Source organism: Nocardiopsis sp. CNT312 (assembly GCF_000515115.1).
Classification (GTDB): domain Bacteria; phylum Actinomycetota; class Actinomycetes; order Streptosporangiales; family Streptosporangiaceae; genus Nocardiopsis.
In genome coordinates this window covers 1-57,671 of the sequence record NZ_KI911536.1, presented here as the reverse complement: position 1 = coordinate 57,671, position 57,671 = coordinate 1, and the positions used below count along the sequence as shown (strand labels likewise).

The 57,671-nt window shown below is 72.1% G+C and carries 44 protein-coding genes and 2 pseudogenes (1 of these 46 running past the window's edge); 18 read left to right on the top strand and 28 right to left on the bottom strand.

Annotation, left to right across the window (positions count from 1 at the left end):
• The 5 genes from B042_RS0117180 to B042_RS0117160 form a co-directional block, all read left to right on the top strand.
• Window positions 1-188, top strand: partial view of an HRDC domain-containing protein gene (locus tag B042_RS0117180; RefSeq protein ID WP_231494134.1) — the end only. The gene continues 1,075 nt to the left of window position 1, outside the view; 188 of the gene's 1,263 nt are visible here — the last part of the coding sequence; its start codon lies off the left edge, out of view; its stop codon occupies window positions 186-188.
• Between the two features lie 215 nt (window positions 189-403).
• Window positions 404-1,399 (top strand): tetratricopeptide repeat protein, encoded by a 996-nt coding sequence (locus tag B042_RS0117175; RefSeq protein ID WP_028649349.1) that lies wholly within the window; start codon window positions 404-406, stop codon window positions 1,397-1,399.
• Between the two features lie 213 nt (window positions 1,400-1,612).
• The gene (locus tag B042_RS0117170; protein WP_028649348.1) at window positions 1,613-2,812 is read left to right on the top strand and encodes an acetyl-CoA C-acyltransferase; all 1,200 of its coding nucleotides are present in this window, start codon (window positions 1,613-1,615) and stop codon (window positions 2,810-2,812) included.
• Window positions 2,809-4,902 (top strand): 3-hydroxyacyl-CoA dehydrogenase NAD-binding domain-containing protein, encoded by a 2,094-nt coding sequence (locus tag B042_RS0117165; protein WP_028649347.1) that lies wholly within the window; start codon window positions 2,809-2,811, stop codon window positions 4,900-4,902. Before B042_RS0117170 ends, B042_RS0117165 begins: the two co-directional genes overlap by 4 nt.
• A gap of 141 nt (window positions 4,903-5,043) precedes the next feature.
• Complete coding sequence (locus B042_RS0117160) at window positions 5,044-5,928, top strand: hypothetical protein (RefSeq protein ID WP_028649346.1); 885 nt, start codon at window positions 5,044-5,046, stop codon at window positions 5,926-5,928.
• A gap of 48 nt (window positions 5,929-5,976) precedes the next feature.
• Here the strand turns inward: B042_RS0117160 and B042_RS0117155 are convergent, their stop codons facing one another.
• On the bottom strand, window positions 5,977-8,187 hold the full coding sequence (locus B042_RS0117155) for an MMPL family transporter (RefSeq protein WP_028649345.1): 2,211 nt from the start codon (window positions 8,185-8,187) through the stop codon (window positions 5,977-5,979).
• A gap of 376 nt (window positions 8,188-8,563) precedes the next feature.
• Between B042_RS0117155 and B042_RS0117150 the strand changes: the two genes are divergently transcribed.
• Complete coding sequence (locus B042_RS0117150; protein ID WP_231494133.1) at window positions 8,564-9,673, top strand: neutral zinc metallopeptidase; 1,110 nt, start codon at window positions 8,564-8,566, stop codon at window positions 9,671-9,673.
• Here the strand turns inward: B042_RS0117150 and B042_RS0117145 are convergent.
• The 12 genes and pseudogenes from B042_RS0117145 to B042_RS23690 all read right to left on the bottom strand — a co-directional run bounded on the left by B042_RS0117145 (window position 9,643) and on the right by B042_RS23690 (window position 26,092).
• A complete protein-coding gene (locus B042_RS0117145) occupies window positions 9,643-11,079 on the bottom strand; it encodes an FAD-dependent oxidoreductase (protein ID WP_028649343.1) in 1,437 nt (478 codons plus the stop codon). The genes B042_RS0117150 and B042_RS0117145 overlap by 31 nt on opposite strands.
• A gap of 99 nt (window positions 11,080-11,178) precedes the next feature.
• A complete protein-coding gene (gene dxs, locus B042_RS0117140) occupies window positions 11,179-13,104 on the bottom strand; it encodes a 1-deoxy-D-xylulose-5-phosphate synthase (RefSeq protein WP_028649342.1) in 1,926 nt (641 codons plus the stop codon).
• A 355-nt stretch (window positions 13,105-13,459) separates the two neighbouring features.
• Complete coding sequence (locus B042_RS0117135) at window positions 13,460-14,230, bottom strand: sulfite exporter TauE/SafE family protein (protein ID WP_028649341.1); 771 nt, start codon at window positions 14,228-14,230, stop codon at window positions 13,460-13,462.
• A 135-nt stretch (window positions 14,231-14,365) separates the two neighbouring features.
• Window positions 14,366-15,640: a sugar ABC transporter permease gene (locus B042_RS0117130; protein WP_028649340.1), complete on the bottom strand. Its 1,275-nt coding sequence runs from the start codon at window positions 15,638-15,640 to the stop codon at window positions 14,366-14,368.
• Window positions 15,640-16,437 (bottom strand): ATP-binding cassette domain-containing protein, encoded by a 798-nt coding sequence (locus B042_RS0117125; protein ID WP_028649339.1) that lies wholly within the window; start codon window positions 16,435-16,437, stop codon window positions 15,640-15,642. The genes B042_RS0117130 and B042_RS0117125 overlap by 1 nt, the downstream gene beginning before the upstream one ends.
• A 90-nt stretch (window positions 16,438-16,527) precedes the next feature.
• Window positions 16,528-17,676, bottom strand: coding sequence for a substrate-binding domain-containing protein (locus B042_RS0117120; protein WP_028649338.1), 1,149 nt, complete (start codon window positions 17,674-17,676; stop codon window positions 16,528-16,530).
• A gap of 264 nt (window positions 17,677-17,940) precedes the next feature.
• A complete protein-coding gene (locus B042_RS0117115; protein WP_028649337.1) occupies window positions 17,941-19,116 on the bottom strand; it encodes an ROK family transcriptional regulator in 1,176 nt (391 codons plus the stop codon).
• Window positions 19,117-19,234: 118 nt separating this feature from the next.
• Window positions 19,235-19,885, bottom strand: coding sequence for a potassium channel family protein (locus tag B042_RS0117110; protein WP_051415764.1), 651 nt, complete (start codon window positions 19,883-19,885; stop codon window positions 19,235-19,237).
• An 88-nt stretch (window positions 19,886-19,973) separates the two neighbouring features.
• Window positions 19,974-21,635 (bottom strand): serine/threonine-protein kinase, encoded by a 1,662-nt coding sequence (locus tag B042_RS24500; protein WP_051415763.1) that lies wholly within the window; start codon window positions 21,633-21,635, stop codon window positions 19,974-19,976.
• Between the two features lie 44 nt (window positions 21,636-21,679).
• Window positions 21,680-21,973: a hypothetical protein gene (locus B042_RS0117100; protein ID WP_028649335.1), complete on the bottom strand. Its 294-nt coding sequence runs from the start codon at window positions 21,971-21,973 to the stop codon at window positions 21,680-21,682.
• 140 nt (window positions 21,974-22,113) lie between these two features.
• Window positions 22,114-24,828 carry an aconitate hydratase AcnA gene (gene acnA, locus B042_RS0117095; protein ID WP_028649334.1) on the bottom strand — a complete coding sequence of 905 codons (2,715 nt, stop codon included), beginning with the start codon at window positions 24,826-24,828 and terminating at the stop codon, window positions 22,114-22,116.
• 366 nt (window positions 24,829-25,194) lie between these two features.
• Window positions 25,195-26,092 (bottom strand): annotated as a pseudogene (locus tag B042_RS23690) (LLM class flavin-dependent oxidoreductase).
• 162 nt (window positions 26,093-26,254) lie between these two features.
• On the opposite strand from B042_RS23690, the gene B042_RS23685 reads away from it, so the two are divergent.
• Window positions 26,255-27,361: a DMT family transporter gene (locus B042_RS23685; RefSeq protein WP_231494132.1), complete on the top strand. Its 1,107-nt coding sequence runs from the start codon at window positions 26,255-26,257 to the stop codon at window positions 27,359-27,361.
• A gap of 38 nt (window positions 27,362-27,399) precedes the next feature.
• Here B042_RS23685 and B042_RS0117080 read toward each other — a convergent pair whose 3' ends face one another.
• The 5 genes from B042_RS0117080 to B042_RS0117060 all read right to left on the bottom strand — a co-directional run bounded on the left by B042_RS0117080 (window position 27,400) and on the right by B042_RS0117060 (window position 36,025).
• On the bottom strand, window positions 27,400-29,139 hold the full coding sequence (locus tag B042_RS0117080; RefSeq protein WP_051415784.1) for an ABC transporter ATP-binding protein: 1,740 nt from the start codon (window positions 29,137-29,139) through the stop codon (window positions 27,400-27,402).
• Between the two features lie 107 nt (window positions 29,140-29,246).
• Entirely contained in the window at window positions 29,247-31,004 is a 1,758-nt protein-coding gene (locus tag B042_RS0117075; protein WP_028649331.1) for an ABC transporter ATP-binding protein, read from the bottom strand.
• A 155-nt stretch (window positions 31,005-31,159) separates the two neighbouring features.
• Window positions 31,160-31,285, bottom strand: a complete 126-nt coding sequence (locus tag B042_RS0117070; protein ID WP_028649330.1) for a SapB/AmfS family lanthipeptide — start codon at window positions 31,283-31,285, stop codon at window positions 31,160-31,162.
• A 20-nt stretch (window positions 31,286-31,305) separates the two neighbouring features.
• Window positions 31,306-33,942 carry a class III lanthionine synthetase LanKC gene (gene lanKC / locus B042_RS0117065; RefSeq protein ID WP_028649329.1) on the bottom strand — a complete coding sequence of 879 codons (2,637 nt, stop codon included), beginning with the start codon at window positions 33,940-33,942 and terminating at the stop codon, window positions 31,306-31,308.
• A gap of 790 nt (window positions 33,943-34,732) precedes the next feature.
• The gene (locus tag B042_RS0117060; RefSeq protein WP_028649328.1) at window positions 34,733-36,025 is read right to left on the bottom strand and encodes a class I SAM-dependent RNA methyltransferase; all 1,293 of its coding nucleotides are present in this window, start codon (window positions 36,023-36,025) and stop codon (window positions 34,733-34,735) included.
• Window positions 36,026-36,244: 219 nt separating this feature from the next.
• Between B042_RS0117060 and B042_RS0117055 the strand changes: the two genes are divergently transcribed.
• Complete coding sequence (locus B042_RS0117055) at window positions 36,245-36,910, top strand: TrkA family potassium uptake protein (RefSeq protein ID WP_028649327.1); 666 nt, start codon at window positions 36,245-36,247, stop codon at window positions 36,908-36,910.
• Between the two features lies 1 nt (window position 36,911).
• The gene (locus B042_RS0117050) at window positions 36,912-37,595 is read left to right on the top strand and encodes a TrkA family potassium uptake protein (RefSeq protein ID WP_028649326.1); all 684 of its coding nucleotides are present in this window, start codon (window positions 36,912-36,914) and stop codon (window positions 37,593-37,595) included.
• A 15-nt stretch (window positions 37,596-37,610) separates the two neighbouring features.
• Here the strand turns inward: B042_RS0117050 and B042_RS23680 are convergent, their stop codons facing one another.
• Window positions 37,611-38,417, bottom strand: coding sequence for a DUF3159 domain-containing protein (locus B042_RS23680; RefSeq protein WP_036555507.1), 807 nt, complete (start codon window positions 38,415-38,417; stop codon window positions 37,611-37,613).
• Window positions 38,418-38,663: 246 nt separating this feature from the next.
• On the opposite strand from B042_RS23680, the gene B042_RS0117040 reads away from it, so the two are divergent.
• Window positions 38,664-39,755, top strand: coding sequence for a serpin family protein (locus tag B042_RS0117040; protein ID WP_028649325.1), 1,092 nt, complete (start codon window positions 38,664-38,666; stop codon window positions 39,753-39,755).
• 8 nt (window positions 39,756-39,763) lie between these two features.
• Here B042_RS0117040 and B042_RS0117035 read toward each other — a convergent pair whose 3' ends face one another.
• The 4 genes from B042_RS0117035 to valS all read right to left on the bottom strand — a co-directional run bounded on the left by B042_RS0117035 (window position 39,764) and on the right by valS (window position 44,585).
• Window positions 39,764-40,504: a PIG-L deacetylase family protein gene (locus tag B042_RS0117035; RefSeq protein WP_028649324.1), complete on the bottom strand. Its 741-nt coding sequence runs from the start codon at window positions 40,502-40,504 to the stop codon at window positions 39,764-39,766.
• A gap of 45 nt (window positions 40,505-40,549) precedes the next feature.
• Window positions 40,550-41,359 carry a DUF3710 domain-containing protein gene (locus B042_RS0117030; RefSeq protein ID WP_028649323.1) on the bottom strand — a complete coding sequence of 270 codons (810 nt, stop codon included), beginning with the start codon at window positions 41,357-41,359 and terminating at the stop codon, window positions 40,550-40,552.
• A gap of 58 nt (window positions 41,360-41,417) precedes the next feature.
• On the bottom strand, window positions 41,418-41,894 hold the full coding sequence (gene dut, locus B042_RS0117025; RefSeq protein ID WP_028649322.1) for a dUTP diphosphatase: 477 nt from the start codon (window positions 41,892-41,894) through the stop codon (window positions 41,418-41,420).
• 117 nt (window positions 41,895-42,011) lie between these two features.
• Window positions 42,012-44,585 (bottom strand): valine--tRNA ligase, encoded by a 2,574-nt coding sequence (gene valS / locus B042_RS0117020; protein ID WP_028649321.1) that lies wholly within the window; start codon window positions 44,583-44,585, stop codon window positions 42,012-42,014.
• Between the two features lie 180 nt (window positions 44,586-44,765).
• On the opposite strand from valS, the gene B042_RS0117015 reads away from it, so the two are divergent.
• Window positions 44,766-45,044, top strand: coding sequence for a DUF4235 domain-containing protein (locus tag B042_RS0117015; protein ID WP_028649320.1), 279 nt, complete (start codon window positions 44,766-44,768; stop codon window positions 45,042-45,044).
• A gap of 146 nt (window positions 45,045-45,190) precedes the next feature.
• Here B042_RS0117015 and B042_RS0117010 read toward each other — a convergent pair whose 3' ends face one another.
• From B042_RS0117010 to B042_RS0117000, 3 genes are all read right to left on the bottom strand, one after another.
• On the bottom strand, window positions 45,191-45,490 hold the full coding sequence (locus tag B042_RS0117010; protein WP_028649319.1) for a DUF4193 domain-containing protein: 300 nt from the start codon (window positions 45,488-45,490) through the stop codon (window positions 45,191-45,193).
• A 459-nt stretch (window positions 45,491-45,949) separates the two neighbouring features.
• On the bottom strand, window positions 45,950-47,200 hold the full coding sequence (locus tag B042_RS0117005) for a cell wall metabolism sensor histidine kinase WalK (protein ID WP_036555505.1): 1,251 nt from the start codon (window positions 47,198-47,200) through the stop codon (window positions 45,950-45,952).
• Window positions 47,197-47,850 carry a response regulator transcription factor gene (locus tag B042_RS0117000; protein WP_028649317.1) on the bottom strand — a complete coding sequence of 218 codons (654 nt, stop codon included), beginning with the start codon at window positions 47,848-47,850 and terminating at the stop codon, window positions 47,197-47,199. Before B042_RS0117000 ends, B042_RS0117005 begins: the two co-directional genes overlap by 4 nt.
• Before the next feature lie 574 nt (window positions 47,851-48,424).
• Between B042_RS0117000 and B042_RS26220 the strand changes: the two genes are divergently transcribed.
• Window positions 48,425-48,589, top strand: coding sequence for a hypothetical protein (locus B042_RS26220; RefSeq protein ID WP_197024351.1), 165 nt, complete (start codon window positions 48,425-48,427; stop codon window positions 48,587-48,589).
• Between the two features lie 104 nt (window positions 48,590-48,693).
• On the opposite strand, the gene B042_RS0116990 is transcribed toward B042_RS26220, so the two are convergent.
• Both B042_RS0116990 and B042_RS0116985 read right to left on the bottom strand, forming a co-directional pair.
• A complete protein-coding gene (locus B042_RS0116990; RefSeq protein ID WP_028649316.1) occupies window positions 48,694-49,506 on the bottom strand; it encodes an inositol monophosphatase family protein in 813 nt (270 codons plus the stop codon).
• Window positions 49,507-49,572: 66 nt separating this feature from the next.
• Window positions 49,573-50,604 carry a ferrochelatase gene (locus B042_RS0116985; protein ID WP_036555504.1) on the bottom strand — a complete coding sequence of 344 codons (1,032 nt, stop codon included), beginning with the start codon at window positions 50,602-50,604 and terminating at the stop codon, window positions 49,573-49,575.
• Between the two features lie 111 nt (window positions 50,605-50,715).
• Here B042_RS0116985 and B042_RS0116980 point away from each other — a divergent pair, with 111 nt between their 5' ends.
• From B042_RS0116980 to B042_RS0116955, 6 genes and pseudogenes are all read left to right on the top strand, one after another.
• Window positions 50,716-52,014, top strand: coding sequence for a D-arabinono-1,4-lactone oxidase (locus B042_RS0116980; protein ID WP_028649314.1), 1,299 nt, complete (start codon window positions 50,716-50,718; stop codon window positions 52,012-52,014).
• A 411-nt stretch (window positions 52,015-52,425) separates the two neighbouring features.
• Entirely contained in the window at window positions 52,426-53,604 is a 1,179-nt protein-coding gene (gene sepH, locus B042_RS0116975) for a septation protein SepH (protein WP_028649313.1), read from the top strand.
• Window positions 53,605-53,774: 170 nt separating this feature from the next.
• Entirely contained in the window at window positions 53,775-54,749 is a 975-nt protein-coding gene (locus tag B042_RS0116970; RefSeq protein ID WP_028649312.1) for a daunorubicin resistance protein DrrA family ABC transporter ATP-binding protein, read from the top strand.
• On the top strand, window positions 54,746-55,579 hold the full coding sequence (locus B042_RS0116965; protein WP_028649311.1) for an ABC transporter permease: 834 nt from the start codon (window positions 54,746-54,748) through the stop codon (window positions 55,577-55,579). The genes B042_RS0116970 and B042_RS0116965 overlap by 4 nt, the downstream gene beginning before the upstream one ends.
• Before the next feature lie 215 nt (window positions 55,580-55,794).
• On the top strand, window positions 55,795-56,334 hold the full coding sequence (locus tag B042_RS0116960) for a YbhB/YbcL family Raf kinase inhibitor-like protein (RefSeq protein WP_081748866.1): 540 nt from the start codon (window positions 55,795-55,797) through the stop codon (window positions 56,332-56,334).
• Between the two features lie 278 nt (window positions 56,335-56,612).
• Window positions 56,613-57,671: pseudogene (locus tag B042_RS0116955) on the top strand (hypothetical protein); the annotation flags it as partial.

The window sequence follows — 57,671 nt, the reverse complement described above, 5'->3', positions numbered from 1 at the left end:
ACGTGGTCATGCCGACGGAGAACCTGCTGCTGCCGGACAGCGTGCGGCGGCTGGCGTGGACACCGCCCGCGACGGTGGATCCCGAGTCGGTCGCCGCCTTCCTGCGTTCACGCGGCGCCCGTGAGTGGCAGATCGGCCTGACCGCGTCTCCGCTGGCCACAGCCCTACGAGAAGCGGAAAAAGACTGATTCTTACCCTCCCTTAACCGCTTCAACACTCTTGTGCGCGAAGTCACTCGCATTCGGGTGGGTTTCAGGCGGGTTTCAGGGTGTGCACCGGACCGGCGGCCGATTAAGTTATACAACTGTGCCCTCAACCCCCGGGGCGCGTTCGACGTCCTATTCTCGGAGCCCTTTCCGGCTCCGACACCTTTGCACACGCACGAGGAGGTGTGGTGAGTCTGCTGTCGCTTTGGCGCGGGTTCCTGTCCGAGACCGGCCTGACCAAGGCCCCCGGGCACAGGGCGGACACGACCGTGTCCGCCCCTGCGGAGGAGAACGGGCAGGAAGCGGAAGAGCACGTGGAGGTCCGCGTGCTGGATCCGGTGCCCCCCGCCCCCGTTCCCGCCGCCGTGCCGGTCGCACCCGGCCCGGGGCCCGGTTTCGGCGGCGTCCCGCCGGCCGCGCGCGCCGCCCGGACCACAGGAACGCACGTGACCGCCCTGGAGCGGACCCTGCGGGCCCTGGTAGAACGGCACGGGACCGAGCACCCGGACACGATCGCCGCACGCAACAACCTGGCCACCAAGTACGCGCGGATGGGGCGGCGCGAGATGGCCGTCCAACAGTTCGAACTGGCCCTGGCCGAGGTCGCCGCGGTCTATGGCGAGGAGCACCCCCGCACGGAGATCATCCGCGAGAACCTGGCCTGGGCGCTGGAGGACGCGGGGCGTCCCGCGGACGCGGCGGTGCACTGGGAGATCCTGCTGCGCGAGCGCGAGGACCAGTTCGGGCCCGCCGACGAGGACACCGTGGAGGCGCGGGCTCACCTCGCGATGTGCTATAAGCGCTCCGGCCGCCTGGAGGAGGCGATCGGACACTTCGAGCAGGCCATCGAGAGCGCGGCCTCACCCCAGCGGCGCGATGAGCTGCGCCTGAGCCTGAGCCTGGCCCTGATCCGCTCCGAGCACCACGCGGCCGCGGTCGAGCAACTGCGCACGGTCCTGGCCAGCCGTCGGCGGCGGCTGGGCAAGTCCCACATCGACACCCTGACCGTGCACCACCGGCTGGGGCGCGCCTACACACAGGCGCACCGGCACGAGGAGGCGGTGCAGGTCCTGCGGGACGCCTACCGCACCGCTCTGGGCGCCTCGGGGGACCCGGACGTGCGCCGCCTGACCATGCGTCTCAAGCGCGACCTGGCGGGCGCCCACGCGGCCGCGGACCGCGACCGCGGGTAGGGGAGGACAGAACGCGCACACGGCGCGCCCGGGGCGGGGGCCCGGGGCGCGCCGTCGCCGTCCCGAGCACCGTCGGCCGAACCCGGGGCGTCCCACGGGGGCGGGCCCGTGAACCCGGCGTGCCTCGGGGGCTCCGGTACTCGCGCAACTTGTTACTGGCGAGTAGCATGGGCTCGACACGTCCGTTCACCGTTGGATTAAGGAGGGCCCATCGTGCCGCGAACCGCACGCGACGTCGTGTTCGTCGACGGAGTACGCACCCCGTTCGGCAAATCTGGCAAGGGCCTCTACGCCGAGACACGCGCCGACGACATGGTCGTCCGCGTCATCCGCGAACTGCTGCGCCGCAACCCCGGCCTCCCGCCCGAGCGTGTCGACGAGGTCGCCATCGCCGCCACCACCCAGATCGGCGACCAGGGCCTGACGATCGGCCGCAGCGCCGCGATCCTCGCGGGCCTGCCCAAGACCGTCCCCGGCTACGCCATCGACCGCATGTGCGCGGGTGCACTCACCGCTGTCACCACCTCCGGCGCGGGCATCGCCTTCGGCGCCTACGACGTCGTGATCGCCGGCGGTGTCGAGCATATGGGCCGCCACCCCATGGGCGAGGGGGTCGACCCCAACCCCCGCTTCCTCTCCGAGAAGCTGGTCGACCCGTCCGCCCTGGTCATGGGCAACACCGCGGAGAACCTACACGACCGCTACCCCTCCATCACCAAGGAGCGCGCCGACGCCTACGCCGTGCGCAGCCAGGAGAAGGTCGCCAAGGCCTACGCCGACGGCCACCTCCAGCCGGACCTGGTCGAGATGGCCGTCCGCTCACTGGAGAGGGGCTACGGCCTAGCGACTGAGGACGAGCCGCCCCGGCCCGGCACGACCATGGAGTCGCTGGCCGGACTGAAGACCCCCTTCCGCGCACACGGCAACGTGACCCCCGGCAACGCCGCGGGCCTCAACGACGGCGCCACCGGCGCTCTGCTCGCCGCCGAAGACGTGGCCGCCGACCTCGGCCTGAACGCGGGCATGCGCCTGGTCGACTTCTCCTTCGCGGGTGTCGAGCCCGAGGTCATGGGCGTGGGTCCGGTCCCCGCCACCGAGAGGCTCTTCGAGCGCCAGGGCATGTCGATGGACGACATCGGACTCATCGAGATCAACGAGGCGTTCGCCGTGCAGGTGCTCGCCTTCCTGGAGCACTTCGGCATCGCCGACGACGACGCCCGGGTCAACCCGTGGGGCGGGGCGATCGCCCTCGGGCACCCGCTGGCCTCCTCCGGCGTCCGCCTCATGATGCAGCTGGCACGCCAGTTCGCAGAGCGCCCCGACGTCCGCTACGGCCTGACCACCATGTGCGTGGGCATGGGCATGGGCGGGACCGTCCTGTGGGAGAACACCAACTACGAGGGGGGCAAGTGAGCACCGTCATCGAGCAGGCCCGGGAACTCTTCGGCTCCGAGGTCGTCACCAACGCGATCTCCCGTGACGTGACACTCCCCTACGGCGCGGGCACCGCGGTCCTGATCACCCTGGACAACGGGCACGACCACACCAAGCCGAACACCTTCGGTCCGGGCGGGCTGCTCGCCCTGGACGAGGCGATCGAGGCCGCCCGCGCGCGCACCGACATCGCGGCCGTGGCCGTCACCGGCAAGCCGTTCATCTTCGCCGTCGGCGCCGACCTGACCGGTATCCCCGCGCTGGAGACGTGGGAGCAGGCCCACGCCATCGGCAAGCTCGGCCACGACGTGTTCCGCAAGCTCGGCGAGCTGGACGTGCCGACGTTCGCGCTCATCAACGGCGCCGCCATGGGAGGCGGTGTGGAGGTGGCGCTGCACTGCTCCTACCGCACCGTCTCCTCCGGCGTCCCGGCGTTCTCCCTGCCCGAGGCCTTCCTCGGCCTCGTCCCGGGCTGGGGCGGCACTTACCTGCTGCCCCGCCTGATCGGCGCGGAGAAGGCCCTGAAGATCATCGTCGACAACCCGCTCGCCCAGAACAGGGTCATCAAGGGCGCGAAGGTCCACGAGATGGGCATCGCCGATGCCCTCTTCGAGCCGGCCGACTTCGTCGAGGAGTCGCTGCGCTGGGCCGCAAAGGTGGTCAAGGGCGACATCACGGTCGAGCGCCCCGAGGTCGACACCGGCCAGGCCTGGGACGACGCCGTGAACACGGCCCGGTTCCAGCTGGAGGGCAAGCTGCACGGCGCCGCCCCCGCCCCGGTCCGCGCCGTCGAGCTGGTGGCCGAAGCGAGGAACCGCACGCGCGACGAGGGCTTCGCCGCCGAGGACGAGGCGCTCGCCGACCTCATCATGGGCGACGAGCTCAAGGCCGGCCTGTACGCCTTCGACCTGATGCAGAAGCGCGCCAAGCGCCCTGCGGGCGCCCCGGACAAGGCGCTGGCACGCAAGGTCACCAAGGTCGGCGTCGTGGGCGCCGGCCTGATGGCGGGGCAGTTGGCCCTGTTGTTCGCCCGCCGCCTGGACGTGCCCGTGGTCATGAACGACCTCGACCGGGAGCGTCTGGACCAGGGCGTGGCCTACGTGCACGGCGAGGTCGACAAGCTCCTGGGCAAGGGGCGGATCAACGGCGACCAGGCCAACCGTCTCAAGGGCCTGGTGACCGGCTCGCTGACCAAGGACGCCTTCGCCGACGCCGACTTCGTGATCGAGGCCGTCTTCGAGCGGATGTCGATCAAGCAGCAGGTGTTCGCCGAGCTGGAGGCCGTGGTCTCCCCCGAGGCGATCCTGGCCACCAACACCTCCTCGCTGTCGGTCACCGAGATGGCCTCGGGGCTGAAGCACCCCGAGCGGGTGGTGGGCTTCCACTTCTTCAACCCGGTCGCCGTCCTGCCGCTGCTGGAAATCGTCCGCGGCGCGGAGACCGACGAGGCCTCCCTGGCGACGGCCTTCACCGTCTCCAAGAAGCTGAAGAAGACCTCGGTGCTGTGCAAGGACGCCCCGGCGTTCGTGGTCAACCGCCTGCTCACCCTGTTCATGGGCGAGGTACTGAGCGCGGTGTCGGAGGGCACCGAGCCCGAGGCTGCCGACCGTGCGGTCGCGCCCCTGGGGCTGCCGATGTCGCCGCTGATGCTGCTCCAACTGGTGGGACCGGCGGTGGCGCTGCACGTGTCCGAAACACTGCACGAGGCCTTCCCCGACCGCTTCGCGGTCTCCGACGGGCTGGCCGAGGTGGTCAAGGCGGGCAAGACGGCGATCTTCGCCCCGGACCTCACCATCGACCCGCAGGTGAAGGAGCTGATCAGCGGCGGGGACTCCCCGTCGGAGGAGAGCGCGATCCTGGACCGGGCGCTGCGGGCGCTGGCCCTGGAGATCCGGATCATGCTGGACGAGGGCGTGGTGGCCGAGCCTGCCGACATCGACCTGTGCCTGATCGCGGGCGCGGGCTGGCCCTTCCACACCGGCGGGATCACGCCCTACCTGGACCGGGTGGGCGTGTCCGAGGCCGTGAACGGCAGGCCCTTCCACGAGGGCGCGCCCAAGGCTGTGTAAGCGTGTGAGGCCCATGCGGGCCCGGCCACCGGTTCCGGCGGCCGGGCCCGCTTTTCTTGGCATTTCCCCACAAAGTCCAGAAGCCCACACATTTCGACTACGATTCGCTATACATCAGTGACATTGTGTAGTGTCCGCCGCGTGGCAATCTCTCCCGAACATCAGATCTACGCGGAGTTGTTCTCCGACTCCCCCGACATGGCCGTCGAGTTCCTGCGCGAGCGGGGCGTGCGTGTCCCCGACTACGACCGCAGCGAGATCACCTCGTGCGACCTCGGACACGTCGAACCGGTCGAACGCCGCTCGGACGTGGCGATCATGCTGCGCGGCGAGGGCCCCCACGGTGCCCACGACAACCTCATGGGCGTCGTCGTCGAGGTCCAGCGCGACTGGTCCGAGCGCAAGCGCTACACCTGGCCGGAGTACCTGACCAGCCTGCGGTCCCGGCACGAGTGCCCGGTCAGCCTGCTCGCGATCTGCCCGCGGCAGTCCGTGGCCGACCGGTACACCGGGGCCATCCCGCTAGGCCACCCCGGTTTCGTCCTCAGCCCGCTCGTGGTGGGGCCGAAGGACATCCCCGTGGTCACCGATCCGGCGACCGTCGCGGGCGCACCCACGCTGGGGGTGCTGTCGGCGGCGGCACACGGGTCCCGCAAGACGGACGTGCTGGAGGCCCTGCACACCGGCCTCGACACCATCGATCCGGAGAGGGCGGCGAAGTATATTGGATACTCGCTGCACCTGCTCGCCGACACCGACGGACAGAAAGCACTGGAGAAACTCATGATGGCGGACACCTTCGAGTACACGAGCGAGTGGACCCAGAGCCTCAGGACCGAAGGCAGGACCGAAGGCAGGGTCGAAGGCAAGGCGGAGGCCCTCCTGATCGTCCTGGCCGGGCACGGCATCGAAGTCACCGACACCGACCGCGAGCGCATCAACGGGTGCCGGGACCGCGACGTGCTCGACACCTGGCTCCACCGGGCCGCCACCGTCTCCTCCACCGACGAACTCTTCGAGGCATAGCGTCGGGGAACCCGCCCGGGCGCGGGTCCGGCCCGCGCACGGGCGGCGCTACACCCGCTCGGGTGTCCTCCGGGACGCCTCCGGAACGGAAGCCCCCTCCTCCCCGCCCTCGGAGATGCCCACCCGGTCGTGCAGCCAGCGCAGGGGGCGGGGGAGCCACCAGTTGAGCCGACCCAGCAGCCGCATGGCCGCGGGCACCATCACCGCACGGACCAGGGTGGCGTCCACGAAGACCGCCATCGCCAGGCCGATACCGATGATCTTGAGGAACAGCAGGTCGGAGACACCCATCGCCAGGAGCACGACCACCAGCAGCAGTGCCGCGCTCGTGATGATCCGCCCGGTGCGCTGCAGCCCCACCGCCACCGAACGGGTGTTGTCACCGCTGCGCAGGTACTCCTCACGGACCCGGCTGAGCAGGAACAGTTCGTAGTCCATCGCCAGGCCGAAGGCCACGACCGTGATCAGCACCAGGTAGGTCGGGTCGATCGTGCCCACGGCCTCAAAGCCCAGCAGCGCCGAGAGCGCCCCCTCCTGGAAGGCCCAGATCACCACGCCGAGTGAGGCCCCCAGCGACAGCGCGCCCATGAGCACAGCCTTCACCGGCAGCACGACGGAGCCGAAGGCCAGGAACAGCAGGACCAGCGTGGCGGCGGCCACGAAGCCCACTGTGGCCGGGATCGCCTCGACGATGGCCGCCACGTTGTCGGCCTGCATTGCGGCGGCACCGCCCACCAGCACCTCCTCGGCGCCCTCTGGCGGTTCCTCCGAACGCACGTCCTCGACCAGGTCGGCGGTCTCCGGAGCGTCGGCCTCCCCCTCGTAGGCGAGGACCACGTGCGCGATCCCCTCGCCGGTGCGTTCCACCGCCGCCCGCTGCACCTCGGGCGCCAGGTCCGCCAGACGCGCGGTGTACTCCTGGAGGTCCTCGTCGTCGGCCTCGCCGACGACCGCGATGTCGAGGCGGCCGGTGTCCCCGCCGGGAAAGTCGTCGGCGAGCGCCTCGGTGGCGATCCGGCTGGAGGAGTCCTCAGGCAGGTAGCGCTGGTCGGTCGGGCCCAGCCGGGTGTCCGACAGGCCGAACCCGAACGCCACCAGCACACCGCCGACGAGCAGCAGCGAGACCACGGGGAAGCGCATCACGGTACGGGCGGCGCGCTCCCAGCCGCCGACCGCCCCGGGGGCCGGGCGCGGACGCAGGCGCGGCAGCGGCAGACGCAGCCGGTCGATACGCCTTCCGGTGACCGACAGCAGCGCGGGCAGGAAGACCACCGCGGCGAGGAGGTCGAACACGACCACGGCGATGCCGCCCCAGCCGATGGACTTGAGGATGGGCTGGGGAAAGAACAGGAGCCCGGCGAAGGCGATACCGACGGTGATGCCGGAGAAGGCCACGGTGCGGCCGGCGGTGTCCACGGTGCGGGCGACGGCGTCGCGGACCGGCTGTCCGCGATCGAGTTCCTCGCGGAAGCGGCTGACCATGAACAGGCCGTAGTCGATGGCCAGCCCCAGGCCGAGGATGGTGGCGACGTTGACGGCGAACACCGACACCTCGGTGACGTGGGTGAGGGCGCGCAGCAGGGTGAGGGAGCCGAGGATGGCCAGCCCTCCCACGGCGAGGGGCATCAGGCCGGCGACGAGCCCGCCGAAGATGACGACCAGGAGCAGGAGCAGGACCGGGAGGGTGACGAGTTCGGCGCGCACGACGTCGGCCTCGGCACTCTCTGACAGTTCGCTTTCGATCGCCACGGAGCCGCCCAGGCGGGTCTCCAGGGAGCCCGACTCCAGGATCTCGGCGACGTCGCCGTACTGGTGGAGGCGCTCGGCGTGGGACCCGCCGGCCAGGGTGACGGGAACGTAGGTGGCCTGGGCGTCCTCGGAGACGAGCATGCCCCGCCCCGCCTCACCCAGATCGGCGTCGAGGTAGGTGTCGTAGTCGGCGACCAGGTCCTCGGGCAGGTCGCCGGTGACGCTCTCGACCGCGTCCGCGAAGTCGGGGTCGGTCACCTCCAGCTCGTCGCTGCGGAAGACAGCGACGAGGTCGGCCCCGTCGTGACCGAGTCCGTCCTCCAGCAGGCGTGTGGCGCGGTAGGACTCCGACCCCGGGTCCTCGAAACCGCTGTCGCCGACGTCGGAGAAGACCCCCGAGCCCCAGACGGCCGAGAAGGCGGCGAAGAGCACGGTGGCCGCCAGCACCCACCACCGCCGCCGGTGGACGGCGTCCCCCAGCCGTCCGAAGAGCCCCGTGTGTGCCGGCATCCGACGCCCCCCTCAGTGCAGCGGTGGACCGCGCGGCCGGTGTTGGCCGAACGTGCGACGGTTACGCTACCCGCGCGTAGGGGGGGCTGATGCGTCTTATCGCCGCATCAGTGTCATACCGGAAGTATCGCGCGGTGAAACCGCAGTTCACGTGGCTGGGAGCCGACCGGAGACCCGGACCCCAAAGGCGGACTGTGCGCGATACCACACTTTCGGCGAGCATGCCGGCGGGATCCCGCGCGTGCTCTGCGCCCCACATGCCCCCTGAGCACCAGACGCTCCCGAACAGACCCCATACTGGAGTTTCGTCATGTTCGCCGGATTCACGGATTCGGCCCCCAGCGCGCACCACGCACGAGAGCGAGGACGACCCCCCGTGGAGAACCCACCCGGTGAGCGGACCGGGAGCGAGGACCCCCCGCCCGAGCGGACCGGCCCCTGGGTAGCGCCCGGATCGGCCCCCGCGCCCCGGGGCCTCCCCGCGGCTCCCCCGCCCTTTCCCGTGCCCCCGCCCCCTCCTCCCCCGCAGAGGCCCGCGACCGGCCCCTGGCCCCCGCCCTCCAGCCCCTGGCCCCCGCCCTACCACCAGGGGTGGGCGCCGCAGCCGGGGTGGCCCCCACCGCGCCCGCGGCGCAGCGGTGCCAGGAACGTCCTGTTCAGCACGGCCGTCGCCCTGACGGTCGCGGGGGCGGCGCTCGCCGCCAGCGTCGTGGTCCTGGTCAGCACCCCGCGCGAGGACCCCCCCACCGGCGGAGCCGACCTGGCCCTGTACTACGACCGGAACCTGACCGGCGTCCCCGAGCCCGCCACCGTCGACCTCGTCGACCACCCCCTGTACTCGGCTCCGATGCCGACCGGCGCCGCCTGCGAGCTGCCCGACCTGGACGTGGACTCGGACGCGTCCTGGCTGGAGTTCGCCGAGGTCACCGGGGAGTGCCTGGACACCCTGTGGGCACCGGTCCTCAACGGCCTCGGCCTCTTCCCGGAGGCTCCCGAGGTCGGCGTCAGCGGAAGCGCCCCCGGATCGGTCCCCATCGATCCGGACGCCTACGTCCTCGGCTACTACGAGCCCGATCCCCTGCGCATCACGTTGGTGCTGCCCAGCGTCCGCGCGGTCGACGCGGGCGTCCCCCCGCAGGATCGCGAGCTGATCTGGTTCGCGCTGATGGCGCACGAGTACGGCCACCACGTCCAGAACGCGGCCGGCATGTTCGAGCTCACCCACGCCTCGGGCGGCGCGGACTCCGACCAGGAGATGCTGCGGCGCTCCGAACTGCAGGCGGAGTGCCTGGCGGGGGCGGGGATGCGCGCAATCACCGGAGACGAGGACGCCCTGCGGGCGGTCAACACCTACCTCAACGGCGGCGGCGACCTCGACAGCCACGGAAGCGCGGCGAACCGTTCCCACTGGTTCGAGCGGGGGTGGTCCCAGGAGACCGTCGACGGCTGCAACACCTACGACGCGGAGTCCTCCCGGGTCTCCTGAGCCCCGCCCCGCTCGATCACGCCGCGGTAGGCCCGCCAGCCGTGCAGCTTGACGCGCTCGCCGCGGCCGAGCCGCTCGGCCTGCTCCGCCTCCGCGGCGTCGATGCGCAGCCAGTCACCGTAGCCGCTGTGGGCGAGGCCGCGCTCGTCCAGGACCCGTTCCAGGGGCACGGGCTCGGGCAGCGCGTCGCACAGGCCGGGGGCGTCCTCCAGCAGGGATCGCACGGTCGCGGCGGCGTCGGACTTGTTGGTGCCGATCACGCCGGTGGCACCCCGTTTGGCCCATCCGGCCACGTAGTCTCCGAGCACGGGCCGCCCCTCGGGCCCCAGCACACGCCCCGCCTCCTGCGGAACGGTGCGCTCCACCGGGTCGAAGGGCACGTCCGGCAGAGGGGCTCCCGCGTAGCCCACCGAGCGCAGCACCATGCCCACCGCCAGGTCCTCCCCCGTGCCGGTGCCCACCAGGCGGCCGTCGGCGTCCATCCGGGTGTGCTCCACCCGCACGCCCCGGACCCGGTCGGAGCCCAGGACCTCCTGCGGCCTGGCCCAGAAGTGCAGGCGCAGGCGGCGGGGCAGCCCACGCGGGGGGCGGCCGGCCTGCCGCGAGAGCAGGCGCAGGTTGGTGCGGGCGGCGCGCGCCACCCGGCTCAGCTCCGGGGGGCCGCCACCGATACGGGCCGGGTCGATGTCGACCTGACCGGGGTCCACCAGCACGTCCGCCCCAGGAAGCGCGAGCAGGTCACGCAGTTCGGGTGCGGTGAACTTCGCCTGGAGGGGACCGCGCCGGGACAGCAGATGGACGGTGCGCACACGGCTGGCGGCGAGGGCCTCCAGCACGGGCTGGGGGATGTCGGTGTGCCGGAGTTCGTCGGAGGTCTTGAGCAGGACCCGGGCCACGTCGAGGGCGACGTTACCCGCGCCGACCACGGCGACCTCCTCCGAGTCCAGGACGAACCGTTCCAGTTCGCTGTCGGGGTGGCCGCAGTACCAGTTCACGAAGTCGGTAGCGGCGACACTGCCGGGCAGGTCCTCCCCCGGCACACCCATCCGACGGTCCACGGAGGCCCCGGTGGCGTAGACGACGGCGTGGTGGGAGCGGGCCAGGTCCTCGCGGGTGAGGTCGGATCCGAACTCGACGCCACCGACGAAGCGCACGTGCGGGTGCTCCAGGACCGTGCGCAGCACCCGCGCCACCCCCTTGATCCTGGTGTGGTCGGGGGCGACCCCGTAGCGCACCAGGCCGTAGGGGGTGGGCAGGCGGTCCATGACGTCCACCCGGACGGGGACGCGGTGCTGGCGGGTGAGGGCGTCGGCGGCGTAGACGCCCGCCGGGCCGGAGCCGATGACGGCCACCCGGAGCGGTCCTGCCGCCTCGGTGCGCTGCTGTTCGGGGTCGGGAGAGGTCATGGACCCATTCTCGCAGCACCGGGGGCGGTCGGCTCCGGGTACGCGCGGAGGGGGCCCCTGCGGCGACCCTGCGCGCGTACCCGTGCCCGCCGGAGCGGGTCAGGCCTTCTCGTCGGCCAGTTCCCGGCCTCCGGTGCCCTCGGTGTGGCGGGAGACGGTCTCGGTGAGCTTGCGGGCCAGCTCCTGGGGGGTCAGGCCCTGCTGCTGGAGGATGCGGTCGCGCTTGGCGTGGTCGAGGAACTCCTGCTCGATGCCGAACGTGCGGACGGGCACGTCGACGCCGTGGTCACGCAACAGCCGGGCCACGGCGTCGCCGACACCCCCGGTGCGGCCGTTGTCCTCCACCACGGCCACCACGCTGTGCCGGGCGGCCTCCTCGACCAGGGCCCGGTCCAGGGGCTTGACCCACAGGGGGTCGACGACGGTGACGCCGATGCCCTGGGCGGCCATCCGGTCGGCGACCTCGCATGCCGTCTGGGCCATGGAGCCGACGCCGACGATGAGCAGGTCCGCGGCGCGGTCGCCGCCGGTGCCCGCGCGGAGCAGGTCCATGGAGCCGACCCTGCCGACGGCGTCGAGGTGCTCGGCGACCGCGCCCTTGGGGTAGCGCACGACCGTGGGGGCGTCCTCGACCGCGACGGCCTCGCGCAGCAGCGTGCGCAGGCGCTCGGCGTCGCGCGGCGCGGCCAGGCGCAGGCCCGGCACCACCTGGAGGATCGACATGTCCCACATGCCGTTGTGGCTGGGGCCGTCGTTGCCCGTCACACCGGCGCGGTCCAGACAGAAGGTGACCCCCTGCCGGTGCAGGGCGGCGTCCATGAGCACCTGGTCGAAGCACCGGTTGAGGAACGTGGCGTAGACGGCCACGACGGGGTGCAGGCCGTTCATGGCCATGCCGGTCGCGGACGTGGCGGCGTGCTGTTCGGCGATGCCGACGTCGAAGACGCGGTCGGGATAGGCCTCGGCGAACTTGTGGAGGCCGGTGGGGTGCAGCATGGCCGCGGTGATGGCGACGACGTCCTCGCGCTCGGCACCGAGTTCGACCATGGCGTCGGCGAAGACCGAGGTCCACTTGACGGCCTTGGACCCGGGCTTGGCCAGGCCGGTGTCGATGTCGAAAGGACCGGGGGCGTGGAACTGGTCCTCTTCGTGGTTCTCGGCCGGCGCGTAGCCCTTGCCCTTCTGGGTGATGCAGTGGACGATCACCGGGCCGCCGAAGTCGCGGGCGCGGCGCAGCGCCTTCTCCAGTGCGGGTTCGTCGTGGCCGTCGACGGGGCCGAGGTACTTCAGGCCCAGGTCCTCGAACATCATCTGCGGCTGGATGGCGTCCTTGACGCCCTTCTTGAGACCGTGGAGGGCCTCGTAGAGAGGCTGGCCGACGACGGGGGTCCGGTTGAGCGTGCTCTTGGCCAGGTCGAGGGCCTGCTCGTAGCCGGGGGCCAACCGCAGGGAGGCCAGGTGGTCGGCGATGCCGCCCCTGGTGGGCGAGTAGGAGCGGCCGTTGTCGTTGACGACGACGACCAGGCGCCGGTTGCGCTTGTCGGCGATGTTGTTGAGCGCCTCCCAGGCCATGCCGCCGGTGAGGGCGCCGTCCCCGATCACCGCGACCACGGTGCGGTCGTCGCGGCCCCGCACCTCGTTGGCCTTGGCCATGCCGTCGGCGTAGGACAGGGCGGTGGAGGCGTGCGAGTTCTCGATGAAGTCGTGCTCGGACTCGGCGCGGGAGGGGTACCCGGACAGGCCGCCCTCGGACTTGAGCGCGCTGAAGTCGTGGCGCCCGGTGAGGATCTTGTGCGTGTAGGCCTGGTGCCCGGTGTCGAACAGGATGGGGTCCTTGGGCGAGTCGAACACCCGGTGTAGCGCGATGGTCAGCTCGACGACCCCGAGGCTGGGGCCGAGGTGACCGCCGGTCTGGGAGCAGGAGTCGATCAGGAAGTCCCTGATCTCCCGCGCCAGCGCCGGAAGGCGGTCGGCCGGAAGCCGCTTGAGGGCCTCCGGGTCGTTCATCGACTCGAACAGTGCCACCGTCTCGTCAGTCCCCTCGTCCAGCGTGTCGGTCAACCCCACCGTATCCGGCGTCTGGCCTGTCCGGAGGTGGCTACCGACAAGTACACATACTTGAGTCTATGGTCCGATGCCCTCGGGTCGTACCCGGTTCTCCCAGGAGCTGTCTTTGAACGCAGTGCCGCATCGCAGGGGGCTGCTAGGGCGCCCACGGGGCTGGCGCAGGTGCCGGAGGCGGGTTCGCGAGGAACGGGTGCACCCGCCGCAGGGGCCGAAGGCTCCCGTTTCACGGGTGTCCGGGCACGAACCCGGGCAAGGGCCGCGCCGCCAGGCGTCCGTTGAGGGCGGTGGCGGTCGGAGGTTCAAAAAACACGGCCTAGCCCAGGGCTGCGTGGACCAGCAGTCCGGTCGCCGAGACCGTGACCGCGGCCAGCATCACGACTCGCAGCCTGGCGGCGTCGACCCTCCGTCGGACGACGTTGCCCAGGACGAACCCGGCGCCCACGCAGGGGATGGCGCTCAGGCCCACCAGTGCGGTGCGGGTATCGATCTGCCCGCCCAGGCCCAGTGCGCACAGCGAGACCGTGATCCCGAACAGGAAGAACGCCGCCAGGGTGGCCCGCACCCGTTCGGGCGGCTCGTACTGGTAGAGCAGGGCCATCGGCGGACCGCCCACCGAGGTGGAGGTCCCCGCGAACCCGGACAGGCATCCGGCGACCATGCTGGAGACGGGGGTGATCCGCACGCGGAAGGACCACACCGACAGCACCACCGCGACGAGCACCATGGCCCCGACCGCGGCGGCCAGCGCACGGGGGTCGAGGACGGCGACCACCCAGGCCCCCAGCGCAGTCCCCGGGATCCGGGCCGGGAGCCCCCACGCCACACCGCCCCAGTCCACGTGCCGCCATTCCTGGAGGAGCGTGAGCATGGGCAGCAGTGCGGCGGCGATGAGCATCGCCCCGGGCATGAGCGTGGGGTCGAGGAAGGTGATGATCGGCGCGGCGACCAGGCCCAGGCCCACGCCGACGGTGCTCTGCACCATCGCGCCGACCAGGACGGCGGTCCCGGCGACGGCGATGAAGATCCACGGGTCGGCCGCTCCGAGCAGGCTGGACGCGCTGGGCTGGAGGAGATCTGTGTACATAACGCGCCGAAGCTATATGTCGACCCAACCGGTAGGGATTCGGAGATAGGCGGACCTACATCCGTCTCCGCGTGCGGCCCGAGGCGGCGGGAGGGGCCCTCCCGCCGCCCGAGCACGGCCGTCCCTCGGCCCGGGTCAGGCGCCGCCCCGGGCATGGGTCTTCCTGCCGCGGCGCGACGCCGCGTCCAGGATGACCGCCACCAGCAGCACCGCGGCGGTGATCATGAATCGGACCGAGGTGTCCATCTGCAGGAGCAGCAGCCCGGAGGAGATCGCGCCCAGGACCAGGCCGCCCAGCAGGGCGGAATAGGCGTTGCCCCGTCCGCCGAAGAGGCTGGTGCCGCCGATGACCGCGGCGGCGATGGCCATCATCAGCTCCTCACCGGCGCCGGTGGACACGCTCGCCGCGAAGTTGCGCGAGACGAGCATGATCCCGCCGAGGGAGGCCAGGGCGGAGGCGATGGCGAAGACCGACACGCGGATGAGGTCCACGTTGATGCCGGCGCGCCGGGCTGCCTCGGCGTTGCCGCCGACCGCGTAGACCATGCGGCCGTAGCGGGTTTTGCGCAGCACCAGGTCCAGCGAGACCACGAAGCCGACGAAGATGAGGAAGGCCAGCGGCACGCCCTTGTACTGGTTGAGCACCCACGCGCCGCCCGCCAGCGGCAGGGCCAGCAGGAGAGTGCGCAGGGCCACCTCCGGAGCCTTCTTGCAGGGGAGCCCGGCCCTGCGGCGCTTGGCCTCGGCGGCCAGGACCGACACCAGGTAGCAGGCCAGGGCGATCGCGACGACGCCCCAGCCCACGAGCGGGACGAAGTAGGTCTGGGTGAGCAGGGCGATCGGCCCGTTGGGGCTGGTGTTGATCGAGCCGTCCTGGCCCATGAGGAACAGGTGCAGTCCCTGCCACCCCAGGAGCCCGGCGAGTGTGACGACGAAGGCCGGGACGCCGACCTTGGCGAAGATCACCCCGTGCAGCAGGCCCACGAGCAGGCCCGCGACGACGGCGATGAGGATGGCCAGCCACTCGTTGACGCCGTAGCGCACCGCGAGCACGCCGAGGACGCCCGCGGACAGGCCCGCGACCGAGCCGACGGACAGGTCGATCTCGCCCAGCAGCAGCACCATGATCACACCGGTGGTCATGAGGCCGATGGCGGCGATCTGCACGGTCAGGTTGGACAGGTTCTGCGGGGACAGGAACCGGTCGTTCATCGACTGGAAGACGACGGCGATGAGGATCAGCCCGACGATGACGGGAAGCGGGCCGAGCTCACCCCCGCGCAGGTTGCGCTTGAGGGCTTGGAGCCACCCCCGCGGGGAGGCGGCGGTGGTGAGCAGCCGGGGGTCGGCCGGTGCCGGTGCCGTGCTCGTGTCGGGGGCCTCGCTGGTGAGGTGTGTCTGCTGGGTCATCAGTGGTCCTTCGTGGCCGCGGCCGGGGTGTCGGCGCGCTCGGAGCGACGGGTGACCGGGTTGTCGGCGGCCCCGGTGATGGCGGCCACGATCTCCTCGTAGCTGGTCTCCGCGATGGGGAAGTCCCCGGCGTTGCGGCCCAGCCGCAGCACCACGGCGCGGTCGGCGACCGCGCGCACATCGGCCATGTTGTGGCTGATCAGCACGACGCCCAGGCCCTGGTCGCGCAGGCGCTCGATGAGGTCGAGGACCTGCGCGGTCTGGGCGACGCCGAGCGCGGCGGTGGGCTCGTCGAGCATGACCACGCGCGGCTGGCCCAGCAGCGAGCGGGCGATGGCGATGATCTGGCGCTGGCCGCCGGAGAGGGAGGCGACGGGCACCCGCAGGCTGGGGATCCGCACCGAGAGCGAGTCGAGCAGTTCCCTCGCCCGGCTCTCCATGGCGACCTCGTCGAGAGTGCCGGGGAAGTGCAGTTCCTCGTTGCCGAGGAACAGGTTGGCGACGATGTCCAGGTTGTCGCACAGGGCGAGGTCCTGGTAGATCGTGGCGATACCGAGCCGCTGGGCGTCGGAGGGAGAGTCGATGGAGACCGGCTCGCCCTCCCAGGAGATGGTCCCGCCGCTGTCGGCGGCGTGGGCGCCGGCGATGACCTTGACGAGAGTGGACTTGCCGGCGCCGTTGTCGCCGAGCAGGGCGACGACCTCTCCGGGCGCGACGTGGAAGTCGACCTCGCTCAGCGCCCGGACGGCTCCGAAGGTCTTGGAGATCCCGGACAGTTCCAGGACGGGTGTGCTCATCGTGTTCGTGTCTCTTTCCTCGCCCCGCGGTGGCGGGGGCGGGCCGGGGTGTCCGGCCCGCCCCCGCCACCGGAACGTCTCACCTGGTCCTTACAGGTTTTCCTGGCAGAAGCCGGTGTCGGCGTAGTCGTCGGTGCAGATCTCCTCAAGGGTGTAGAACCCGTCGGCGACGACCGTGTCGAGGATGTCGTCCTCGGTGACGGAGATGGGGGCGAGCAGGATCGAGGGCACGCTCTCGCCGTCGGCGTCCTCCACGTCGGTGAGGGAGTACTCCCCGGCGTCGAGGTCAGTGCCGGTGGCCAGGGCCACGGCCATCTTCGCGGCGATCTCGGCCTCGGGACGGATCGCCTTGTAGACGGTCATGTACTGCTCTCCGGCGATGATGCGCTGGATGCCGTGCAGTTCGGCGTCCTGGCCGGTGACGGGCGGCAGGTCCTCGGTGGCCACGCCCGCGCTGCGCAGCGCGGAGATGATGCCCGATGCCATGCCGTCGTTGGCGGAGTAGACGCCGATGATCTCGTCGACGCCCAAGGAGGTGATGGCACCCTCCATCTGGCTGTTGGCCTCGTCGGGCGACCAGTCGGGGGTGTCGAACTCCTGGCCGATCTCGACCTGGCCGTCGAGGACGGAGTGGGCGCCCGCCTTGAAGCTGGCGGCGTTGGGGTCGGTCGGCGAACCGTTGATCATGACGATCTGGCCGTCGCCGGCCGTGCCCTCCTCCTCCAGGGCCGCCAGGAGGGCCTCGCCCTGGACCTCGCCGACGCGGACGTTGTCGAAGGACACGTACATGTCCGCGCCGCCCTGGGCGAGGCGGTCGTAGGCGACCACCGGCACGCCCTGGGACTGGGCCTCGTTGATGGTGCCGGCCGCAGCCTCGGCGTCGACCGCGCCGAGGACGAGGACGTCGACACCGTCGGTCAGCATGGCCTGGGCCTGGGTCTGCTGCTGGTCGACGTCCTGGTCGGCGTTGGCGTAGGAGAGTTCGCACTCGGGGCACAGCTCGGCCAGGGCCTCTTCGAAGAAGGGGCGGTCGAAGGCCTCGTAGCGCGCGGTCTGGAGCTCGGGCAGCAGGAGGCCGACCTTGAAGCCCTCGTCGACACTGTGGGCCTCCTGCTCTCCCGCCACGTCCTCATCGGAGGTGGTGAGGGAGGAGCAGCCGGAGGCGAGGAGGGCGAACGCGGCGGTCGCCGCGGCCAGGCCGACAGCGGCCGTCCGTGGGGTGGGGCGTCGTGTGCGCAACGCGGATACCTCTCTGACGGGGGGATGAGTGATCGGGGCCACTCGTGAATGTTGTGCAGAAGTAGACCCCGCCAACAGCTTGCCGTCAACTCCTGAACACATAACCGAAACATTACAAGAGATGCCTTCAAGCTTTGAAGGAAATATATGCGCAGGTCAGAGCCATAGAAGCCCCCTGGGGGGATATGTGCAGACTAAGGGAGCGAACGGACTATGAACGCCCAGTTAAGCGCCCCTGACCTGGACGATCGCCGCGCACACCCGTCAGGGCGCGCTGCGCACCGCCGTCCACAGGGCGCCGTACAGGGACGCGTCGCGTCCCAGCGCCCCCGCGGAGAGGCTGAGCCGGTCCAGGGCACTGCCCAGTGATCCCAGCTCCATCGACCGGCGCATCGGTTCCAGCAGCAGTTCCCCCGCCTCGGCCAGCGGACCCCCCACGGTCACCCGGTCGGGGTTGAAGAGGTTGGCGACGATCGCCACCCCCTGGCCCAGGGCGGTCCCCGCCTCCGCGACGATCCTCCGGCTCCCGGGGTCGCCCCCGCGCGCGGCGGCGACGACGTCGGACATCCGCGGACCGCTCCCGGAGCGGTCCGCCCCGAAGTCCTGGGGCAGCATCCCCAGCAGGTAGCGGGCGCCCACGAAGGTCTCCAGGCAGCCCCTGTTGCCGCACCGGCACACCGGTCCGCGCGGATCCAGGGCGATGTGGCCGATCTCCCCGGCGGTCCCGCCCGCGCCCGGGAACGGCTCGCCGGACAGGACGATGCCCGCTCCCACCCCCTCCCCGATGACCAGGTGGATCAGGTGCTCGGCACCCGCACCCGCGCCGAGGCGCTGCTCGGCCAGTGCCGCGAGGTTGGCGTCGTTCTCGGCCCGCACCGGCGCCCCGAGCCGCTCGGCGAGCACCTCCGCGGGCCGAAAGCCCGCCCACCGGGGCAGGCACGAGATCGGACCGACCTCCCCGGTCGCGGGGTCGACGGGTCCGGGCACCGAGGCCACCACGGCCGACACCGTGCCCGCGTCGATGCGTGCGCCCTGGAGGGTGGTCTCGGCCAGCCACGCCGCCCGGCGGACCCCGCGGCCGGGGTCGGCCGCCACGTCGTAGTCGATCTGCTCGCGCGCCACGAGGTTGCCCTCGCTGTCACCGACCCCGACGCCGAGGCGGTCCACCTCGAAGTCGATGGCCAGGACCGTGCCCGGCGGGCGCAGGAGCGTGACCCCCCGCGCACGACGGCCGTTGGAGGCGGTGTCGCGCACCGACACCGTGCCGGCGGCGCGCAGCCCGCGCACGATGTTGGACACGCTGGCGGCGGACAGGCCGGTCACCCTGGCCAGTTCGGCCTGGGTACACGTCCCCTGTCGGCGCAGCACGTCCACGACACGGCGCTCGTTGGCCCGGCGCAGCGCGGACTGGGACCCGGGCGTCACTGCGGTGTCGGTCACCCGGCTCCCCCTCGTGCTCGGTTGGCCTGTCGGCGCTTCGACGCCACTGAAAGGCATGTTACAAGGCTTGAAGGCAAGGCGGTACGCGAGTCCGGGGCGGTCGGGAGGGGGCGGGAATTCAAGCCCGGTCGCCGCCGTGCCCGGTGTAGATCCCGACCAGGCGCGCGATGACGGTGGTGAGGAAGAGCGTTCCGATCACCGCCTCCAGCGTGGCCAGCGAGCGCATCCACGGGCCCACGGGGACGATGTCTCCGTAGCCCAGCGTGGCCAGCGTGACGTAGGAGTAGTACATCAACTGCTGCCAGGCCAGCGCCTGCCCCGAGGTGCTGGTGAAGCTGCCGGGAGCGAGGAACTCCACGACGGCGAACACGGACGCGAACAGCCCGCCGATCAGCAGGTAGACGCTGATCGCGGCCAGGATCAGGTCCAGGCTGCGGGCCGATCCGCGGCGGTAGACGAACTTGATCAGCGAGTACATCACCATGACCTGGAAGGCCGCCACGCTGGCGTGCTGTCCGGTCACAGCGACGGGGTGCTCGGGGTCCACGGCCACCCACACCGCGAACAGGGCGAACACGGTGCCGATGCCCAGCACCGGCAGGACGCGGTCGCGCTCCTCGTGGACCACCCGCAGCCCGAAGGCGATCATCCCGGTGTACAGCAGCAGGTACAGCACCAGCCACGTCTGGCTGTACTGGGAGACCGGGTACCCGAATTGCAGGGCGACCACGAACAGGAGGAACAGCCTCAGGTTCGCCCCTCGCCTCACCGTCGCCCCCAGCCGCTCCTCGTGTCCGTGCGCCGCTCCACGATGATGCGCGCACAGCACCGCCCCGGTCAGCGCGACACTCCGGCGGCTACCAGTGGCCGGTCGCGGGACCGTAGGCGGGGGGCGGGGGGCCGCCCCAGCCGCGCCGCTGCCGCAGCAGGGCCCGCATGGCGGGCAGCGCGCCGTAGAGCGCGGCCGCGTACCCGGCGCCGACCGGCCCGGGGCTCGCCTCGACCTGGTTCCACAGGCCGCCGATCCACCGCATGAGCTCGGGGTCCTCCCCTGGATCGGGCAGCACCATCAGTTCGGGATGGAGGAGGAAGACGAGGATGAGCGCGGGGTCGACCTCGGCGCGTGTGGGGCCCGCGCCGGGCGGGCCCTGGACGACACGCCCGTAGAACTCCACACCGGCGCGCTCGGCACGGTCGAGGTCGTCGGCGAGCCGGAGCAGGTCGCCGGGTCCGTCACTGTGGTGGGCGTCCAGGACCCGCAGTACGGTCGGGCGGGCCAGCAGCGCCATCTCGTTGGCTCTGGGGGCCCCGGTGAACAGCGGGTGCGCGCTGCGGAACAGGTCGCCGAGCTCGGCGAGCGTGACCTCCTGCCCGCGGAAGAGCGGCGGCAGGTCCGGTCGCAGCCGGGCCACGAAGGAGGCGATCGCCAGGTTGACGTCGTTGGCCTCAGGACCGAAGAGGGCCGGTTCCGGGTCGGCGCCGCCGAGGGCCTTGGCGACCCACGCCCCCAGGGCAGCGCGTTCGCCGTGGTCGCTGAAGAGGCGGATCGCGGCGGTCCAGTCCCGCTGCACCGCCTCCGCCAGGGCACGCGGGTCGGTGAAGACGCCACCGTTGAACCGGTAGGGAACCCCTGTCAGGACCGGTTCCGGAGCCGGTGCGGCGGCGGGTTCGGGGGCCGCCGCCTGGACGTGTGTGGTGTCGACCGCCGCGGAGGAGCCGTCCGCGGGCATGGTGACCAGGAGGTTGAGCAGCGCGGTCGCGTCCGGCCTGCGGTCGGGGTCCTTCTCCAGGCAGGAGAGGACGATGTCGCGCAGTCCGCCCGAGAGCGGCCCGAGCTCGGGTTCGGCGCTCAGGATGCGCATGATGCGGGAGGCCTGGGTGGGGCCGGGGAAGGCCTGGCGCCCGCTGGCGGCGTAGACCATGACCGCACCCCAGGCGAAGATGTCCACGGCGGTGGTGAGCCGGTTGCCCTCCAACTGTTCGGGGGCCATGTACCCGATGGTGCCCACCAGGCCGCTGGCGGTCACCGCAGAGGACTCCACGGCCTTGGCGATGCCGAAGTCGATCACCCGCGGCCCGTCCGGGGCCAGCATGATGTTCTCCGGCTTCAGGTCCCGGTGCACCACCCCCGCGGCGTGGATCGCCGCCAGCGCCGTGGCCGTGGACACCGCCAGCCGGTGCAGGTCGGCACCGGTGCGCGGCCCGTCCTTGGCCACCGCGGCGTGCAGCGTAGGGCCGTCGATGAACTCCGTGGCGATCCACGGCTGGGCCGCCTCCGGGTCGGCGTCCAGGATCGAGGCGATGCAGAACCCGCTCACTTTGCGCGCCTGGTCCACCTCGGCGGTGAACCGGCGGCGCGTCTCCTCGTCGCCGGAGAAAGTGGCGTGCAGCAGCTTGACCGCCGCAGGGGACCCGTCGGGGGCCTGGCAGAGGAACACCTCTCCGAAGCCGCCCCTGCCCAGTGGCCGGACCACCCGGTAGCCACCGATCGTCTCCCGGCCGTTCGCGGAGTCGTTCACAGACCTGCCGCCCCTCACTTCGCTCGCTCGTGTGCCTTCACCCGTCAGCGCGTGTCCGACGCGCGGCGGTGGTCGCCCCTCTGGATCCGCCGCACGAGGCCGCCGGCGGGAGTGCCGTACCCCGTGGCCGCCCACACGCTCTTCCGCGCGGGCACCTCATAGTAGGGAACACCGCGCCCGACGTGCTCGTCGGTCGGCACGGTGGGACGGGCCCGCTTGCGCGCGGCCGCGGCGCGCTCCCGCCACAGGGGCACGCGGACGCTCCGGTCTCCGCCGGACTCCCGCCACTGGACCTGCCGGGTGTCGGTGCCGTGCAGCGGGTTGGCCCAGCCACGCACGGTCGCCTTTCGGGGCCCGGAAGGCCCGGGGGCCGGTTTCGGTCCAAGAGGGACGGGGCCGCCACCGTCGGTCGGACGGTGGCGGCCCCGCGGTATCCGCGCGGCGCGCCTGGTGGGCGCGGGCGGAGTCCTGTGGGCGACTACTTCGCGGTGAGCTGGCGCAGCACGTACTGCAGGATGCCGCCGTTGCGGTAGTAGTCGGCCTCGCCGGGGGTGTCGATGCGCACCACGGCGTCGAACTCGACGCCGGTGTCGGTGGCCACCTTCACCGTGCTCGGGGTACGGCCCTCGTTCAGCTCGGTCACGCCGGTAATGGAGAAGGTCTCCTCACCGGTCAGGCCGAGGGAGTCCGCGGACTGGCCCTCGGGGAACTGTAGGGGCAGCACGCCCATGCCGATCAGGTTGGAGCGGTGGATGCGCTCGTAGGACTCGGTGATGACGGCGCGCACGCCCAGCAGGCGGGTGCCCTTGGCCGCCCAGTCGCGCGAGGAGCCCGAACCGTACTCCTTTCCGCCCAGGACGACCAGTGGGGTCTCCTGCGCGGCGTAGTTCTGCGCGGCGTCGTAGATGAAGGAGACCGGGGCGTCGGACTGGGTGAAGTCGCGGGTGTAGCCGCCCTCGGTGCCCGGCGCGAGCTGGTTGCGCAGGCGGATGTTGGCGAACGTGCCGCGGATCATCACCTCGTGGTTGCCGCGGCGGGAGCCGTAGGAGTTGAAGTCCCTGCGCTCGACGCCGTTGGCCTTGAGGTACTCGGCCGCCGGGGTGCCCGGCTTGATGGCACCGGCCGGGGAGATGTGGTCGGTGGTGACCGAGTCGCCCAGTTTGGCCAGGACGCGGGCCCCGGTGATGTCGGTGACCGGGGCCGGGGTGGCGGCCATGCCCTCGAAGTAGGGGGGCTTGCGGACGTAGGTGGACCCGCCCTCCCACTCGAAGGTGTTGCCGGTGGGCGTGGGCAGCGAGCGCCAGCGCTCGTCGCCGGCGAAGACGTCGGCGTAGGCGCTCTCGTACATGTCGGAGGCGATCGCGGCGTCCATGACCTCCTGGATCTCCTCGGCGGAGGGCCAGATGTCGGCCAGGTGGACCGGCGTGCCGTCCTTGCCGACGCCCAGGGGTTCGGTGGTGATGTCCACGTCGAGGGACCCGACCAGGGCGTAGGCGACCACCAGCGGCGGCGAGGCCAGGTAGTTCATCTTCACGTCCGGGTTGATCCGGCCCTCGAAGTTGCGGTTGCCGGACAGGACCGAGGTGACCGCGAGGTCGTTGTCCTGGACGGCCTTGGAGATCTCCTCCGGAAGCGGGCCGGAGTTGCCGATGCAGGTGGTGCAGCCGTAGCCGACCAGGTTGAAGCCCAGCTTGTCCAGGTACGGGGTCAGGCCGGAGCGCTCGTAGTAGTCGGTGACGACCTTGGACCCGGGGGCCATGGAGGTCTTGACCCACGGCTTGCGGGACAGGCCCTTCTCCACCGCCTTCTTGGCCAGCAGGGCGGCGCCGAGCATGACCGAGGGGTTGGAGGTGTTGGTGCAGGAGGTGATCGCGGCGATCACGACGGCGCCGTGGTCGATCTCGGTCTCGGTGCCGTCGGCCATGGTGACCTTGACCGGGCGGGACGGGCGGCCGTCCGCGCTCTGGGCCGGGGCGTCGGAGGCCGGGAAGGACTCCTCGCCCGCCTCGTCGTCGGCGACGTAGTTCTGGACGTCGTGGCGCCAGGTCGGCTTGGCCTCCGACAGGGCGATGCGGTCCTGCGGGCGCTTGGGGCCGGCGATGGACGGGACGACCCGGCCCAGGTCCAGCTCCAGGTACTCGGAGTACTGGGGCTCCGCGGACGGGTCGTGCCAGAAGCCGTTGGCCTTGGCGTAGGCCTCGGTCAGGGCGACCTGCTCGGCGGAGCGGCCGGTGAGCTTCATGTACCGGATGGTCTCGTCGTCGATCGGGAAGATCGCGGCGGTGGAGCCGAACTCCGGGCTCATGTTGCCGATGGTGGCGCGGTTGGCCAGCGGCACGGAGGAGACGCCCTCGCCGTAGAACTCGACGAACTTGCCGACCACGCCGTGCTCGCGGAGCATCTCGGTGATGGTGAGCACCAGGTCGGTGGCGGTGGTGCCGGGCGCGAGCTGACCGGAGAGCTTGAAGCCGACCACGCGCGGGATGAGCATGGAGATCGGCTGGCCGAGCATGGCGGCCTCGGCCTCGATGCCGCCCACGCCCCAGCCCAGGATGCCCAGGCCGTTCTGCATGGTGGTGTGCGAGTCGGTGCCGACGCAGGTGTCGGGGTAGGCCTGGCCGCCACGGCTCATGGTGACGCGCGCCAGGTGCTCGATGTTGGCCTGGTGCACGATGCCGGTGCCGGGCGGGACGACCTTGAACTCGTCGAAGGCGGTCTGGCCCCAGCGCAGGAACTTGTAGCGCTCGTAGTTGCGCTCGTACTCGATCTCGACGTTGCGCTCGAAGGCGTCGGGGCGGCCGAAGAGGTCGACGACGACGGAGTGGTCGATGACCAGCTCGGCCGGGGCCAGCGGGTTGATCTTGTCGGGGTCGCCGCCCATGTCGCGTACGGCCTCGCGCATGGTGGCGAGGTCGACGACGCAGGGGACGCCGGTGAAGTCCTGCATGATCACCCGGGCGGGGGTGAACTGGATCTCCTGGTTGGGCTGGGCCTTCGGGTCCCACTGGCCCAGGGCGCGGATGTGGTCCGCCGTGACGTTGGCGCCGTCCTCGGTGCGCAGGAGGTTCTCCAGCAGCACCTTCAGGCTGTAGGGAAGCCGGTCGGCGCCCTCAACGGACTCCAACCGGAAGATCTCGTACGACTCGTCGCCAACGCGCAACGTGTCACGGGCGCCGAAGCTGTTCGCGGACACGGTGTCTGCCTCCTGTATCTCGCCACTGTGTTCCCGGCCTCTCGGCCGTAGGCCTGGTGCAGGGCCTGCCGGGACGGCCCCGACCGGGGCCCGGAGGGCCACGGGCCGCCCTCCACCGCCTCCGGTCGCTCCGCAGGGCCGACGATGACCCGCGGCGACACCACGCGCCGCCGACCGTCAGCCCCGCGGGGCGTCCGCCGGGGCCCGGGCGTGGGCAAGCGGTCGCGCGTCCACACACCCGAACCCTGAGCGGACCGGGGGGAACCCCGCTGTTATCTTGATGTCAAGGTATCCAACTCATATCTCGATATCAAGTTATCGGGTGGCCTCCCGGCCTCCCGCGCCGCCCCCCTCCGAACGCCTCCCTCAACCGAGCTGTGGCACGATCCTCGCGGCCACCAGTTCCAGGTGGTCGAGGTCGGCCATGTCCAGAGCCTGAAGGTAGATCCGGTCGGCCCTGGCCGAGACCTCCGCCCCGTTTCCGCCCGCGCACAGCACCTGTGCCGCCGAGTAGACCACGGGTGCCTCCCTTCCGGCGGCGCGCACCGCCGTACGGGTGCGCTCGAACGCGGCCGTGCTCTCCTCCAGCGAGGCGAACGGCACGGTGTACTCGTCGGCGAACCGCGCGGCCAGACGGGGAGCGCGCCTTTTCCCCCGCCGCCGATCAGCACCGGCGGGCGCGGCGCCTGCGCCGGTTGGGGCAGCGCGGGCCCCTCCTCCAGACGGTAGTACCCGCCCTCGTAGCGGAACGACCCGCCCTCCGGTGTCTCCCAGAGCCCGGTGACGATCTCCACCTGCTCCTCGTAGCGGCCGAAGCGCTCGCGCAGACTGGGGCAGGCGACCCCGTACCCGGCGTGCTCGGCCTCGTACCAGCCCGTACCGAATCCGAACCCCACGCGCCCGCCGCTCATCCGGTCGACCTGGGCGACGGTGATGGCGAGGGGGCCGGGCAGGCGGAAGGTCGCGGCACTCATGAGTGTGTCCAGGCGGGTCCGGGAGGTCTCCCGCGCCAGTGCCGCGAGGGCGACCCATGCGTCGGTGGGACCGGGCGGTCCGGCGGCGCGGCCGCCCATGTGCGGGTCGTGGCCGGAACGGACGCACGGAGCAAGCGACTACCCAACCCCCACTCAGGAAGTTCCTTGTTCCCAGCGGAACAGGGCGTCCAAGCCCAGGTCCTCCGCCGCCCGGGCGATGGCGAGCTGGTCCCGGCCCCCTGCCGGGGCCCGATGAAGATCCTCAGACGTAGGAGCTTATCTTCGCGCACCGCTGCCGCACGCCAGCACCCGGACCGCGGCCCGCGGACCGCGTCCAGCGAAGCCCGATTCACCCCTTTATGTCCTAGAATCACGCAGGTGAGTGGCCACTGGCACCGCGTGCGCCCGTCACCGGCCCACCACCCCCGATGACGGAGAGGAGAGACGCGACAGTGTCGACGACGCCCACCGCCCCCGCGCCCCGGCGCGGCCTCGCCCGGGGCCCCCTGCCCGTCCTGGGCGCCGCCCTGCTGTGGGGCACTACCGGAACAGCGGCCTCCTTCGCCCCCGCCGGGGCCCACCCCGCCGCCATCGGCTCCGCCGGGCTGGCCGTGGGCGGCCTGCTGCTCCTGTTCACCGGGCGCGGCTACCCGGCCCTGCTCCACGGTGCCGACCGCCGCACCCGCGGAGCGCTCGCCCTGGGAGCCCTGGCGGTCGCCGGATACCCGCTGGCCTTCTATCCGGCGGTCGCGCAGGCGGGGGTGGCGGTGGCCACCGTGATCACCCTGGGGTCGGCACCCGTGTTCGCCGGCCTCCTCGCCTGGCTGTCCGAAGGCGTGCGCCCCGGGTGCCGGTGGAGCGCGGCCACCCTCGCCGCGGTCGCCGGATGCACACTCCTCGTCCTCGGCGCAGAGGGCGGGGACGGTGCACGGACCGTGGACACCTCCGGCGTGCTCCTCGCCCTCGCCGCGGGTGCCTCCTACGCCCTGTACGCGGTGGTCTCCGCAGCACAGATCCGGCGCGGCCACCCCTCCGGCGCGGTCATGGGCGTACTGTTCGCCGGCGGGGGCCTGGTCACGGCCCCCGTGGTCCTGGCCCTGGATCCGGTGTGGCTGGCCACGGGGCGCGGCGCGGCGGTCGCCCTCTACCTGGCGCTCTTCACCGTCTTCCTGGCCTACACGCTCTTCGGAGTCGGGCTGCGGCACACCCCCGCGGCGACGGCCACCACACTGAGCCTGGCCGAGCCCGCCGTGGCCGCGCTCCTGGGGGTGTCCGTGGTCGGCGAGCGCCTCTCCCCCGCCGCCTGGACGGGGATGGCCGTCCTCGCGCTGGGTCTGGCCGTCCTGCGGACTCCCTCGGGACGGCGGCCGGGGCGGACGCGCCGCAATCACCGCACGGAGGCGGGCACACGGGCACCGCCCGCGCCCCGGGCCGGGGCTGACACGCCGCCCCCGGGACACCCACCCGCGACGCCGCCACCACAGGGCGCCCGATCCGGGAGCGCGCTCGCCGCGAGCCCGGGCATCGCGGGGCATCCTTCCTATTCCCAGCTCGGCTGACGGGCGGCCGAGCGCACGGTGGGCGCCCTCGGCCGTGCTCAGACAGACGCATTCCAGTGCCCCGCCAGGTCCCGGTAGAGCGGTGAGCTGCGGAGCAGGGCCCCGTGCGTGCCCAGCGCCGTACCCGCTCCGTCCAAGACGAGGATCCGATCTGCCCGCAGCGCCGACGACAGCCGGTGCGCGATGACGATCAGCGTCGTACCGGGCCGTGCCGCCAGTGCCTCCTCCGCGTGCGCCTCGGCGACCGGGTCCATGTGGCAGGTGGATTCGTCCAGGATGAGCAGTGGCGCCCGGGACACGTAGGCCCGGCCCAGACAGAGCGCCTGCCGCTCCCCGGCGGAGAGCGCCCCTGGGTCCACCTCAGCCGCCAGGCCGCCGAGGCGGTCCACCAGCGGCCCGAGGCGCAGTGCCGCCACCGCCCCGGCGAGGCGGTCGTCCCCGGCCCCGGGCTCCAACTGGGCGAGGTTCTCCCGGACCGATCCGGCGAAGACGTAGCCCCGCTGGGGAAGGAGGACCCGTTCCCGTGCCAGTTCGCGAGGGGAGCGCCCGGCGACCGGGCGGCCCGCCAGGCGCACGTCGCCTTCGTCGGGGGGGTGCAGCCCGGACAGCACGTGCGCCAGCGTGGACTTGCCGATCCCGCTCGGTCCGACGACCGCGATGCGCTCCCCCGCCTCCACCGAGAGGTCGAGCCCCTCCACCAGGGGGCGCGTCCCCGCCCCGTAGGACACCCGCACCCCGCGGCACCACACCGCCGGGACCCCCTCCGGAGCGGGAGGGGTGGCCAACACGGGGCCGTCGGCCTCCTCGTGGGGGACGCCTCCCCCGTCGGCACCGTCCGCTTCCGCGGACACAAACCGGTCGAGGACCACCACGAGCCGACTGCCAGCGGCACCCACCGCGGTCATCATCGTCTGGAGCGCCGGCATCAGGGACTGCACGAGATAGGCCAGGGCACCCATGAGGGCCCCAGTCGTGACGCCCTGGTCGAGCAGCCACGGCGTGGCCACGAGCAGCAGGACGACGGGGAGCTGCCCCGCCGTACCGAGCGCCAGCGTCCTCACGGCCGCCCAGCGGGCCAGGGACCGGGTCGACGCGGCGGCGTCGTCGACCAGGGGCCCGGCCCGCTGGGCCGCGGCGTCCGTGGCACCGCAGGCCACCAGGTCACGCAACTGGCCGCGCAGGGCTCCCGCACGTTCGGTGAACGCCTCGTCGGCGTCCAGGAACCGGCGCTGCGCCGCCGCCATGGGCGCGAGCGTGCAAAGGAAGAGCGCCAGGCCTACCAGCATGGGCGGTACCACGACCAGCAGCAGTTCGGGGGCCAGGGCGAGCATCCCCACGAGCGCCCCCGCCGCGGTGAACAGGAAGGACCGCACCGTCAGGACCAGCCCTGCGAAGCTGTCCCGGGCGATCTCCGTCTGCTGGGTGAGCCGCGAGACCGCGGCCCGCTCCACCCTCGCCGCACGCGCCGGATCGGCCACGGCCCGGCGCAGGGCCTGTCCGACCGCACGCCGTACGAGCCCGTCCCGCAGCGGCTCCACCAAGGCGGAGAGCTGGCCGAACACGCCGCGCAGCACGGGGCCCGCCAGGAGGATCGAGCCCGCGGCGACGGCGAGCCACGCCAGGCCCGTGGCGGTCCGCCCCGCCAGGAAGCCCTGGTCCAGGGCGCGTGCCAAGCAGATCCCGACCAGGAAGGTCTGAACGGACTCCACCAGCGACCAGGCGCCCAGCCTCAGCAGCACGCGCCTGTGGCGCCACAGGAAGGGGCGGGCGTGCGGCACCAGAGCGCGCAGCGAACCCCGGCGGTGGTCCGGCCGCGGACTCGGACGGCCCCGCCCGGGCCGTGCCGGGGGCCGGCCGGTCGCCTCGTCCACCACCGTCCCGGGCCTCACCGCTCCTCCCGGTGGCCTGAGGCGTCGGTGCGGCCGAAGGCCGCGCGGTAGTCGGGGTCCCGCCACAGTTCGGCGTGTGTGCGAACGGCCCGGACACGGCCGTCCTCCAGCCACACCACCAGGTCCGCGCGGGCCGCGGTGGAGAGCCGGTGGGCGATCACCAGACGGGTGCCGGGGCGGACCTCGTGCGCCAGCGCCCGGTCCACCTGACGTTCGGTCGCCGTGTCGAGGCTGGAGGTGGCGTCGTCCAGGATCATCAGGCGTCCCGCGTGGGCGAACGCCCGCGCCAGCCCCAGCCTTTGCAGCTCCCCGCCGGAGAGCGGCGCCTCCTCCAGCGGCGTGGCGTATCCCAGGGGAAGCGCCCGCACGAAGCCGTCGGCCCCGGCCGCCCGTGCGGCCGACCGCACTCCTTCGTCCGGAGCGGTCCGGGCCCCAGCGGCGATGGCGTCCGCGATGGTGGCGCCCTGGAGCTCGGGGCGCTCGAACGCGTACACGACCTCCCGGCGGAGCACGTCGGCGGCCACGGTGTCGAGGGGCACGCCGTCCAGGCAGACCTCGCCCTCGTCGGGGGCGAGAAGCCGTCCGGCGACGGCTCCCAGCGTCGACTTGCCCGAGCCGGAGCGCCCCACGACGGCCACCGTCCGGCCGCCGGGCACCCGCAGGTCGACCCCCCGAAGCACCCACACGCCGTCGGTGTTTACCCCGACGCCGCGCAGTTCCAGCGTTCCGGGGCCCGCCGGGGGAAGCTGTGCCCGCCCGTGGGCCAGCGGGGGAACCGCCAGGAGCGCGCCCACCCGGCGGGCCGCCGTCCGGCCCCGGACCAGCGCTGCGAGGGGGCCGGCCACCGACCCCAGCCCCGCGGCCAGCGCGGCGTAGCGCGACACCGCCAGCAGATCGCCGACACTGATCCTCCCGTGCGCCAGACCGACGCCGCCGACGGCGAGCACGGCGGTGATGAGCAGGGGCATGAGCACTCCGCTGCGCGCCATCGCCGAACCGTGTACCGACCACATGCGCCGTCCCTCGACGCCGAGATCGGCCAGGGGGCTCAGGACGCGGGCGCGCTCGTCCTCCAGTGTCCCGGCCGCGGCGATGGCGCGTGCCCCGCCCAGAGCGTCCGTCAGCCGGGTCGCGATCAGGGACTGCACCCGCTGGTAGCGGGAGACGGTGTCGGAGGAGTGGCGTGCGAAGGAGCGCAGAAGCAGTCCCAGGACGGGCAGCCCTAGGACGAAGGCGAGCCCGGTCCACGGGTCGATCACGAACAGCGCCACCAGGGCTCCGACCGGGGCGAGCACCGCGGCGACGATCTGCGCCGCCCCGGCCGGGGCGGCCCCGGCCTCGGTGGCGTGCGCCGAGAGCCGCGTCGCGACGTCTCCGTTAGAGAACCGGCTCACGTCCCGGGGCGCGGCGGCCAGCAGCCGCCGGACCGCCCGCAGCCGCAGCCAGGCGGTGGAGCGCGCGCCGACCGTGCCCGACAGCAGGGCGACGGCCGCGTCCAGCCCGACCTCGGCGGCAGTCAGGACCACGACCGCGGCCAGAGCCCGTCCGGCGTCGGGGTGCCCCTCCAGGAGCAGGTCGAGGGTGAGGCCGAGCAGGGCGGGCAGGGCGAGTGAGGCCGCCGCCGCGGCGGCCGCGCACAGCAGGATCCCCGCGGTCCGCCCGGCACTGGCCCGGACCATGCGGGTGAGCAGGGCGTCCGCGGACCGGGCGGCGCCGCCGTCGGCAGTACCGTCGCGCGGGCGGGTGGGCACCATCCGGGCCGCCTTCCTGCGTGGCTCGTGGCGGAGCCCGGCGGCGCCCAGGGGCACCGCCGGGCCGGAGGAGGAGGTCCGTTCACCGGACCCGATGCCGTGGGGCCGGATTCCCAGCCCCACGGCCCGGTCGCGCCGCGCTCATCCGCGGCGCGCCCCTAGCAGGTGGTGACGCTCAGGCTGCTGTCGCCGCACAGCAGGAGGCTGGCGGTGCTGGTGGCCGTGGCCTCGCCGTGGGCCTCGTCCTTGGCGGTCTCCAGGGACTGCAGGTCGAACAGGGTCATGACTGATATCCTCTCGTCGGTTACTCGTTCTTCTTCTCTTCTTTGTTCCGGGCCATGGCAGTGGCCCGGCTCTGGGTCCGCCTCAGCGGAGGGAGGAAGGGCAGTTGGGCGGGTGCGCCGCGCGCCGCGGTGAGCGCGAGCAGGCATCCCGCCGTGCCCGTGGAAAGGTCCATGGAGAGCCGCATCAGTTGCTCTCCCGGGAAGGCCAGGTGGCCCCGGTAGCGCATGGCGTAGCGCGACAGGGCGTCGACCTGGCGGTGCACGTCCCCGGCCCCGGTGCCCGGGGCGGTCGTCCGACTCAGGTACAGCACCATGCCCGCCAGGCCCCGGAAGAGCCCGGGCTGGGCGTAGAAACCGGACCGCGCGGCCCCGGCGATCTCCGGCCGGGCCCGCTCGAACTCCTCGTCTGCACGGTGCTCCAGATAGTCGTCGAGCACGATCCCCACCCCCACGCTGCCCGCGCCGAGGTAGGGCATGGTGCGCCACCCCTCGTCCACCTGGAGCGTGCCGAAGGCGCTGGTGACACAGCGGTCGAGATCGGCCCGGAGCGCCCGTTCGGCCGAGTCGAGCAGCCCGGTGTCACCGGTCCTCTCGTACAGGCGCAAACAGAGCAGGGCCACACCCGCGCCTCCGTAGAGCAGACCGGCGCGGCGGCGTTCGGGCGGAGCGCCCAAGAACCCGTGTACGGCCAGTTCCGCGCAGCGGAGCGCTCCCGCCGCCGCTTCCGGATCGCCGGTGTCAGCGGCCAGGGAGTCCAGCGCCAGACCGATCCCGGCCGTCCCGCTGTGCAATCCGGGTCCGAGCCCCTCCCACGGCTGAGCGAGGACCAGTTCGGCCAGTGCCAGGGAGGGTTGCCCGTAGCCGAGGCGGCGCAGGACCCAGGACAGGCCGGAGAGGCCGTCGAAGAAACCCGGCGGGAAACCCGAGTCGGGTTCCTTGCTGTGCCGCAGCAGCCATTCCTCGGCTTCAGGGCATCGCGGGGCGCCGCTCTCGGCGAGGGCGTAGAGCACCCCGGCGGTGCCGTAGCCGAAGGAGAGCCCGCCCCCCACTGTCGTGAACTGGGCGATGTCACCGGGGAAGCAGCGGTCCTCCCGGTCGGGTGAGGCCGAGGCGAGGATGGCACGGACCATCGAGTCCCGGCCGCGCGGCCAGTCCCCCGGCTCGGCCGGCAGGTAGGGACCGTGCACGCCGGTAGCGGCCGGGGGCGCACCCGTACCGTCGTCCGGGTCGCGCAGGATCTCCGTGACGCCGGCCTCCAGGAACTCCCGGGCCTCGGGGAAGACACGCGCGGCCTCCTCCGCCAGGTGCCGGACCTTGCTCCGGTCCATGGCCAGCACGCTGGTCAGGGGCAGGAGGAGGGCGATGCGCAGGCAGGCCAGCGCGTACAGGTCCACATCGAACCCCCGGCGACCACGCGGGGCGACGAACCCCGGGTTGGCGACCGTCTGGCGGCTGTCCTGGCCTGCGTCCCGGGCCGCCTCGAAGTCGAGCAGCACCACCGAGGACTCGTCCTCGGCGACCATGATGTTGAACAGGTGCAGGTCGTTGAAGACGATGCCGCGTTCGTGCACGGCCCGCACCGCCTCCGACACCAGGCCGTGCACGCGCATCGCCCACCGGCCGTAGTCCCTCAGCGCGTCCGGCGCGGGGTCGGCCTCGACCAGGGGGTGGCGGCGCGCGAAGAAGGAGTTCAGCGGCTTGCCCTCGATGTACTCCATGACCAGGAAGTGGTGGTCGCCGAGGGTGAAGGCGTCCTTGACCTCGGGGGTGCAGGGCAGTCCGGCGAGGCGCTCCAGGGCGGTGCGCTCCTGTTCCAGGCGGCGTACCGCGTCGGCACCGTCGGCGGCCAGGCCAGCGTGCGGCCGGGCCTCCTTGAGCACCACCGACTCGCCGGTGCGCCGGTCGCGCCCCGCGTAGACACCGCCGCCGTTGGAGAAGTGCAGGGCCCGTTCGATGTCGTAGGGCAGACCGGTGACGTCGACGGCCCCACGCGCCTCCAGGTGAGGGCGGAGGAAGTCGGGGACAGGCACCCACTCCGGCAGGCGGAAGACCGGACCGCGGTGGTCGGGCACGAGCACGCCTTCGGCGTTCTCCAGCGCGGGCACCGCATCACCGTGCTTGTCGTAGCAGTGCCTCCTGGTGAAGCTCCCGTAGCGCAGGTGGACCGGTCCCGCGTTCCAGCGCACGTCGCTGAGGACGTACGGTCCGGGCTCACCGCCCACGAGTGCGTCCAGCCCCGCGGCGACCGATGCGCACTCGCCGTCGTCGGCCGGGTAGACGGTGATGAACTTCCCGCTGCCCCCGCGGTCGGCGTACTTGGCATTCCGGTTGTGCAGCAGGTACCGGGTGGGGACGAACTTGAAGGAGACGCCCCGCGCCACGCAGTAGTCCCAGACCCGGCCCAGGACCGACTCGGCGTTGTCCAGGCAGGCCGAGACGTGGATCTTCCATCCCTGGTCCGGCAGGCGGGGCTCGACGGGGCGCAGCGCCAGCCAGTCGCCGGCCCGGTGGCTCTGCCACCCCTCGGGCACCGGGCGCCGGGCCGCCTCGAAGACCGGGCCGCGCCCGTCGTCCGCGCCGGAGCCCGACCAGAGGCGGTGGGGCGTGTCGTAGAAGTAGCGGTCGGCGTCACAGAAAACGCCATACCCCCTGATCATACGAACTCCCTCAAAGCCGTTCCGTTCAGCGACATCCAGATATTGACACAGCCCACATATCCGTGTCCATGCCTTTACGCATAGTTTTTACGGCCATTGATCGCCACCCGGAACCCTTACTCGAGAGTTAAGACCACCTCTCCGGTGAACCTCGCACTGAACATTCAAGCACCCTGCCAGGGGATTCTCCAAGATCACGCCGCCGCGCGGGGATGAGCGAAAACCACCAACCATCACACGGAACAACGAAAAGAGCAGGTCGGAGCCACGGGAGGTTTCTGGTGTGGCGTTTTTACACCACTGGGCCCCTGTCATCGAACTGTGGCTTCAAAAATTTCTGAGAACCCCGTGGCGACAGTGGAAGGTGAGCCGGACTCCCGGCCCCCTCGTGGACAGCACTTTCTTATCGGGGCAGGCGGAAACGGGCCCCTGGGCCAGGAAAACGTAGGACGAATTACCGTGGAGATTTCACTAGAGAACAGAAGGAACCCCACCCCCGGACGGATGCCGCAGAGGAATCAAATTCTATAGAGAAGTTTCCGACGACCACACATCCACCCCAACCCTGCCGCCAAACTCCAGAAAAATCCTTCACCCGGTTCACAGTGATGGATCTTAGAACTCGCGGCACAGGGCACCGCGGAACGGAAGCGGACCCTTATCAGACACTGGCGGAGAACGACGGATGAAATTCTTTACCACAGATGGGGTTGGCCGTAGGTTCTCGGGGAAAAGATGAGTGCCCGGGGCTCCGCCGACGCCGGGTCGGCGGAGCCCCGGGCGCGGCCTCCTAGGCACGCTCGCGGTGGCGGCGGGCCGGGCGCACCGGCTCCAGCACAGCGAGGCACTCCACGTGGTGGGTCATGGGGAAGGCGTCGAAGGCGCGCAGCGCCGTGAGCCGGTACCCCTCGCGCTCGAAGGAGGCCAGGTCGCGGGCGAGCGTGGCCGGGTCGCAGGAGACGTAGGCGACCGCGCGGGGCCGCATGCCCGCGACCAGGCGGACCGGCTCGGCGCCCGCGCCCGCCCGCGGCGGGTCCAGGACGACCACGTCGGCGCGCACGTCGGCCCACTCCCGCAACTGCGCGGCCACGTCCCCGTGCTCGATCCGCACCTGCTCCAGGTCCTTGAGGTTGTAGCGGGCGTCGCGCACGGCCTCGACTGCGCCCTCCACCCCCATCGCCCGCCCCTGCGGGCCGACTGCCTCGGCGAGCGGGGCGGTGAACAGTCCCGCGCCGCAGAACAGGTCGATCGCGGTCTCCCCTTCCCTGGGGGCCAAGGCGTCCATGACCGCGCCGGTGAGGACCTCGCCCGCCGCCGGGTGCACCTGCCAGAAGCCGCCCGCGCCGACCCGGAACTCCCGTCCGGCGACCGTCTCGCGGACCCCGCGGCGCCCGCGCACCTGCTGGACCCGGCCGCCCTTGAACCGGCGCAGGACGGCGCTGGAGGCCTTGAGGTCGGGCAGGGGGCCCAGCTTGGAACCGGACGGGGTCACCACGACGGCGCGGTCGGCGCAGCTCGCGGAGGCGACCGCCTCCACGTCCCGCACGCCCTCCCAGGTGACGTCGGTGATCCCGAGCTCCTCCACTCCGGGGTGGGCGATCAGGCACCGGTCCACGGGTTCGACGTCGTGGGAGCGGTGGCGGCGCAGCCCGGCACGGCCGTGGGCGTCGACGGTGAAGCGCACCCGGGTGCGCCAGCCCAGGCCGTCGGGGCTGCCGGGCAGCTCCTCGACCGTGACCTCGCGGTCGGTCCCGGCGATACGGCGCAGTTGGTCGGCGACCACCCGGCCCTTGATCACGCGCTGGGCCGCCAGTGAGGCGTGCTGCCAGTCACACCCGCCGCAGCGGCCCGGACCCGCGAAGGGGCAGGGCGCCTCGACCCGGTCCGGGGAGGCCTCCAGTACCTCAACCGCCTCGCCGCGCAGGAAGCGCGACGTGCGCTCGGTGACACGCACCCGGACACGCTCGCCGGGCAGGGCGTGGCGGACGAAGACCACCTGCTCGTGGTGGCGCCCCACACACCAGCCGCCGTGCGCGGCGTCGTTCACGGTCAGTTCGAACTCGTCGCCCACACGGGTCGCCATGGAAGGGTCCTCAAGAGAGATCGGCCGGGTGCTGTTCGCGGGTGACCTGCGTGCACAGCCACCAACCGGATCCAATCTAGTGGACGTGCGGAGCCGCCCGGGACGCCCCCGCACACGGGGCTCCGGGGTCGCCGCGCGTGTCGGGAGGATGTGTGCCATGGTGTGACCGTGGAGCGGCGGCGCGGCGCCGCAGTCGAAAACGGCGATCCTGGAGTGATGGTGCACATCGTGATCATGGGGTGCGGGCGCGTGGGCTCCACCCTGGCGCACACCCTGGTGGACCTGGGTCACACCGTCGCGGTCATCGACCAGGACCCCGAGGCGTTCCGGCGCCTGCGCGGCGCGGTGACCAAGCACGCCGTCCGCGGCGTGGGCCACGACCGGGAGGTCCTGCTCGCCGCGGGCATCGAGCACGCCTCCGCCTTCGCCGCCGTCAGCAACGGCGACAACTCCAACATCATCTCCGCCCGGGTGGCGCGCGAGACCTACGGCGTCGAGCACGTGGTGGCCCGCATCTACGACCCCCGACGGGCCGAGGTCTACCAGCGGCTGGGCATCCCGACCGTGGGCACGGTGCGCTGGACTGCCGACACCATCCTGCGGCGCATGGTCCCCGGCGACCAGCGGCTCACCGCGGGGCCGGAGTGGCACGACGCCTCCGGCACCCTGGCGATGAACGAGGTCACGCTCCCCCGGACTTGGGCCGGACGGCGCGTGTCGGACCTGGAGTCGCGCACGCCGGTACGGGTGGTGTACGTGGCCCGGGGCGGCGGCATCCTACTCGCCCGCTCCGACCTGCCCCTGGAGGCGGGCGACATCCTGCACGTGGTCGCGCGCGGCCGGGACCTGGACGCGCTGCGCTCCGACGACGAGACGGGACACTGACATGCGGATCGCCATCGCGGGAGCGGGAAGCGTGGGCCGCTCCATCGCCGCCGAACTCGCCGCGAGCGGGCACGACGTCCTGCTGATCGACCGCGACACGCGGGCGATCGACGTCGACGACCTGACGCAGGTGGAGTGGCTGCTCGCCGACGCCTGCGAACTGGCCAGCCTGGAGGAGGCCCGCCTGGGCGAGGCGGACGTGGTGATCGCCGCCAGCAGCGACGACAAGGTCAACCTGGTGGTGTCGCTGCTGGCCAAGACCGAGTTCGGGGTGGACCGGGTCATCGCCCGGATCAACGAGCCCGACAACGAGTGGCTGTTCAACGACTCCTGGGGGGTGGACCTGGCGGTCTCCCCACCCCGGCTCATCGCCGACCTGGTCGAGGACGCGGGCGAGGACGGGTTCGCCGAGGAGGAGACGCCGCCGCTGCCCGGTGCGGAGATCGCCGAATCGGTGCTGCACGCCGAGAGCGCGTTCGTCGGCGGCCCCGAGAGCGCGCTCACCTCCCGACTGCCCGAGGGGGTGGCCCTAGTGGCCGTGGTCGGTTCCGGGGGCGTGCGCGCGCCCGGGTCGGAGCGGACCCTGGCGGTGGGCGACACCGTGGTGTTCCTCGCTGAACCCGGTGCCCTGGAGACGTTGGAGGGCCTGCTCGGCCCGGCGGACGGCTCGGACGGGGACGTCTGAGGCACCCGGGCGGGGTCAGCCCCGGCCGCCCCCGCCGCCTCGTCCGGCCTCCCCGTCGGGTCCCTGGCGCAGGGGCGTGCGCCCGCGCGCGAGCACCCACACCATGGCGGCGAGCCCGGCGACCTGGAGCGGCCAGCCCATACCGATCTTGGCCAGCCCGAGCAGGGCGAAGGTGTCGGCGATGTCGTAGTGGTCCATGAACCACAGGGGGTACTGCACGAGCACCCGGATCACGCAGGGCAGGACGAGCAACCAGGTGAGCTTGGCGGCCAGTGAGACCACGGCCGGATCGGCCCGCCAGGAGGTGAGGTCCTCCTTGTCGCCGATGAACGGGCCGATCATGAGGCCGATGGCGGGCCAGCGCACCAGGATGGACAGGGTCAGCACGACGGCGTAGACGGCGTTGTAGATGATGCCGGGCAGGAAGGCGTCGGCGGCCTCGCCGCTGCGCATGGCGAACACCGCGGCGATACCGATCCCGAACAGGCTGGTGACGACGTACTGCACCGTGGAGCGCTGGACGAGGCGGACCGCCCCCAGGACCAGGGCCGCCACCACACCCGCGGTGATCGCCACCCGCAGGTCGGAGTAGGTGCCGCCGAAGAGGGTGAGGGCCCCGTCGATCCTGGACAGGACGATGTAGGAGAGGGTGAAGGCCAGGGTGGGCACGGCCGCCTCGACCATACCGCGCTTGCCGCCCAGTACCTTGGCCAACTGGGAGCGCACGAGCGCCTCGACCGTGTCCTCGGTGACCTTGGGCCCGCCGTCGTCGGCACCCGCCGCCCGGGCGGCCTCCTCGGCGGCCCGCCGCTGCTCAGTCATCCCGCTCCCGGTCCGTGGTCGGTGCTCGTGCGTGTCCGGCCGTCCCCGCCTCGGGGGCCCGGTCCCGTCCCCGCCAAGACTAGTGGACACGCCGCCAAGGGCACGGAAAGCGCACCGGCTCCGCACTCCGCGACCCGCCCGGCGCGTGCTGTTTCGCGCTAGTTCGATACCTCTTGCCGTGTGTCCGGTGTCACGAACACCACCGGCCGTCCGTAGTCTGTCGGCGACACCCGAGGAGGCCGTCCCGTGCACACCCCCGTCCGCCGCGACCACCTGGAGTTCGCCGCCGCCCTGGACCGGGCGCTGGCCCGGCCCCGCGCCTCCCACGTGTGGTCGCCCTACTCGGTGGGCACCGTGCTCTGCCTGCTCGCCGCGGGCTCCTCCGGAGGCACCCGCGACGAACTGGAGTCACTGCTGGGCGCGGACCCGCACGCCCTGCTCACCTCGCTGGACGGGGCGGCCGGAGCGCAGGAGGGGCCGGAACTGGCCGCGTTCAACGGCCTCTACATCCCCGACGGCCTGGCGGTGCGCCCGGCCTTCACCGAGCTGGTGCGTGCACGACCCGCCGCCGAGGTGCGCGGAGCCGACGTGCGCGGCGACCCCGAGGGCGTGCGCCGCAGGATCAACGCCAAGGCCGCCGAGGCCACCCGCGGGCTCGTCCCCGAACTGCTCCCGCCCGGCAGCGTCGGCCCGGACGTGCGCATGCTGCTGGCCAACGCCCTGTGGGCGAAGGTGGTGTGGGCGTGCCCCTTCGAGGTGCGGGCCACGCGCGCCCGGCGCTTCCACGCCCCGGGCGGGGACCGGACGGTCCCCGCCATGCACCGCGAGGGGGATCTGACCTTCGCCCGCGCGCGTGGGTGGCGCATGGTGTCCCTGAGGGGCGAGCACGATCTGGCGCTGGACGTGCTGCTGGCGCAGGGCCGCGACGCCGTCCCCGACGCGGACACGCTGGAAGCCCTGTACCGCGCCAGGCGGCGCACCCCGGTACGCCTGGCACTGCCACGCTTCGCGGTGCGGACCGGGACCGGCCTGCTCGAACCCCTGGCACGGCTCGGGGTCCGCACTCTGGCCACCGACGCCGCCCGTTTCGACGGGATCAGCGGGGAGCCGCTGAAAGTGGACGCCCTGCTGCACCAGGCCGTGATGAGGGTGGACGAGAAGGGCGCGGAGGGGGCCGCCGCCACCGCCGCGGTCATGGTGAGGGCCGCGGCGGCTCCGACCCGGCCCGTCGACTTCACCGTGGACCGCCCCTTCTCCTTCGCGCTGCGGCGGGGCGGGACGCTCCTCTTCCTGGGCCGGGTCGCCGACCCCGAGGACCCGGGTCCGGCCAGGGGCTGAGCGGGCTCTCAGGTGTCGAAGACCTCGAACTCCGTGGCCAGCGCCGTCCCCGCCCGGCCGCCCGCCTCCCGGGCGGCGGTGGACAGGAACGCCTTCTGGTCGAACCCCTCCAGATGGGCCAGGTAGACCCCGTGCCGGTCCAGGGAGGCGATTCCCGCCGCCAGGTCCGCCTCGGAGAGCTCCACGTAGTGCGTGGGCCTCGGCGAGGCGCCGAAGGCCGCGAAGCGCACACCGGCCCAGGGGCGGAGCCCGCCGTCGAGCTGGTCAGCGAACACCCACCGGTTGGCGGCGTCGCGGACCGCGTCCAGCAGGGCGGGGCCGAGCACCCGGTGGTCGGCATGGTTGAACGAGGTCCCGCCCGGGAAGGCCTCGCGGAAGTTGATGGAGACGAGCACCTCGGGGCGGTGGCGCCGGATCGCCTCGGCCAGTGCGCGCCTGAGCGGCAGGCCGTACTCCAGCGTCCCGTCGGGGAAGTCCAGGAACTCCACGTCCCGCGCCCCGACCTCGGCCGCCGAGGCGCGCTGCTCGGCCACGCGCAGGGGCCCGCACTCGTGCGGGGCGATCGTGTCGATCCCCGCCTCGCCCCTGGTGGCCATGAGTTCGACCACGTCCTTGCCCTGACCGGTCCAGCGGGCGATCGCCGAGGAGGCACCGAACTCCAGGTCGTCGGGGTGGGCCACCACCGCCAGGGCGCGGTCCCAGTCCTCGGGGAGCGGCCGGGGGGCGTTGCTGTCCTTGGTCTGTGCCATGGCACCACATTAAGATGAACGCCGCCCCCGCGGCCGGAGAAGGGCTCAGGCCCCGTCGGGGCCGCCCGGCGCACTGCCGTTGGGGGATCTCCCGGCGTTGCCGCTCTGGGCCGCCTGATGGGCCGCACGGGCCTGGGCGGCGGCCATCTGCTCCTGGAGCTGCTTGGGAACGGTGATCTGCAGCAGTTCACCGGGGGGCGAGGGCTGCTCGCCGCGGACCACCACGATGTCGGCGAAGAGGCGTTCGATCTCGCCCATCGCCTCGGGTCTGGCCGCCCCCTCGCCGCGGACCACCCCGCGCAGCACCCAGCGCGGGCCGTCCACGCCGATGAACCGCACCCGTTGGGCGATCTGCTTGCCGTCCTCGGTCTTCTTGCCCTTGACGGGCACGACCGCCTGGAGTTCGGGGCCGAAGGTGCCGTCGTGCTCGTGGGAGTTGCCGCCCTGTTTGGCGACCTGCTCCCGCAGCTCCCGGCGCATGTCCTCCCACAGGCCCTCGCTCTTGGGCGCGGCGAAGGGCTGCACCTGGAGCGAGCTCTTGCCCTTGACCAGGGTCACGCCGATGATCGTCTGCTTGCCCCGGTCGTCGCGGGCGACGTTCACCTGGATCTGCAGGCCCTGCTCCATCGGCAGCCTGAGGCTGCCCAGGTCCATCCGCTTGGCCTCGGAAGGCTCCTCGGAGACGTCCCAGGGACCGGTGGCACGGTGCCGGTCCGACTCCTTGTCGGCCGACGCGGACGACTTCTCGGGCTCGACGACGTTGCCGAAGGAGACCTCCTCCCCGGTGGTGCTCCGGCGCGGAGCGTCCGTCGTCCCGGTCTCCTCGTCCTGCTTCTTACGGCGGCGTCCGAACACGCCCTCACCTCTCACGCTCTAGGTTGCTCCCGGGTCGCATCCGGGCTCTGGGGACTCCTCACCGCAGAGCGGCGTGCCCTCCGGTCGAACCGAAACCGCCGGTACCGCGCACCGATTCCGGCAGGGAGTCCGCCTCCACGAACTCCGCCCGCTCCACGCGCTGGATCACCAGCTGCGCGATGCGGTCCCCCCGTGACAGCCGCACGGGGGTCTCCCTGTCGGTGTTGACGAGTGTCACCCTGATCTCGCCGCGGTAGCCGGCGTCGACGGTGCCCGGCGCGTTGACGATCGTCAGACCGCAGCGGGCCGCCAGCCCCGACCTGGGGTGGACGAAGGCCGCGTACCCCTCGGGCAGGGCGATCGCCAGCCCGGTAGGGACCGTGCCGCGCTCCCCAGGAGCGAGTTCGACGTCGACGGCGGTGCACAGGTCGGCACCCGCGTCCGCCGGATGCGCGTACTCGGGCAGGGGAAGGCCGGGGTCCAGGCGGTGGACCGTGACGGCGATCGGACCGCCGGCCAGGGATGAGGTACTCACAACCGCTGAGCTTATCGCCCCCGGTGAGTGCTGCCGGTTTCCGGCACCGTCGAACGCCGGAGGGGCGGGAGCGGCTCCTCGCCGCCCCGCCCCGCCGAGCCCTGGTGTACCGGTCCCCTACCCGACCGGGTCCGGGAGCGTCACACCGACGGTCAGTTCGGCCTCGTCGGTGGCCTCGAAGTCGATCCCGGCGGCCCGGCCCGCGGCGGCGATGTCGCCCGCGGCGGCACGGGCGGCCCCGACACGCTTGCCGGAGACCCTGACGTGCTCGACCTCGGCCCGCATGGAGAGCTTGGCCTCGGACTTGGCCTTGCGCACGGCGCGCAGGACCTCGGCCGTGACCGCCAGGACGGCCGGGTCGCCGTCGGCGGCCGCGGCGCGGTACTCGGCCGCCTCCGGCCAGGGCTGGGCGTGCACGGAGCCCTCCCGCCACCAGCTCCAGGCCTCCTCGGCCACGAAGGGCACGAAGGGGGCGAAGAGCCGGTGCAGGGCACCCAGGGCGATGAGCAGGGCGGAGCGCGCCGAGGCGCCCTCGGCGGAGGAGGCGTCGTAGGCGCGGGCCTTGACCAGCTCCAGGTAGTCGTCGCAGAAGTCCCAGAAGAAGCGCTCGGTGCGCTCCAGCGCCCGGGTGTGGTCGTAGGCGGCGAACGCGGCGGTCGCCTCCTCCACCACGTCGGCGAGGGCGGCCAGCATCGCCCGGTCCAGGGGCTCGGTGATCCGGGCCGGGTCGGTGGAGGCGTCCCCGCCCGCCACCGACATGACGAACTTGCTGGCGTTGAGGATCTTGATGGACAGGCGGCGGCCCACCTTCATCTGGCCCTCGTCCATCGCGGTGTCGGTGCCCAGGCGGCCGCTGGCCGCCCAGTACCGGACCGCGTCGGAGCCGTACTTCTCCAGCAGGGCGATGGGGGTGACGACGTTGCCCTTGGACTTGGACATCTTCTTGCGGTCCGGGTCCAGGATCCAGCCGGAGATACCGGTGGTGCTCCAGGGCAGTGTGCCGTTCTCCAGGTGGGCGCGGACCACGGTGGAGAAGAGCCAGGTGCGGATGATGTCCTGGCCCTGGGGCCGGTAGTCCATGGGGAAGACGCGCTCGAACAGGTCGGGGTCGCGCTCCCAGCCCGAGGCGATCTGCGGGGTGAGGGAGGAGGTCGCCCAGGTGTCCATGACGTCGGGGTCCCCGATGAAGCCCCCGGCCTGGCCGCGGCGGTCCTCGGTGTAGCCCTCGGGCGCCTGCGAGCTGGGGTCGACCGGAAGCTGGTCCTCGCCGGGCACGATCGGCTCGTCGTAGCGCGGGTTGCCCTCGGAGTCCAGGGGATACCAGACCGGGAAGGGCACACCGAAGAACCGCTGGCGGCTGATGAGCCAGTCCCCGGTGAGGCCGCTGACCCAGTTCTCGTACCGCGAGCGCATGTGCTCGGGGTGCCAGGCGAGCTGCCTGCCACGCCCGAGGAGCGCCTCGCGCAACTGCGCGTCACGGCCGCCGTTGCGGATGTACCACTGGCGGGTGGTGACGATCTCCAAGGGCTTGTCGCCCTTCTCGTAGAACTTCACCGGGTGGGTGATCGGCGTGGGCTCACCGACGAGATCACCGCTCTCCCGGAGCAGTTCGACGGTGCGCTCGCGCGCGGTGTGGACGGTGGCGCCCACGAGCCGCGCGTAGGCCTCGCGGCCTCGCTCGGAGTCCAGCCCCTTGGGCGCCTCGGCCATGATGCGGCCGTCCCACCCGATGATCGGGCGCGTCTCCAACTGGAGCTCGCGCCACCAGGTGACGTCGGTGATGTCGCCGAAGGTACAGATCATCGCGATACCGGACCCCTTCTCGGGGTCGGCGAGGCGGTGCGGCCGAACCGGGACCTGCACGCCGAAGACCGGGGTGCGCACGGTGGTGCCGAACAGGTCCTGGTAGCGCTCGTCGTCGGGGTGGGCGACCAGGGCCACACAGGCCGCGAGCAGTTCGGGGCGCGTGGTCTCGATGTGGACCGGGGTGCCGTCGGGCCGGTGGAAGGCCAGCCGGTGGTAGGCGCTGGGCCGCTCGCGGTCCTCCAGCTCGGCCTGGGCCACCGCGGTGCGGAAGGTGACGTCCCACAGGGTGGGCGCCTCAGCCATGTAGGCCTCGCCGCGGGCCAGGTTGCGCAGGAACGCGCGCTGGGCGGCGGCTCGGGAGTTGTCGTCGATCGTGGCGTAGGTGTGCCGCCAGTCCACGCTCAGCCCCAGCCGACGCCAGATCGACTCGAAGACCTTCTCGTCCTCGACGGTCAGCTCGTCGCACAGCTCGATGAAGTTGCGGCGGGAGACGGGCACCTGCCGCTTGGGGTCGGGCTTCTCCGGCGGGCGAAAGTCCGGGTCGTAGGGGATCGACGGGTCGCAGCGCACGCCGTAGTAGTTCTGGACCCGGCGCTCGGTGGGCAGGCCGTTGTCGTCCCAGCCCATGGGGTAGAAGACGGCCTTGCCGCTCATGCGCTGGAAGCGGGCGACGGTGTCGGTGTGCGTGTAGGAGAACACGTGGCCGATGTGCAGCGAGCCCGAGACCGTGGGCGGCGGGGTGTCGATGGAGTAGACGTCCTCGCGGCTGCGGGTGCGGTCGAAATGGTAGACGCCGGACTCATCCCATACGTCGACCCACTTCGCCTCGATACCGTCCAGCGAAGGCTTGTCGGGCATGCGGAAGGAATGAGAGCGGTTGGTCATGGCCCAATGGTAGTGCGCCGACGGCCGTGATCGTTCCGGGTCCGGCACGGTTTCCGCGAATCGGACGCGCACCGGCGCGGACGCGCGCCCCCGGGCAGGTCGTGACAGTATTCCAGGAAGGAACACGGCGGACGCACGCGCGCCGCCCCACTCGCGAACGGAAACGGTGAACGATTCATCATGGCCAAGAAGGACGGCGGTGACATCGCCCCGGCGCTTCTCGGATTCGTGGCGGGATTCGCCGCGGAATACGTGACGCGCAAAGCCCTGACCTTCGCCTGGACCCGCGCCACCGGCGAGGAGCCCCCCACGGACCTGGAGTCTCCCGAAGTCGGTCTCGGCCACGCCCTGGGCTGGGCCGTGGTGGCCGGTGTCGGCGTGGAGGTGGCACGGGTCCTGGCCGTGCGCGCCGCGCGCAAAGGGATGAGCAGGCCCGCCGGAGGCGAACCCGAGGCCTGACACGGGGGGCGGGCCCGGAGGGCACAGCGCCGCCAGGCTCCGTCGACGGTGCCCGCTCACGCGGGCGGCTGCCCCTGGCGGTGGCGGGGAACGGGCCCTGTCCACCGGGGCTCACCGGACGGGAGCGGTGCCCCCGCCCCGTCCGGTCAGGTGCACTCCTTGCAGATGAGCTGGTTGTCGCGCTGTTCGGCGAGCTGGCTGCGGTGGTGCACCAGGAAGCAGCGCCCGCAGGTGAACTCGTCGGACTGGCGCGGGAGCACGCGCACCGCCAACTCCTCACCGGACAGGTCCGCGCCGGGCAGTTCCATGCCCTCGGCGGCCTCGTCGGGGTCGACGTCGATCGTGCCCGTGCCCTTGTCAGCGCCGCGCCGCGCCTGTAGCTCCTGCAGACTGTCCTCGTTGATTTCCTCGTCCGTCTTGCGCGGGCTGTCGTAGTCGGTGGCCATCTCTGCTAACTCCATCCCCCTCGTTCAGTGCCTCGTCGCGCGGGTGTAACGCTTGAGAGACCTCGGTTGTGCCCGATCCGGCCGATGAGTTTCCCCGGTTCCCGTGGACCGTGCCCCCTCCCGGGCCACGATCCGCAGGTCGGCCGTGCCTTCACGGGATCGTGACCGGAATCGGCCACACACCGACAGCCGCTCCTCACGCCGATGTCCCCGTCTGCCGCCCGGCTTCGGGCACCTCGTAGACCTGGTGACCCTGCTGTTCCGCCCGTCACGGGCGGACGCGGAACACTCCCCCTACATCGGCAAGAAACAAGACATGCCCACGTCATGAGGGTTTCCCTCCGTGTCCACGCCCGGGGAAGCATACCCACCCGGAGTCAGCGCCCGTGACAGGGGTGGGCGTGTCTTCGGACACGTATAGATACCATGAAGCGCCGACGCGCGCAGCTCGGGGGCGCGTCAGCGGCGTTCGGCGCCCCGCCCCGGCGGAACGGGTAGGCAGATCGTGACGACGAGGCCGCCCCCCGCGCGCGGCCAGGCGGTCACCACGCCCTCGTGCGCGCGCACCACGGAGCGGACGATGGACAGCCCCAGGCCCGCGCTGCGCCCCGAACCCACGCGGTCGCCCGAACCCCGGCGGAACGGTTCGAAGAGGCCCTCGATCTCGTAGGCGGGGATCACCTTGCCGGAGTTCTCCACCTGGACCGCGGGGCGGCCCTCGTACATACCGCTGCGGACGGTCACCTCCCCACCCTCGACGTTGTACTTCAGGGCGTTCTCCACCAGGTTGGCCACGAGCCGCTCCAACAGGACGGGGTCGCCCTCCACCACGGCCGGGCGCAGGTCCCGGCGCACGAGCAGACCGGATTCGTCCGACTCCCCCGGAGACTGGCTGAGGACCGTCTCGGCGACCTCGCCGAGGTCGACCGTGGTGCGCGCCTCCAGTTCGCGATCGCTGCGGGCCAGGATCAGCAGTCCGTCGATCAGGCGTTCGTGGCGCGCGTTGGTCTCCAGAAGGGTCTGACCGACGCTCTTGAGGTCGGCGGACACCTCGGGGGCGCTGAGCGCCACCTCCAGGAGCGTCCGGTTGATCGCCAGGGGCGTGCGCAGCTCGTGTGAGGCGTTGGCCACAAAGCGGCGCTGTCCGTCGAAGGCGCGGTCCAGCCGCTCCAGCATGCCGTCGAAGGTGTCGGCGAGTTCGCGGATCTCGTCGTCGGGGCCGGAGAGGGCGATCCTCTCATGCAGGGAGCGCTCGGAGAGCCGCCGGGCGATGCGGGTGATCTTCTGGAGCGGGGACAGGGCGCGGCCGGCCACTGCGTAGCCCAGGGCCACCGCGAGCAGTCCCACCAGGAACAGGGCGAGCAGGGAGAACCGGGTGACCTGGGTGAGGACCTCCTCGATGAGGTAGCCGTGCGCCACCAGCTCCGAGGCGCTCTCCTCCGCCAGGAGGGCGTTGAGCAGCACCGCGACGATCAGATAGTTGACCAGGACCAGCACGGAGCCGGCCGCGAAGAACAGCATCCCGTAGATGAGGGTGAGCCGCGCCCGGATACTGAGGTTGTCGCTGAAGCGGCGCATGTGCGCGGCTGCGGCCGAGGGCTGCGCTCCCTCCCCCGAGGGGGCCACGGCGGCGAGGCTGCGCCACGTGCTCGTGTCACCGGACCGGGTGGGCTCCACGTGTCCCGGCTCGGAGGCACCGTCCGACCTCACAGCCGGTACCCCGCACCGGGCACGGTCTGGACGACCGGGGGCTCCCCCAGTTTCTTGCGCAGCGTCATGACGGTGACCCGCACCACGTTGGTGAAGGGGTCGGCGTTCTCGTCCCAGGCCTTCTCCAGGAGGCCCTCGGCGCTGACCACCGTCCCCTGGGCGCGCATGAGGACCTGGAGGACGGCGAACTCCTTGGGGGTGAGCGACAGTTCGCGGCCGTCGCGGTGCACCCGGTGGTTGGCCGGGTCCAGGGTGATGCCGTGGCGCTCCAGGACCGGGGGCAGCGGCGGGACCGCGCGGCGGCCCAGGGCGTGGACGCGGGCGACGAGTTCGACGAAGGCGAAGGGTTTCGCCAGGTAGTCGTCGGCGCCCAGGGTCAGGCCTTCCACCTTGTCCTCGACCGCGTCGGAGGCGGTGAGCATGAGGATGCGTCCGAGATGGCCGTCCCCGACCAGGGTGCGCGCGACGGTGTCGCCGTGCACGCCGGGCAGGTCGCGGTCGAGGATGATCACGTCGTAGTCGTTGACCGACACCTGTTCCAGGGCGGTGTCGCCGTCGTAGGCCACGTCGACCGCCATGGACTCACGCCGGAGCCCGACCGCGACGGTGTCGGCAAGAACCCGTTCGTCTTCGACCACGAGTACGCGCACGTTGTCCTTCTCGACCTGGAGTACCTGGGACCTGTACTGAGAAAAAGGGCCGCTGCCGGCGCATCCCCCAACACACCGGCAGCGGCGTTCATGTGTCCCGGCCGCGTCATCCGTTCTCCCACACACAGGGTAAGGGGGCGGTAAACCCGCCGCGGCCTCGAGGCCGCCCCACCCCGTGCGGAGCACGGGCGCTGGACCGGGAGTGTCGCCAGCGGCGACGCGCGGGGAGCCGCCGCCGACGAATCCCCCAACCGTCGGCGGCGACCCAACCCCGCACATCTCAAATGTGACACATCAAGGATAAGAAACAAGTAAGCACGGGAGACGCCAAGCGGGTATGACCTAAGACACCGCCCGCTCCCCGCCCTCCCCCACCGGACACCGCCGCGAGGCGGGCCCCGGCCCCATGTTTGACCGCGGCTCCGATGCGGTAGGACTCACCGGGCGTGCACGGACACCGGTGAGATCCGGACCGCGACACGCGAGCGCCCCGCACGGGCGCGACCTCCGCGCGCTGACGTCTTCACGCCGGTGTGCCCGTACACACCGGCCCCTACCCCTAGAAAGAGGTGTCATGGGCGAGTTCCTCACAGAGATCAAGGGCCGGATCAACGAGACCCACAGGTCGCTCCGCTCGGCTCAGGCCGCCGGGGACGAATTCCTCGCCGAGACGCACGCCTCGGAACTTGAGGACCTGCACCGCATCGCCGCCCGCAACGGCATCGATACCCGCTGCTAGGAACGGCGGCCGAACCGGCCGCTCTGATCTTCCCCGGGGGACGGGGACGGTCGCAGCCCGCGGGGAGGGGCGACAGCCCGCCCCTCCCCGCCCGAGCCCGGCCCTCAGCCGTCGGTGTCGGCGGCCAGGGGTGCCAGCAGCACCTCGAGGTCCTCGTACAGCTCCGGCCGGGCCGCGATCACCAGGTCAGTGGAGGGCGGGCCGCCGTTCGGGCCCCCGACCCGGATCCCCGCCTCGGCGGCGATCAGTCCCGGAGCGGCCCAGTCCCAGAGGTTGAGCCCGCGTTCGTAGTAGGCGTTGTAGCGCCCCACGGCCAGGCCGGTGAGGTCCACGGCGGCCGACCCGTCCCTGCGGATGTCGCGGATCCGTGGCAGCACGTCGAGCAGCACCCTGGCCTGGTGCTCCCGGCGCCGCGCGGAGTACCCGAAGCCGGTAGCGACCAGGGCGCGCTCCAGGGGCACAGCGGCCGGGGCCCGCAGCGGCTCACGGTTGCGGTAGGCGCCTGCGCCCAGGACCGCCTCGAACATCTCGCCCCGGACCGGGACGGCCACCGCCGCGGCCACGACCCGCCCGCCGACCTCCGCCGCGATCGCCACCGCCCAGTCCGGCAGGCCGTACAGGTAGTTGACCGTGCCGTCGATCGGATCGACGATCCATCGGACCCCGCTGGTGCCGGGGGCACCGCCGCCCTCCTCGCCGAGGATCGCGTCGTCGGGCCGCTCCTGGAGCAGGCGGGTCCGGATGAGCTCCTCAGCGGCTCTGTCCATCTTGGTGACGACGTCGGTGGGGCTGGACTTGGTGTCCAGGACGGTGATGCCCGCCTGCCCCTCGGCTGCGAGCTCACCCGCCTCCGCGGCCACACTCACGGCAAGGTCGCGCAGGGACTCAGGGTCAGGCGTGTGGTGGGTGTTGTTCAACTGTTCGGTCTCCCGTCCAAGGTGATGGGGAGCGAAGAGGCTATCGTCCTCCGCCCGGTCACGCGGTCAGCTCTGGCCGCAGCAGTTCCCGGCGCCCTCGGCGCATGCGGGAAGGCCGCCCAAGCGCACCGGGCCCGCCCCGTCGGTGTACTCGCGCACCAGTTCCGTCACCATCGAGACGAAGCGGGGGTGTGTGCCGGGACTGAGCGCGCGCTCGTATCCGAGGCCGAGCTTGCCGGCGGTCTCGCGGGCCTCCACGTCCAGGTCGAACTTGACCTCCATGTGGTCGGAGACGAACCCGTGGGGAACGACGACGACGGCGGGCACGCCCTCACCTGCCAGCTCCTCGATGCGGTCGTTGACGTCGGGCTCCAGCCAGGGCTGGCTGGGCGGGCCGCTGCGGCTCTGGTAGACGACCTCGTACGGGTACGCGCCTTCGAGGCGCTCGGCCACCAGCCGCGCCACCTCGGCGAGCTGCGCCCCGTAGGCCCCCGACGGGCCGAACCCCTGGCAGGGCCCACCGCTGGCCCTGGCCATGGCGGTGGGGACGGAGTGCGCGGAAAAGAGCAGCCGGGCACCCCCGCGCCGGTCCTCGGGCAGCGCGTCCAAGGCGGCACGGGTGTGCTCGACAAGGGGCTCGACGAACCCCGGGTGGTCGTAGAAGGGGCGGATCAGCTCCACCTCGGGTGCGTCCTCGCCCAGGGCGGCGCGCGCCCGGTCGACGTCCTCGTGGTAGGCCGTCCTGCTGGACCAGTTGCAGTAGGCGGAGGTGGGCAGTGCCAGCACCCTGCGCACACCGTCGTCGCGCATCCGGGCGAGGGTGTCGACGAGCATCGGCTGCCAGAAGCGGTTCCCCCAGTACACGGGCAGGTCCACGCCGGAGTCGGCGAAGTCGGCGGTGACGGCGGCGACCAGGTCGCGGCACTGCTGGTTGATCGGGCTCACGCCCTGGAACAGGAAGTAGTGCTCGCCGACCTCCGCCAGCCGCTCGCGGGGGATGTTGCGTCCGCGGGTGACGTTCTCCAGGAACGGGATGACCTCGTCCTCGCCCTCGGGGCCACCGAAGGAGATCAGCAGAAAAGCATCGTAGGGCCTCATGGGGTTCATGAAACCAGTTCTCCGAGGGCTTTTCGCGCATCCCCGGTCCGACGGGCACGCGCCCACCGCCCCTCTGGCCTCACAGACGGGCGGTGGGTAGTGTCGCCTGCCATGACAGGCGTGTTGTGGCGTACATGGGCGGACACCCACCGGGCCCGCCCCCGGAGGACAGCGGCCCCGACCGAAACGGCCGAGGTGGCCGCGTCCGTGCGCTCCGCGGCCGAGGAGGGCCTGCGTGTACGGATGGTGGGGGCGGGGCACTCCTTCACCGACATCGCCGTGACCGACGGGCTCATGCTCTCCCCCTCCGGTCTCACCGCCCTGCGCTCGGTCGATCCCGGTGCGGGGACCGTCACGGTCGAGGCGGGGCTGCCCCTGTGCGACCTCAACGACCGTTTGGCCGAGCGGGGGCTGGCGCTGGCGAACATGGGCGACATCGCCGTGCAGACGGTCGCCGGGGCGGTGCAGACCGGCACACACGGGACCGGGCGCGACTCGGGCGGTCTGGCGGGCCAGGTGGTGGGGATGGAGCTGGTCCTGGCCGACGGGTCGGTGGTGGAGTGCTCGGCCGAGCGGGAGCCCGCTCTCTTCCAGGCGGCGCGGGTGGGGATGGGCGCGTTCGGGGTCGTCACCGCCCTGACCCTGGCGGTGCGACCGGCCTTCCTGCTGCACGCGCGCGAGGAGCCGATGCCACTGGAGGAGGTCCTGGAGCGACTACCCGAACTGCGTGCGGACAACGCGCACTTCGAGTTCTACTGGTTCCCGCACACCGGAAACACCAACACCAAGCGCAACAACATCAGCGACGGGCCAGTCCGCCCGCTGTCCGCCTTCCGGGCCTGGCTGGACGACGACTTCCTGTCCAACAGGGTCTTCGAGTACACGAACCGGCTGTGCCGCCGCCTGCCCTCCCTGATACCGGCGGTGAACCAGGTGAGTTCACGCGCCCTGTCCCCGCGCACGTACACCGACGTGTCCCACGCGGTGTTCACCTCGGTGCGTGATGTGCGCTTCGTAGAGATGGAGTACGCCGTCCCGGCCGAGCACCTGGCGGACGTGCTGCGCGAGGCACGGTCGATCGTGGACCGCGGCGGGCACCGGGTGAGCTTTCCCGTGGAGGTGCGCTTCGCCCCGGCCGACGACGTGTGGCTGTCCACCGCGTACGGCAGGGACACCGCCTACGTGGCCGTGCACGTGTACCAGGGCATGCCCTACGCGGCCTACTTCGCCGACCTGGAGGCGGTGTTCGCCTCCGTGGGCGGGCGTCCGCACTGGGGCAAGATCCACACGCGCGACCGGGCCTACCTGGAAGGGGTGTACCCGCGCCTGGAGGAGGCCCTGGAGGTACGCGAGCGCGTGGACCCGCGGCACCGGTTCGGCAACGCCTACCTGGACCGCGTTCTGGGATGACGGCGGACCGGCCCCTCCGGCGGCAACCGGAGTCCGGCGCAGGGTGATCACCCCTCATCCGCGGTGGAACGTCACGAATCCGTCGCTTGCCCGGCCCTGGGGTAATTCGGGCTCCGCAGGATACCATCGCGGCGGAGCCCACACGCGGAAGCGGCGCTATTGCACCGCTACCGCTCCCGGTCGCCGTAGTGTCCACATGCCAAGATTGGCACCGGAGACGACCGCGGGCCCCGGGCCCGCACCCCGGGGCGCGGCTTCCGGCCGCGGTAGAGCCCGCGGCCGGGAGGCGGGCACACAGTTCGGACATGCCGGGCGCGGTACTGGCCGAACGGTTGTCGGCCGACCAGACTTGGAGAACGCGAGGGTTGGCCGCAGGGTCCCGGCCTTCGTCGGGACGCGAAAGGGAGGGCGATGCACGAGCTTCGCCTCGTGGCCGTGAGTGAGGACAGCACCTACCTGGTGCTCGCCAGCACGGGCCGTGGAACCCGTTTCATGCTCCCCGTCGACGACCGCCTTCGCGCCGCCGTACGCGGCCAGTTCTCCCGGCTCGGCCAGTACGAGATCGAAGTGGAGAATCCGTTGCGTCCCAAGGAAATCCAGGCCCGTATCCGGTCCGGCGAGACCGCCGAGGGCATCTCCGAGATCTCCGGGATCCCCATCGAACGGGTGCGCTGGTTCGAGGGCCCCGTCCTCCAGGAGCGCGAGTACATCGCCCAGCAGGCCCAGAACGCCACCGTCCGCACCCAGGGCGACGCCGTCCCCGGGGCGACCCTGGAGGAACTGGTCGCCAGGCGGATCGGCGGCCACCAGCTGGAGAGCGGCGACGCCTCGTGGGACTCCTGGAAGCGTGAGGACCGGACCTGGCAGGTCAGACTCGCCTTCACCCACAGCGGCGAGGAACGCGTCGCCCACTGGCTCTACGAGCCCAGGCACAACAGTGTCACTCCCTGCGACGAGGAGGCGGCCCGGTTCTCCGCGCCCGCCTCCCCGCCGCCGCCGGTGGCCCTCCCCGAGGCCACGGTGACCCCCCTCTCCCCGCGTCGGCCCGAGGCACCGGTCGAGCGGCCCTACACGGACCACCCGACGGGCCCCGAACGGCCGGTCGGCCCCGCCGCTCCCCGGAACCCGCCCCCGGCAACGCCCCTGGACGAGCCGTCGCGGCCCCTGAGCGCCAGGCGCCCCGACCCCGCTCCGGCCGTCCCCCCCAGGCCCGAGGCGCGGCCTCCGTCCCGTCCCCGCACGCCCCGGGAGGCGGAGCACTCCGAACCCGCCGCGGCCGCGGAGAGGGAACGCGCAGCGCGCAGGCCGCCCGAGGACACCGCCCCCGCCGCGGCGCCCCGGCGTCCCGGACCCGAGACCGCTCCCCCGCCCGCCGAGCCGCCGGCGCCGGCCCGCCCCGCGCGCCGCCGCCGGGTCGGTATCGACCTCGGCGACACCGGCATGGGCCACCGCGAGGTGCCCGAGCCGCCCCGCCCCGCCTCCCCCGGCGACTCCGCCGAGCGCACCGCGCCCAAGCGCAAGGGCCGGGGGCGGCGGGCCTCCGTCCCGTCCTGGGACGAGATCATGTTCGGCGCCAAGAAAGACGACTAGAGCCCTTCCCCTCTCCCCCTCCCCCACGGCCCCGCCCTCGTACCGAGAGCGGGGCCGTCGCCGTTGGGCCTCTCACGGGAGGACACCGTTGGGAAAAATGTCAGCGTTTTGTCGGTTCGATCAGACACACTGGTGGACCGACACGCAGAGCGGGAACCAACGGGAGAGACATGACGGACGCCATCCGCACGGAGGGCCTGGTCAAGGAGTTCAAGGGCAAACGCGCCCTGGACGGGGTGGACCTGAGGGCCAGGAAGGGCGCGGTGCTGGGCATCCTGGGCCCCAACGGGTCGGGGAAGACCACGACGGTGCGCATTCTCGCCACCCTGCTGCGCCCAGACGCCGGGTACGCCGAGGTCGGCGGCTTCGACGTCGTGAAGCGGCCGCACGAGGTGCGTCGGCTCATCGGACTCACCGGCCAGTACGCGGCGGTCGACGCCGAGCTGTCGGGCACCGACAACATGATGCTCATCGCCCGTCTACTCGGCTACGGCCGGGCCGAGGCACGGGCGCGCACCGCACAGCTCCTGGAGCGCTTCGGACTCAGCGACGCCGCCGGGCGCGCCGCCAAGACCTACTCGGGCGGTATGCGCCGACGGTTGGACCTGGCGGCGAGCCTGGTCGGACGCCCCTCGCTGCTGTATCTGGACGAGCCCACCACCGGCTTGGACCCGCGCAGCCGCAACGGCCTGTGGGACGTGGTACGCGGGCTGGCCGAGGACGGTGTGACCGTCCTGCTCACCACCCAGTACCTGGAGGAGGCCGACCGACTGGCCGACGACCTCATGGTGCTCGACCACGGGCGCGTGATCAGCACGGGCACCCCAGAGGAGCTCAAGGACCGCGCCGGCGAGCAGGTGCTGGAGGTGCGCACCACCGATCCGGAAAACCTGCCGCTGGCCGCCAAGGCCATCGAGGCGGCCACCGGGGTGCCCGCGAGCTCCGACGGGCTGATCGCCAGCGCTCCGGCCACCGACACGGGCGTGTTGCCCGAGGTCGTGCGGCGCCTGGACGAGCAGGGCGTGGCCGTCGCCGAACTGTCGCTGCGCCGCCCCAGCCTGGACGAGGTATTCCTCGCGCTGACCGGGCACACCGCCGAGGAACAGGGCACGGACGAGGCCGTGCGCGAAGGGAGCCGAGCATGAGCGCCGTCACCACACCCGCCCCCTCCGAGGACCCGGCGGTCTCCCCCGCCGCCGCGGGGCGGAGCACACCGCTGGCGGGAACACTGCACGGCCTGCACCTGGCCAAACGCAGCCTCCTCAAACTCAGGGCCAACCCCGGCGAGGTGGCCGGGCTCCTCATGCAGCCGGCCATGTTCGTCACCCTGTTCGTGTTCGTCTTCGGGCAGGCGATGATGGGCGACTGGCAAGCCTACCGGGACTTCCTCATGCCCGGCATCATCGCCCAGTCGGTCATCTTCGCCACCCTCGGCACGGGGTTCTCCCTGAGCCAGGACGTGGAGCGGGGCATCTTCGACCGGTTCCGGTCCCTGCCCATCGCCCGTTCGGCCCCGCTGACCGGTGCCATCCTGGGCGACCTGGTCCGCTACGCCATCACCGTCACCATGGTGCTGCTGGTGGGCCTGGTCATCGGATTCCGGCCGGAGGGCGGACTGTTCGCAACCGTGGCCGCCGTCGCGCTGGCGCTGCTGTTCGCCTTCGCTTTGTGCTGGATGTCGGCGTTCGTGGGCACGCTGGCCCGCACGCCGATGACGGTCCAGGCCTTCGGCATGGTTCTGATGTTCCCGCTCACCTTCGGCAGTTCGGCGTTCGTCGACCCCGACGACATGCCGGGCTGGCTGCGGGCGGTGGCCTCCCACAACCCGGTCAGCCACGTCGTGGACGCGATGCGTGCCCTGATGCTGGGCACGGGGGACGCCGCCGCCCCCGTCGCGTGGACCCTGGTGTGGACGGCGGTCTTCGTCGCGGTCTTCGCTCCGCTGGCCGTGTGGTCCTACCTGCGCCGCGTGTGAGCGCTCCCGGGGAACGGCTGGGGAGTTCGCCTCCGGTCGCAGTAGGGTTCGCACTAGGACGTGCGCCGGGGTTCCCTCCGGCCACGCTCCCGTGCCCACAGCGAATTGCGCCTCTTCGGCCCAAAAGCCCAGCAGGAGTCCCATTGTCGTCGGCCCTCAGTCCCTCATGGATCACCGGTGCGCAAAACACGCCCCGTCGGTTCCCCGTCCGCGAGGTGGGAGCGGCGGCTGCGGGGCTCTGTCTGGCCCTGAGCACCGGGTGCGGCGTGTTCTCCCCCAGCCAGAACGGCGACATGCGCACCGACATCAACGTCACCAGCCCCCTGATGCAGCAGGGCGAGCCGCTCCCGGAGGCCTACGTGTGCGAGGGGGACCCCGAGAGCGACGCAGACGGGGCCGTCTCCCCCCCGCTGCGCTGGTCGGGCCTGCCCGACGGGGTGGGATCCATCGCTGTGGTCGTGGACGACCCCCAGGAGGCCGAGGTGTTCTGGGTCGTCTTCGACCTGGACCCCCAACTAGTCGAACTGCGCCAGAACACCGTCCCGGCGGACGCCAAGCAGGCGGAGAACAGCGCCGGCGAAGCCCGGTACGGCGCGCCGTGCCCGACCGACCAGGACATCCACGAGTACAGGTTCACCGTCTACGCCCTGGAGGGCACCCTAGACCTGCCCGACGGCGCGGAATTGAGCAGGACACTGGACGCGATCGCCGAGCAGGCCGTCGCCAGGGGTTCCCTGATCGCTACCAGCAGCTGACGCGGGGCGGGCCGTTCAGCGGGGCAAGCCCACGCCTCAGTGCCTTACCTCTCACGGAAGAAGGGGCGCTCCACCTCTGCACACAGCGCGCAACAAGGCATACAGTGGGGATGTGCCCCTCGTCTCGTTTTCAGATGACCGATACCCGTTCGCTCGCTGCTCGGTACCCGCCCCCGGGACCGCGCCGGAGCCCCGGCACTGTTGCTTTCCGGCCTGCTCCCACCAGGCCGACCGCCGGTGCGCTCCGGGCGTGGCCGACCTCTCCTAGGTAGTGCGACATGACCGTCACCGTCATCATCATCGCCATCGTCGTCGTCGTGACCGTGCTTCTGCTCCTGCTCGTGGGCATGCGCTTCCTGGGTTCGGGCCCGGGCGGGGACGACCGTGCCCACGAGGATGCCGCCGACGAGGGCGGGCCGGAACGCGATGAGGCCCCCCGACCGCGCGGACGCCCCCGGCGGGAGGTGAGGCAGAAGGCGGAGCGCCGTCCCAAGCTCAAACGCAGGCGCGAGGTCGACGTCGACTGGGGCGACGACGACGGCATGTCCGACAACGACTTCTGGTCCAGCCTGAGCGGGGACGACGGCTACGACCGCCGGGACACCGCCCCGCACTCCTTCGAGGACGACTACGACGACGACTACGACGACTACGAGTACGCCGACGACGGCTACGGGGACGGCCACGGCCCCGAACCGGACCGCTCCGTGCGTGCCGACGAAGACACCGCCGCCCCCGTAGCGGCCGGGGCCGACGACCTCGCCATGCTGGCCAGCCTGGGCACGGCGCACCAGGATCCCCCGGCCGGCCCCGCTCCCCCGCTGCCCGAACCGGTGGACGCCGGGGACAACGACCCGCTGAAGGGCGACTCCTGGCGCGGGGAGCGTTCCGTTCCCGCACCCGCGGCCCCCCATGACCCACTGGGCGCACCGGCGGCGGCCGACCTCCCACGCGGCCGTGCGTTCGAGAACGACCCGGGTTACGGAGCCACCGCGGAACGCTGGCCCGACCCGCTCTCCCCGAACTTTCGCACTCCGTCCCCCTCCGAGCGCCCGGACACCGGTTCACCGATCTGGTCGAGCCTGGGTACGGACTCCCAGCAGCGCCGGAGCGCACCGGTCGACGACACCGTGGACGGCCTTTCCCGCCGACACGACACGGATCCGCTGCCGCTCCACCACACGGGGGACCGCACACCGTCCTCGCCCTACGACACCGGCGACCACACACGCTCCGCCTACGGCACCCCGGCGGGGACCGGCTACGGCATCACCGACCAGGCCCCGACCACGCCGCCCTGGGGCACACCGCACGGCACCCCCGACAGCACCAGCACA

Bases quoted from the DNA above. Each gene is read 5' to 3' on its own strand.
- B042_RS0117155 (WP_028649345.1), bottom strand. From the start codon at position 8,187: ATGCCGGCACACACGGGGCTCTTCGGACGGCTGGGGGACGCCGTCCAC.
- B042_RS0117145 (WP_028649343.1), bottom strand. From the start codon at position 11,079: ATGACCTCTCCCGACCCCGAACAGCAGCGCACCGAGGCGGCAGGACCG.
- B042_RS0117135 (WP_028649341.1), bottom strand. From the start codon at position 14,230: ATGTACACAGATCTCCTCCAGCCCAGCGCGTCCAGCCTGCTCGGAGCG.
- B042_RS0117130 (WP_028649340.1), bottom strand. From the start codon at position 15,640: ATGACCCAGCAGACACACCTCACCAGCGAGGCCCCCGACACGAGCACG.
- B042_RS0117125 (WP_028649339.1), bottom strand. From the start codon at position 16,437: ATGAGCACACCCGTCCTGGAACTGTCCGGGATCTCCAAGACCTTCGGA.
- B042_RS0117075 (WP_028649331.1), bottom strand. From the start codon at position 31,004: ATGGTGCCCACCCGCCCGCGCGACGGTACTGCCGACGGCGGCGCCGCC.
- B042_RS0117070 (WP_028649330.1), bottom strand. From the start codon at position 31,285: ATGACCCTGTTCGACCTGCAGTCCCTGGAGACCGCCAAGGACGAGGCC.
- lanKC (WP_028649329.1), bottom strand. From the start codon at position 33,942: ATGATCAGGGGGTATGGCGTTTTCTGTGACGCCGACCGCTACTTCTAC.
- B042_RS0117060 (WP_028649328.1), bottom strand. From the start codon at position 36,025: ATGGCGACCCGTGTGGGCGACGAGTTCGAACTGACCGTGAACGACGCC.
- B042_RS0117050 (WP_028649326.1), top strand. From the start codon at position 36,912: ATGCGGATCGCCATCGCGGGAGCGGGAAGCGTGGGCCGCTCCATCGCC.
- B042_RS23680 (WP_036555507.1), bottom strand. From the start codon at position 38,417: ATGACTGAGCAGCGGCGGGCCGCCGAGGAGGCCGCCCGGGCGGCGGGT.
- B042_RS0117035 (WP_028649324.1), bottom strand. From the start codon at position 40,504: ATGGCACAGACCAAGGACAGCAACGCCCCCCGGCCGCTCCCCGAGGAC.
- valS (WP_028649321.1), bottom strand. From the start codon at position 44,585: ATGACCAACCGCTCTCATTCCTTCCGCATGCCCGACAAGCCTTCGCTG.
- B042_RS0117015 (WP_028649320.1), top strand. From the start codon at position 44,766: ATGGCCAAGAAGGACGGCGGTGACATCGCCCCGGCGCTTCTCGGATTC.
- B042_RS0117010 (WP_028649319.1), bottom strand. From the start codon at position 45,490: ATGGCCACCGACTACGACAGCCCGCGCAAGACGGACGAGGAAATCAAC.
- B042_RS26220 (WP_197024351.1), top strand. From the start codon at position 48,425: ATGGGCGAGTTCCTCACAGAGATCAAGGGCCGGATCAACGAGACCCAC.
- B042_RS0116985 (WP_036555504.1), bottom strand. From the start codon at position 50,604: ATGAGGCCCTACGATGCTTTTCTGCTGATCTCCTTCGGTGGCCCCGAG.
- B042_RS0116980 (WP_028649314.1), top strand. From the start codon at position 50,716: ATGACAGGCGTGTTGTGGCGTACATGGGCGGACACCCACCGGGCCCGC.
- sepH (WP_028649313.1), top strand. From the start codon at position 52,426: ATGCACGAGCTTCGCCTCGTGGCCGTGAGTGAGGACAGCACCTACCTG.
- B042_RS0116970 (WP_028649312.1), top strand. From the start codon at position 53,775: ATGACGGACGCCATCCGCACGGAGGGCCTGGTCAAGGAGTTCAAGGGC.
- B042_RS0116965 (WP_028649311.1), top strand. From the start codon at position 54,746: ATGAGCGCCGTCACCACACCCGCCCCCTCCGAGGACCCGGCGGTCTCC.